Annotated in this window: 53 protein-coding genes and 1 pseudogene (1 of these 54 running past the window's edge); 19 read left to right on the forward strand and 35 right to left on the reverse strand. The window is 37.7% G+C overall.

Translation table 11 applies throughout. From position 1 onward, the window contains the following. A partial coding sequence (locus AN161_RS06850) for an HD domain-containing phosphohydrolase (RefSeq protein WP_053593625.1) occupies positions 1 to 944 on the forward strand: 944 nt, incomplete at its 5' end. A 642-nt stretch (positions 945 to 1,586) separates the two neighbouring features. Here the strand turns inward: AN161_RS06850 and AN161_RS30100 are convergent. From AN161_RS30100 to AN161_RS06865, 4 genes are all read right to left on the reverse strand, one after another. Further along, entirely contained in the window at positions 1,587 to 1,928 is a 342-nt protein-coding gene (locus tag AN161_RS30100) for a hypothetical protein (RefSeq protein ID WP_198926850.1), read from the reverse strand. Next, the gene (locus tag AN161_RS30105; protein ID WP_198926851.1) at positions 1,880 to 2,179 is read right to left on the reverse strand and encodes a sce7726 family protein; all 300 of its coding nucleotides are present in this window, start codon (positions 2,177 to 2,179) and stop codon (positions 1,880 to 1,882) included. Before AN161_RS30105 ends, AN161_RS30100 begins: the two co-directional genes overlap by 49 nt. Before the next feature lie 455 nt (positions 2,180 to 2,634). Beyond that, positions 2,635 to 3,261 (reverse strand): nitroreductase family protein, encoded by a 627-nt coding sequence (locus AN161_RS06860; protein ID WP_053593626.1) that lies wholly within the window; start codon positions 3,259 to 3,261, stop codon positions 2,635 to 2,637. A gap of 28 nt (positions 3,262 to 3,289) precedes the next feature. Beyond that, the gene (locus AN161_RS06865) at positions 3,290 to 3,694 is read right to left on the reverse strand and encodes an Ohr family peroxiredoxin (RefSeq protein ID WP_053593627.1); all 405 of its coding nucleotides are present in this window, start codon (positions 3,692 to 3,694) and stop codon (positions 3,290 to 3,292) included. A 152-nt stretch (positions 3,695 to 3,846) separates the two neighbouring features. Here AN161_RS06865 and AN161_RS06870 point away from each other — a divergent pair, with 152 nt between their 5' ends. The 4 genes from AN161_RS06870 to AN161_RS06885 all read left to right on the forward strand — a co-directional run bounded on the left by AN161_RS06870 (position 3,847) and on the right by AN161_RS06885 (position 8,147). After that, positions 3,847 to 4,293 carry a MarR family transcriptional regulator gene (locus AN161_RS06870; RefSeq protein WP_053593628.1) on the forward strand — a complete coding sequence of 149 codons (447 nt, stop codon included), beginning with the start codon at positions 3,847 to 3,849 and terminating at the stop codon, positions 4,291 to 4,293. A gap of 728 nt (positions 4,294 to 5,021) precedes the next feature. Next, a complete protein-coding gene (locus tag AN161_RS27400) occupies positions 5,022 to 5,729 on the forward strand; it encodes a hypothetical protein (protein ID WP_075807198.1) in 708 nt (235 codons plus the stop codon). Between the two features lie 573 nt (positions 5,730 to 6,302). After that, positions 6,303 to 6,884 carry a TetR/AcrR family transcriptional regulator gene (locus AN161_RS06880; RefSeq protein ID WP_053593629.1) on the forward strand — a complete coding sequence of 194 codons (582 nt, stop codon included), beginning with the start codon at positions 6,303 to 6,305 and terminating at the stop codon, positions 6,882 to 6,884. 54 nt (positions 6,885 to 6,938) lie between these two features. Beyond that, complete coding sequence (locus AN161_RS06885; protein ID WP_053593630.1) at positions 6,939 to 8,147, forward strand: ABC transporter permease; 1,209 nt, start codon at positions 6,939 to 6,941, stop codon at positions 8,145 to 8,147. 90 nt (positions 8,148 to 8,237) lie between these two features. On the opposite strand, the gene AN161_RS06890 is transcribed toward AN161_RS06885, so the two are convergent. Next, positions 8,238 to 8,456: a hypothetical protein gene (locus AN161_RS06890; RefSeq protein WP_143114656.1), complete on the reverse strand. Its 219-nt coding sequence runs from the start codon at positions 8,454 to 8,456 to the stop codon at positions 8,238 to 8,240. Positions 8,457 to 8,494: 38 nt separating this feature from the next. After that, positions 8,495 to 9,064, reverse strand: coding sequence for a TetR/AcrR family transcriptional regulator (locus tag AN161_RS06895; protein WP_053593632.1), 570 nt, complete (start codon positions 9,062 to 9,064; stop codon positions 8,495 to 8,497). A gap of 212 nt (positions 9,065 to 9,276) precedes the next feature. On the opposite strand from AN161_RS06895, the gene AN161_RS06900 reads away from it, so the two are divergent. After that, on the forward strand, positions 9,277 to 10,035 hold the full coding sequence (locus AN161_RS06900) for an SDR family oxidoreductase (RefSeq protein WP_053593633.1): 759 nt from the start codon (positions 9,277 to 9,279) through the stop codon (positions 10,033 to 10,035). Positions 10,036 to 10,496: 461 nt separating this feature from the next. Here the strand turns inward: AN161_RS06900 and AN161_RS06905 are convergent, their stop codons facing one another. The 3 genes from AN161_RS06905 to AN161_RS06915 form a co-directional block, all read right to left on the reverse strand. Continuing rightward, entirely contained in the window at positions 10,497 to 11,309 is an 813-nt protein-coding gene (locus tag AN161_RS06905) for a DUF6612 family protein (RefSeq protein ID WP_053593634.1), read from the reverse strand. A 220-nt stretch (positions 11,310 to 11,529) separates the two neighbouring features. Then, positions 11,530 to 12,867, reverse strand: a complete 1,338-nt coding sequence (gene brnQ, locus AN161_RS06910; RefSeq protein ID WP_053593635.1) for a branched-chain amino acid transport system II carrier protein — start codon at positions 12,865 to 12,867, stop codon at positions 11,530 to 11,532. A gap of 185 nt (positions 12,868 to 13,052) precedes the next feature. After that, complete coding sequence (locus tag AN161_RS06915) at positions 13,053 to 13,805, reverse strand: alpha/beta fold hydrolase (protein WP_053593636.1); 753 nt, start codon at positions 13,803 to 13,805, stop codon at positions 13,053 to 13,055. 361 nt (positions 13,806 to 14,166) lie between these two features. On the opposite strand from AN161_RS06915, the gene AN161_RS06920 reads away from it, so the two are divergent. Continuing rightward, the gene (locus AN161_RS06920) at positions 14,167 to 15,048 is read left to right on the forward strand and encodes a LysR family transcriptional regulator (RefSeq protein WP_053593637.1); all 882 of its coding nucleotides are present in this window, start codon (positions 14,167 to 14,169) and stop codon (positions 15,046 to 15,048) included. A gap of 234 nt (positions 15,049 to 15,282) precedes the next feature. Here the strand turns inward: AN161_RS06920 and AN161_RS06925 are convergent, their stop codons facing one another. Together AN161_RS06925 and AN161_RS06930 are read right to left on the reverse strand one after the other, a co-directional pair. Then, a complete protein-coding gene (locus tag AN161_RS06925) occupies positions 15,283 to 16,080 on the reverse strand; it encodes a DUF1835 domain-containing protein (RefSeq protein WP_053593638.1) in 798 nt (265 codons plus the stop codon). A gap of 14 nt (positions 16,081 to 16,094) precedes the next feature. Next, entirely contained in the window at positions 16,095 to 16,718 is a 624-nt protein-coding gene (locus AN161_RS06930) for a LysE family translocator (protein WP_143114658.1), read from the reverse strand. A gap of 359 nt (positions 16,719 to 17,077) precedes the next feature. On the opposite strand from AN161_RS06930, the gene AN161_RS06935 reads away from it, so the two are divergent. From AN161_RS06935 to AN161_RS06965, 7 genes are all read left to right on the forward strand, one after another. After that, entirely contained in the window at positions 17,078 to 17,461 is a 384-nt protein-coding gene (locus AN161_RS06935) for a hypothetical protein (protein ID WP_053593639.1), read from the forward strand. 647 nt (positions 17,462 to 18,108) lie between these two features. Beyond that, positions 18,109 to 19,203, forward strand: coding sequence for a glutamate 5-kinase (gene proB / locus AN161_RS06940; protein WP_053593640.1), 1,095 nt, complete (start codon positions 18,109 to 18,111; stop codon positions 19,201 to 19,203). A 12-nt stretch (positions 19,204 to 19,215) separates the two neighbouring features. Further along, on the forward strand, positions 19,216 to 20,466 hold the full coding sequence (locus AN161_RS06945) for a glutamate-5-semialdehyde dehydrogenase (RefSeq protein ID WP_053593641.1): 1,251 nt from the start codon (positions 19,216 to 19,218) through the stop codon (positions 20,464 to 20,466). Positions 20,467 to 20,697: 231 nt separating this feature from the next. Further along, entirely contained in the window at positions 20,698 to 21,576 is an 879-nt protein-coding gene (locus AN161_RS06950) for a DMT family transporter (protein ID WP_053593642.1), read from the forward strand. Between the two features lie 949 nt (positions 21,577 to 22,525). Continuing rightward, positions 22,526 to 22,735: a hypothetical protein gene (locus AN161_RS28655; RefSeq protein ID WP_143114660.1), complete on the forward strand. Its 210-nt coding sequence runs from the start codon at positions 22,526 to 22,528 to the stop codon at positions 22,733 to 22,735. Positions 22,736 to 22,757: 22 nt separating this feature from the next. Then, positions 22,758 to 23,732 carry a carbohydrate kinase gene (locus tag AN161_RS06960; protein ID WP_053593644.1) on the forward strand — a complete coding sequence of 325 codons (975 nt, stop codon included), beginning with the start codon at positions 22,758 to 22,760 and terminating at the stop codon, positions 23,730 to 23,732. A 69-nt stretch (positions 23,733 to 23,801) separates the two neighbouring features. Continuing rightward, positions 23,802 to 24,191, forward strand: a complete 390-nt coding sequence (locus AN161_RS06965) for an RDD family protein (protein WP_053593645.1) — start codon at positions 23,802 to 23,804, stop codon at positions 24,189 to 24,191. Between the two features lie 93 nt (positions 24,192 to 24,284). Here AN161_RS06965 and AN161_RS28660 read toward each other — a convergent pair. Together AN161_RS28660 and AN161_RS06970 are read right to left on the reverse strand one after the other, a co-directional pair. Further along, a pseudogene (locus AN161_RS28660) lies at positions 24,285 to 24,383 on the reverse strand (YitT family protein); the annotation flags it as partial. Positions 24,384 to 24,434: 51 nt separating this feature from the next. Next, positions 24,435 to 24,875 (reverse strand): GNAT family N-acetyltransferase, encoded by a 441-nt coding sequence (locus AN161_RS06970; RefSeq protein WP_053593646.1) that lies wholly within the window; start codon positions 24,873 to 24,875, stop codon positions 24,435 to 24,437. 254 nt (positions 24,876 to 25,129) lie between these two features. Between AN161_RS06970 and AN161_RS06975 the strand changes: the two genes are divergently transcribed. Continuing rightward, the gene (locus AN161_RS06975; RefSeq protein WP_053593647.1) at positions 25,130 to 25,582 is read left to right on the forward strand and encodes a MarR family transcriptional regulator; all 453 of its coding nucleotides are present in this window, start codon (positions 25,130 to 25,132) and stop codon (positions 25,580 to 25,582) included. 205 nt (positions 25,583 to 25,787) lie between these two features. Continuing rightward, positions 25,788 to 27,425, forward strand: coding sequence for a PucR family transcriptional regulator (locus AN161_RS06980; RefSeq protein ID WP_053593648.1), 1,638 nt, complete (start codon positions 25,788 to 25,790; stop codon positions 27,423 to 27,425). Here the strand turns inward: AN161_RS06980 and AN161_RS06985 are convergent. The 12 genes from AN161_RS06985 to AN161_RS07035 all read right to left on the reverse strand — a co-directional run bounded on the left by AN161_RS06985 (position 27,414) and on the right by AN161_RS07035 (position 39,774). Next, positions 27,414 to 28,241 carry an ABC transporter permease gene (locus AN161_RS06985; RefSeq protein WP_053593649.1) on the reverse strand — a complete coding sequence of 276 codons (828 nt, stop codon included), beginning with the start codon at positions 28,239 to 28,241 and terminating at the stop codon, positions 27,414 to 27,416. The genes AN161_RS06980 and AN161_RS06985 overlap by 12 nt on opposite strands. 12 nt (positions 28,242 to 28,253) lie before the next feature. After that, positions 28,254 to 29,195, reverse strand: coding sequence for an ABC transporter permease (locus tag AN161_RS06990; protein ID WP_053593650.1), 942 nt, complete (start codon positions 29,193 to 29,195; stop codon positions 28,254 to 28,256). Between the two features lie 17 nt (positions 29,196 to 29,212). Beyond that, positions 29,213 to 30,760: an ABC transporter substrate-binding protein gene (locus tag AN161_RS06995; RefSeq protein ID WP_053593651.1), complete on the reverse strand. Its 1,548-nt coding sequence runs from the start codon at positions 30,758 to 30,760 to the stop codon at positions 29,213 to 29,215. Between the two features lie 18 nt (positions 30,761 to 30,778). Then, positions 30,779 to 31,750 carry a P1 family peptidase gene (locus AN161_RS07000; protein ID WP_053593652.1) on the reverse strand — a complete coding sequence of 324 codons (972 nt, stop codon included), beginning with the start codon at positions 31,748 to 31,750 and terminating at the stop codon, positions 30,779 to 30,781. Between the two features lie 37 nt (positions 31,751 to 31,787). Further along, positions 31,788 to 32,765: a dipeptide ABC transporter ATP-binding protein gene (locus tag AN161_RS07005; protein WP_053593653.1), complete on the reverse strand. Its 978-nt coding sequence runs from the start codon at positions 32,763 to 32,765 to the stop codon at positions 31,788 to 31,790. Then, the gene (locus tag AN161_RS07010) at positions 32,740 to 33,768 is read right to left on the reverse strand and encodes an ABC transporter ATP-binding protein (RefSeq protein WP_053593654.1); all 1,029 of its coding nucleotides are present in this window, start codon (positions 33,766 to 33,768) and stop codon (positions 32,740 to 32,742) included. Before AN161_RS07010 ends, AN161_RS07005 begins: the two co-directional genes overlap by 26 nt. 15 nt (positions 33,769 to 33,783) lie before the next feature. Continuing rightward, positions 33,784 to 35,238 carry an aldehyde dehydrogenase family protein gene (locus tag AN161_RS07015; RefSeq protein WP_053593655.1) on the reverse strand — a complete coding sequence of 485 codons (1,455 nt, stop codon included), beginning with the start codon at positions 35,236 to 35,238 and terminating at the stop codon, positions 33,784 to 33,786. A gap of 10 nt (positions 35,239 to 35,248) precedes the next feature. Beyond that, positions 35,249 to 35,995 (reverse strand): glucose 1-dehydrogenase, encoded by a 747-nt coding sequence (locus AN161_RS07020; RefSeq protein ID WP_053593656.1) that lies wholly within the window; start codon positions 35,993 to 35,995, stop codon positions 35,249 to 35,251. 1 nt (position 35,996) lies between these two features. Continuing rightward, positions 35,997 to 37,085, reverse strand: coding sequence for a tartrate dehydrogenase (locus AN161_RS07025; RefSeq protein ID WP_053593657.1), 1,089 nt, complete (start codon positions 37,083 to 37,085; stop codon positions 35,997 to 35,999). Continuing rightward, entirely contained in the window at positions 37,082 to 38,314 is a 1,233-nt protein-coding gene (locus tag AN161_RS07030; RefSeq protein ID WP_053593658.1) for a M20 family metallopeptidase, read from the reverse strand. Before AN161_RS07030 ends, AN161_RS07025 begins: the two co-directional genes overlap by 4 nt. Positions 38,315 to 39,389: 1,075 nt before the next feature. Then, positions 39,390 to 39,467 (reverse strand): DUF2196 domain-containing protein, encoded by a 78-nt coding sequence (locus AN161_RS31240; protein WP_343069293.1) that lies wholly within the window; start codon positions 39,465 to 39,467, stop codon positions 39,390 to 39,392. A 112-nt stretch (positions 39,468 to 39,579) separates the two neighbouring features. Continuing rightward, complete coding sequence (locus AN161_RS07035; protein ID WP_053593659.1) at positions 39,580 to 39,774, reverse strand: hypothetical protein; 195 nt, start codon at positions 39,772 to 39,774, stop codon at positions 39,580 to 39,582. Between the two features lie 203 nt (positions 39,775 to 39,977). On the opposite strand from AN161_RS07035, the gene AN161_RS30110 reads away from it, so the two are divergent. Further along, the gene (locus AN161_RS30110) at positions 39,978 to 40,343 is read left to right on the forward strand and encodes a hypothetical protein (RefSeq protein WP_075807199.1); all 366 of its coding nucleotides are present in this window, start codon (positions 39,978 to 39,980) and stop codon (positions 40,341 to 40,343) included. A 441-nt stretch (positions 40,344 to 40,784) separates the two neighbouring features. On the opposite strand, the gene AN161_RS07045 is transcribed toward AN161_RS30110, so the two are convergent. The 9 genes from AN161_RS07045 to AN161_RS07085 all read right to left on the reverse strand — a co-directional run bounded on the left by AN161_RS07045 (position 40,785) and on the right by AN161_RS07085 (position 54,996). Further along, the gene (locus AN161_RS07045; protein WP_053593660.1) at positions 40,785 to 41,909 is read right to left on the reverse strand and encodes a virulence factor; all 1,125 of its coding nucleotides are present in this window, start codon (positions 41,907 to 41,909) and stop codon (positions 40,785 to 40,787) included. 12 nt (positions 41,910 to 41,921) lie between these two features. Next, complete coding sequence (locus AN161_RS07050; protein WP_053593661.1) at positions 41,922 to 43,808, reverse strand: ATP-binding cassette domain-containing protein; 1,887 nt, start codon at positions 43,806 to 43,808, stop codon at positions 41,922 to 41,924. Positions 43,809 to 44,117: 309 nt separating this feature from the next. Beyond that, complete coding sequence (locus AN161_RS07055) at positions 44,118 to 45,539, reverse strand: anion permease (protein ID WP_053593662.1); 1,422 nt, start codon at positions 45,537 to 45,539, stop codon at positions 44,118 to 44,120. Positions 45,540 to 46,167: 628 nt separating this feature from the next. Next, the gene (locus AN161_RS07060; RefSeq protein ID WP_053593663.1) at positions 46,168 to 46,782 is read right to left on the reverse strand and encodes an HD domain-containing protein; all 615 of its coding nucleotides are present in this window, start codon (positions 46,780 to 46,782) and stop codon (positions 46,168 to 46,170) included. 901 nt (positions 46,783 to 47,683) lie between these two features. Continuing rightward, positions 47,684 to 48,361, reverse strand: coding sequence for an Rpn family recombination-promoting nuclease/putative transposase (locus AN161_RS07065; protein WP_277815927.1), 678 nt, complete (start codon positions 48,359 to 48,361; stop codon positions 47,684 to 47,686). Continuing rightward, on the reverse strand, positions 48,362 to 49,405 hold the full coding sequence (locus AN161_RS07070) for a DUF917 family protein (RefSeq protein WP_053593665.1): 1,044 nt from the start codon (positions 49,403 to 49,405) through the stop codon (positions 48,362 to 48,364). A 16-nt stretch (positions 49,406 to 49,421) separates the two neighbouring features. After that, complete coding sequence (locus AN161_RS07075) at positions 49,422 to 50,996, reverse strand: OPT/YSL family transporter (protein WP_053593666.1); 1,575 nt, start codon at positions 50,994 to 50,996, stop codon at positions 49,422 to 49,424. Between the two features lie 262 nt (positions 50,997 to 51,258). Further along, positions 51,259 to 52,956, reverse strand: a complete 1,698-nt coding sequence (locus tag AN161_RS07080) for a hydantoinase B/oxoprolinase family protein (RefSeq protein ID WP_053593667.1) — start codon at positions 52,954 to 52,956, stop codon at positions 51,259 to 51,261. Positions 52,957 to 52,959: 3 nt separating this feature from the next. Continuing rightward, positions 52,960 to 54,996: a hydantoinase/oxoprolinase family protein gene (locus tag AN161_RS07085; protein WP_053593668.1), complete on the reverse strand. Its 2,037-nt coding sequence runs from the start codon at positions 54,994 to 54,996 to the stop codon at positions 52,960 to 52,962. Between the two features lie 362 nt (positions 54,997 to 55,358). Here AN161_RS07085 and AN161_RS30115 point away from each other — a divergent pair, with 362 nt between their 5' ends. Continuing rightward, positions 55,359 to 55,577 (forward strand): hypothetical protein, encoded by a 219-nt coding sequence (locus AN161_RS30115; RefSeq protein WP_053593789.1) that lies wholly within the window; start codon positions 55,359 to 55,361, stop codon positions 55,575 to 55,577. A 103-nt stretch (positions 55,578 to 55,680) separates the two neighbouring features. Here the strand turns inward: AN161_RS30115 and AN161_RS07095 are convergent, their stop codons facing one another. Continuing rightward, entirely contained in the window at positions 55,681 to 57,360 is a 1,680-nt protein-coding gene (locus tag AN161_RS07095) for a formate--tetrahydrofolate ligase (RefSeq protein WP_053593669.1), read from the reverse strand. 213 nt (positions 57,361 to 57,573) lie between these two features. On the opposite strand from AN161_RS07095, the gene AN161_RS07100 reads away from it, so the two are divergent. After that, positions 57,574 to 57,671, forward strand: the beginning of a protein-coding gene (locus tag AN161_RS07100) for a cold-shock protein (protein ID WP_053593670.1). It continues 103 nt past the right edge of the window; the window shows 98 of its 201 coding nt (coding positions 1-98); its start codon is at positions 57,574 to 57,576; the stop codon falls past the right edge of the window.

Genomic DNA, 57,671 nt, shown 5'->3' on the forward strand with positions numbered 1-57,671 from the left:
TTGTAATCGTTGATGAAAATCAATTAATTATCGATGTTAATCAACAATACGAAACGATCACCGGCTATAAAAGAGAAGTTCTTATTGGACTACCAGTAGAGAGTTTAAAATCGAGTGTAACGCCGTTTGTTATGTATAAACCGTTAAAAAGTACATTAAAAAAAGGACAGCCATGGTCTGGGACAATGGTTCATGTCAACAAATCATTAGAGCTAAGATATTCATTTATAACGATTACGCCAATTGAAATAAAAGGAATTATTTATTATGTAGGAGTTATGCGCTTAGCAGAACAACTATTGATAGATGAAGTGAATCAGAAGAAAATAGAGCACAAGGAGCTATTTCAGTTGTTAGCTCTATCAAGTGAAATGCGCGATGTAAATATAGCAGAACATCTTTTGAATGTGCAAAATTTAGTAGAGGAATTGTTGCTAAGCCTCTTTGAAGATAGAACTTATAATTTATCGTTAGAGTATGTTAGTAAAATTATAGAATATAGTGTTTTACATGACATTGGAAAATCGGGAATACCAGAATCAATCCTGTATAAAACTGGACCACTAACAATCTATGAAAAAAAAATTATAAAGATGCATCCTCTTATGGGGATAGATGTATTGAACAAACTATCTAATGAAATGAATAATAAAATTTTTGATGACAAAAAAATAGCTGAAAATATTATTAAATATCATCATGAGAACTGGGATGGAACAGGATATCCAATGGGGTTAAAAGGAGAAGAAATTCCTTTTGAAGCGAGAGTAATATCTATAGTAGATGTTTACGACGCCTTAGTTAGTGATAGAGCTTATAAAAAAGCTTGGACAAAAGAAGAAGCTCTTTCTTATTTAAAAGAACAGAAGGCTATTAAGTTTGACCCTCATTTAGTAGAAGTGTTTATCGAAAAAGTTATTCAGAAAGATAGTATTTTTCTATAAGTCCAAATCTCTTAGAGGGGGAAACACAACTTTAAATTTCCATAAATATTCATTTTTGTTAAAAATTTATTAAAAAAATTTAGAAGCCATTTATATAAGTTGATCTTCGTTACGACTGGGCGACTCCTAGGGGATCAGCGATAGAGAAACGAAGGTTAAAACCATTACATCCTGTGAAAATGCCTTCGTGACCAACCGAGGGCACTGAAAAACTTACGTTTTCATAAAAGCGAACCTTTTTCAGATAAAAATAAGGCACTTCTTGTTCAATTTTGAACAGGAAGTGCCTTATTTCTGTCTCTATTCCTTATTCATTTTCGTTTAGTAGCTTTAATATCCGTTTCAAATTGATGGCGAATATCGTTGTAGCACCTTGAATTTCCATGCCAAATAGACCCGCAGTCGATGCCGTATCGTACCCGCGTCCGTTTTTTACGTGACTAAAATAATAGTGTGATACATTGCGTTGTTTGGAGAAGCATCGCTCGCCCGCGGAAAGCGAGCGGAATGCTTCGGAAAACAACAGTAGAGTCACAGTGCCAAATGAAAAAAGCGAGGCATTCAACGATTAAATCGTTGAATACCTCGCAATGTGAGAAGCTATGGACTTTTTCAGTGCCCTCTAATCAATGCACCTATTTTTTAGTGTACGGTTTCATTTATTTTTGATTTCAATGTTAACCTAATAAAATGTTTAATTTCTCTCTTTTTGTTTAAAGAAAGATGTTCATTTAACAATTTTACTACGTCTTGCTTAAAAAACTTTCGAATTTGAAGTTTACTGTATTTATTCATTACTGCAGGCTGATCAATTGCAACCTTTTTCACTTCCTCTGAAGTCAATAGTGCAACAAAGTTCTCGAAAGAAAGATATGGATTTAGTTTGGCTCTACGTTCAAAGCTAATTTTTACTTTTCCGTTAGAGACTTTTTCTATTAATATAATACCCCAATAATTTGGTATGATTTGTTCTGCATCTTGCAACAATTTTTTCCAGTAACAATATAATTCATCTCAAAGTTTAAATCATATTCTAGAATTTGTGTCTTTAAGCGTTTTAATGAGTCGTAATCGCTCTTTATTTCATATGCAATAACATGACCATTTACTGCTACTACATCCGCCCTAGCTTTTCCAGAGGGTACAGTGAATTCCTCATATATATAGCACTCTTTATAATCATTTAAACGATTTATAAGTGCATTTCGCATTTCCTTTTCATCAACTTTCATCATACAAAAACACTCCTTAGTAAGTATTTTAACTTTAGAGCTTGAAATTTTAAAGTAAAATAAAAATTGACTTTTATTGACCCCAATCTATACAACTGCCGCCAAGCTAAGCCCCAAACTCTCTCCGCTTAGCCCCAATACAATGTTATTATATGCAGTATCTTGCAATTTATCATAGATGAAAAATTGCTGTTAAAACGTTGATACATAAAGCTTCTTAGATTATTAATGCACCATCTTACGCCTTGGGAATAATAGAAATAGTATAGCATAATGTGGTTGGGGGAATCTTGCTATAGCAATGGGTTTCTTCCATATTTAGCCCAACTGCCTGTAAATGTCTTGCTGGATGCTTGTCACTCACATACTTTCATCACTGTTCTTTTCTATATATATAAAAGCAATGTCCTCAAAATGCATTCAAGGACATTGCCAAAATCGATTGTACAACCGATGAATTATTTATTGAAGCGTACAAGGCGCTCAATTGGAAGACGTGAAGAACCATAAGCTGGTCCAGCTGCCTCGCCAATCGCTAATAATAAAATAGGTACTTCGTTCGTTGGTAATTCCATATATTCAGCAAATTTTGATTTGTCGAAGCCGCCCATTGCGACTGTATCATAGCCCATTTCCTTCGCTAATAGCATAATTTGCATTGAAATTAAACCTGCGTCAAAGTGAACGATATTTAGTAGTGCCTCTTTTGGAAGCGCACCATACATTCCTAGAGAATCCTGGGCAAGCTTATTTGCAATTTCTTCAGGCATATAGCCTAGCTCAACATTTTCTGCATAAATTTCCTCTGAATTTAGATACATTTCTGTATCTCCAATGACAGCGATAATGGCAGATGCTGTTTCGATTTGTTCTTGATTAAATGAAAAAATATTAATGTTTTTTTGGATTTCTTTATCATCGATGACGATAAAGCGCCATGGTTGCATATTACTTGAAGATGGGGATGAAGTTGCATTTTGTAACAGTTGCATAATCGTTTCACGAGAAATCGTTGTGTTAGCATTGTATTTACGAACCGATTTACGCTCGTGCATAATTTGTTTTACTGGTGTAGTTGTTGTCATATTATTTCCCTCTTTTACTAAATATAAATTAAACTGCTTTAATTGTTACGTTGATATTGCCCATTGTCGCTTTTGAGTATGGACAAACGGTATGTGTAAACTCTAATAATTGTTGTGCTTCTTCAATTGATAAGCCTTCAATATGTCCTTCAATGTCAACAGCAAGCACGTAGTCAAATGCAGCTTGCTCCATTAGTTTAACCGTTGCTTTAATTGTTGATGCCCCTTGAATTTTCTTTTGACGTTTAATTAAATCTAAAGCGCTATTAAAGCAAGCGCTATAACCTGCTGCAAATAGTTGTTCGGGGTTTGTAACATCCTCTAATTTCGAGCCAGGTGGTGCAATATTTAATGATAACGATTGATCCTCTGCATACGATTTACCATTACGACCACCGTTATTAATCATTGTTGTTGTATATAATTCTTTCATAAGATTGGCCTCCTTTTCTGTGGCACTATCAAATTAAATTGTGTACAATTTAATTGCGCGTAATAGATTGTATACAATTTAATTGTGTTTGACAAGTAGAAACTTTATTTTTAATATAATTAGTATCAAAAGTACTTAAAGAGGGGATTCCTATGCCGAATCATTTAGATAATCAACTATGCTTTCTTTTGTATGCGACTTCAAAGGAAATCATTCGACAATATACGATGCTATTAAAGCCATACGATTTAACTTATACAGGTTATATTGCCATACTAGCCATAGAGGACGATGAGCAAATTACGGTGAAGGAATTGGGGCAACGTTTATTTTTAGACTCTGGTACATTAACACCAGTATTAAAAAAGTTAGAGGTAACAGGCTACGTCCGTCGTGAGCGTTCCAAAGAAGACGAGCGACAAATGCAAATCTATTTAACAAAAACAGGAATTGAAGTACGCCAAAAGCTACCTGAAGTGTCACGTCAAGTAATGAAGAAAACGAACATTTCAGATCAGCAGTATGTGCAGCTGAAAAACGCCCTTCAAGATATTTTACAAAACGACTTGCCAATTAAGGATGAAAAATTAGGAAAATAAACTGATATAGGAGTCTCTCCCTGAACTATTGGATCAATCACAGAAGTGAGCTTCAGGAAGCCCACTTTTTCAGAGGTGGGAGGAATGAAGTGCTTTTTCTTTATAGAACATATGTTTATATTGTATATTGTGAATAATCAAAAAAAGGAGTGGCGGGTAATGACGAAATGGAAGAAAGATTGTTTTATTATAGAACTCAAGTTACTTATAGATACATGGCAAAAGGATCTCCTATTAAAACGTTTTGAAATTGCCCGTGCACTCTATAATACAACTTTGTCTTATGCAGTAAAACAATATACTTTCATGCANAATCAAAACACAAAACAATTACGTGGCTATCAAAAAGCGAAAAAAACGAATGATTCAAAAGAATTGAAGCAGACCGCAAAAGAATTAGATAACATTCGTCAATCTTTTGGATTAAGTGAATATCAACTGCATGCGTATATTAAAAAGCATCAACATAACTATAAAAACATATAGATAGCAATACTTCTCAGAAAATCGCCTCTACTGTCTGGAGAGCGGTTCAAGATGTTCTATTTAAAGGGAGCAAAGCACACTTTAAACGGTACGGAATGCTTCATTCTGTTGAAGGGAAATCTAATAAAGCANGAGCGGTTCATTCTATTTAAAGGGAGCAAAGCACACTTTAAACGGTACGGAATGCTTCATTCTGTTGAAGGGAAATCTAATAAAGCAGGCATTCGATTTAAAGAGAATAATTGGAGAAACAAAAAAGACGTTTATTACGCAAGTTGGATAGAAGTCGTAGAAGTACCAATCCTAACAATTTCAAAAAGGATGGGACTATAAAACATGGCGTCAAACTCCATTGGACATATAGTAAAAACTATCAAAAAACAAAAGAACAAGTAAAAGAATTATATAGAAAGAAAGCTTCCTACATCAAAGAAAAACATGGTGCGTTAGCAAATAAAATCTTGTCTCTTGGCGATGAGGTGTACATCGAAACCATGCATTTTAAAGGATTGGCAAAACGTGCAAAAGAAACCAAAACAACTATACAGGGCAAAATCCAATCCAAAAAGCGTTTTGGAAAAAGCATTGGGAATCATGCCCCAGCCATGCTAGTGGAAATCATTAATCAAAAATTAGGTTACACAAAGCAAACGATACAGAAAGTAAATACGATAACCTTTCGAGCCAGTCAGTATAACCATGTGACGGATCGTTATGAAAAGAAAAAACTCCATCAACGTTGGAGTCAAATTGGAAGTCATCTCGTACAACGAGATTTATATAGTGCGTTTTTACTGATGAATAGTGATCCAAATTTACAACAAACTAATCAAGACTTATGCAATAAAACGTTTACTACCTTTTTAGAGTTACACAATCAACATATCGAAGACTTGAAACAGGTAAAGAAAACATTCCCTCTTAGCATGGGGATCCAACAAATCAAGTGAGGGGTATTCCTCCGTAGGTAGAGCTACCTGCCTTCGTTAAAACTTATTGCCAACACAACNTTACTGATGAATAGTGATCCAAATTTACAACAACCTAATCAAGACTTATGCAATAAAACGTTTACTACCTTTTTAGAATTACACAATCAACATATAGAAGACTTGAAACAAGTAAAGAAAACATTCCCTCTTAGCATAGGTATCCAACAAATCAAGTGAGGGGTATTCCTCCGTAGGTAGAGCTACCTGCCTTCGTTAAAACTTATTGCCAACACAACATCGGTTGTGTAAATAAGAAAGTCTTATGGAACAGAAGATAAATCAAAGATGTTGTACACAGGACATGGCAACACCATCTGTGGAGAGCTTTGTAACGCTTCTCTTAAGTATATAAGAACCCCACTGCTTTAGCTGTGGGAGTAGTCAGAAANCTTGTCATTTTAATCTACCTGACCGATTTTTTTGACTACCCGAGCGTTTCTTGATTTCCCCTTTCCATTAATATTCTTATTGCATAAGAAATTGCTCTATGCTAGCATGTAAGTAATTACTTGCACGAAAGGAAGTATTCTATTGTCAACAAAGGGTACCGCAGAACGAATCATTGAAGCAGCTTTACAACTCGTCAGTGAGAAGGGCTATACCGCGGCAACAACTAAAGCAATTGCTGAATTAGCAGGGGTCAATGAAGTAACAATTTTTCGCCATTTCGGTAACAAGCGTGGCATTTTAAAAGCCATTATTGAGCAATTTTCCTATTTTCCTATTTTGCAGGAAGAGATCAATAAAAATGCTACATGGGATTTGGAAACAGATCTACTAAATTTCTCTTTAAAGCATTTTAACTTTTTAATGTCTATTAAAGACTTTGTAATGATTGGCTTTAAAGAAGCGATGCAGTTCCCTGAAATTAATGAAGAGATTGCTAATACCCCGCTCCATATTAAAAATGAGCTAATTCATTATTTGCAGGAAATGCATGAAAGAGGAAAAGTTAGAGAGATTGATTTTGAAGCAGTAGCGTTATCTCTTATCGCTATTAATTTTGGGCATTTTATTTCAAGGGCACGTTTAGGAACAATCGTTTCTGATATGCCTACTGAAATATTGTTAAAAACGAGCATTTCAATTTTTTCTAGGGGATTGACTTCCTAGAAAAAATTTTTCCACTTGATGCAAGTAAGTACTTACTTTACAGGAGGTCTTTGTATGAAAGGTTTACAAGCTTTATTTAAAATTCGAGAAACTTATGTTGGTATTGTCATTACAATTGCATTTCAAGTAATTTTCTTTTCCGTCTGGATGACTGCCTATGATGGTGTAAATGATAGAACAGAAAATTTAAAAATTGGATTAATTAGTGAAGATACAGAGATGGGGCAACAAGTAGTAAATGAAATAAAAGAAACACTACCTTTTACAATAGAAAATTACACCTCACTAGCCAATGCTGAACAGGAATTAAATCAACGTAATATCAATATGGTTATTCATATTCCAAACGACTTTACGAGTCAATTACAAGCTGGTAAAGAGGCTGAAATTATTTACTCTATTAATCAAGCAAATGCAAGCATCACAAAAAACATGATGGAAGGAGTAGCCAAACAAGTAACAGAGGAAATTAACCACCATACGTATCCTTTACAACAGAGCAAGACCATGGACGTATTTTCTCAAAAGTTCTCACAACTGCCAATGGAACAAAATACAGCACAACAAATTAACGAAACCGTTGCTACAACAATTATGAGCGTAAAGGATCGTGCAATAGATTCTACTATTATTAAAACAAATAATGTTGAAGAGTTCGCTGCGAATTTTGTCCCATTAATGGTTATTATTTCGTCGTTCGTTGGTGCAATGGTAATGATTATGCAGCATCAGCAGGCTGCACAACTTGTGCAAGATACCATTTCAAAATGGCAATTGTTCCTAGCAAGACAGCTTATTAATATTGGTGTAGCCTTTACCCTTCCGTTATTAACAATCGGTTTAATGCATCTTTTTAATATTTCAAGTGAAGAAAGCTTTTTAACAATCTATCTTTTTCAAGCATTAATGTTCTGGGCTTTCCTCTGCTTGGTTCAATCCTTTGTCATAATTTTTGGTAATTTGGGTATGGTTTTTAATATTTGTGCCCTTTCGTTACAACTTGTTACATCAGGTGTTCTTGTTCCACAAGTGATGCTATCCGATTTTTACAATAAACTATCTTCTCTTCTGCCAGCCACTTATGGAGCAGATGGCTATTACACAATTATTTTTGGAGGAAGCTCTGACAATCTAATGAGTAATAGTAGCTCGTTAGGAATTATCATTGCTGTAACTTTGGCCATTTCTACTGCAGTCGTTGCTTTAAAAAGATCAAACGTAAAAAGCAAAAGTGAGCAAATTACACCTGCTACCGTTCAATAATATTGTCATAAAAAAGCAATGTACTAATGACGAGTTAGTACATTGCTGATAGAGTTTAAAAAATGGCCAAGGAAATCTTTGTGCATGTTGTCATGCTTTAAATGAAGGTGATTTCCGTTCCAGGCTATTCGCCTTCCTGTGGGTGAGCGTCGAGCCAATTACTCCACTTATGTTGTTGTTGTTGTTGCTGACGCTTCGCTTTCGCACAGATAAACATTGTTGCTGACGCTTCGCTTTCGCACAGATAAACATTGTTGCTGACGCTAGCGAAGCGACAGCAACAAAGCGCTCAGTCGGAACGGAAATCACCCACCCCTTGTTTTGCCGAAGAAATATAGGAAATTCCCTCATTTATTTTCGCCAATTCGCAAAATAGCTGCAAGTTGCTTATTCAAGGTGCTAACGCTATCTGTAAAATCTTGACGATACCACTGAATGATCAAACCGATGATTGCGTTTGCTTGATAAGCACTATAATAATCAATGGATATCTCGTTGTGAGTTTTATGAGCTGTTAGGTCTCTTTTCATGAGCGAATGAATTCCATCAAATAGCATGTAATAGTAGGTCAGAGGCACATTTTTTGAAAAAACAATGCGATAGAATATTTTAAAGCGCTCAATATGATGAAAAATACGAATCGTATTTGGATCTATTTGATTCTTATCCAATGTTGTTACTGCACGGTACGGTTCCTCATAGGAATTATACAAATCCTCCATAATCTCCTGAAAATATTCCTCAAATAACCCCTCCTTTTGCTCATAATGCAAGTAGAAGGTACCTCTGTTCACCTTTGCCACCCGGCAAATTTCTGCGATTGTAATGTTTTCTAAAGGCTTCTCACTTAATAAAGTCAGTAAAGCATTATGTAATGCTTGCTTCGTTTTGACAACTCTTAAATCGTTAACGCTCAAATTTTCATCCCCTACTAAACAGATTTTTTATATGTGTTGATTACTGAACAGTTTTTAGTATTTTGCATATTGAAATCGCTTACAAAACTATTATATTATTTTAATGAACACATGTTCAATATCTAACATAATATATCCAGGAAATGTTCATACACTATTATGTACTAGGACAAACTCTGGTGAAACACTATAAATAATAGGAGGTTTTTTTGATGAGATTAGAAGGTAAAGTAGCAATCGTAACAGGTGCAGCGTCAGGTATGGGGAAAGCAATCGCAGAAGGTTATGCAAAAGAAGGTGCAAAGGTTGTAGTTTCTGACTTGAATTTAGAGGGTGCACAAACTGTTGTTGAAGGTATAGAAGCAGCTGGTGGCTCTGCGATCGCCGTTCAAACAAATGTCGCTTCAACAGAAGACTTACAACGCTTATTTGATGAAACTAAAAATGCTTATGGCAAATTAGATATTTTAGTTAATAATGCTGGTATTATGGATGGTATGGAGCCAGTTGGTGAAGTTTCTGATGATCGTTGGGACAAAGTATTCGCGGTAAATACAACTTCTGTTATGCGTTCAATGCGTATGGCAACAGAGATTTTCCTTGCTCAAGGACATGGTGTCTTTGTTAACAATATTTCTGCTGGCGGTCTATATGGCGCTCGTGCTGGGGCTGCCTACACTGCTTCTAAACATGCTGTTGTTGGTCTAACAAAAAACACAGCATTTATGTATGCAGATAAAAATATTCGCTGTAATGGCATTGCTCCAGGTGCTGTTATAACAAACATTGCCTCTTCCATGACAAATGTGAGTCAAACCGGAGCAGCTCGCCAAGCACTAGGTTTATCCATTAACCCACGTGCTGGACAACCAGAGGAAATCGCTCAGCTTGCTATTTTCCTTGGGTCAGATGAAGCGAGCTTTGTAAATGGACAAGTAATTGCTGTTGATGGTGGTTGGACAGCTTACTAATTTTCTATATTGCACATATGGAATAGAAAAGGTTATTTCATTACAGGTGTGTTGATTAACCATTTTTATCCACCCTAATTAATTATAAGACTCTGATTTCCGCTACGGGCTACTCGCTTTCCCGCGGGAGTCGAGTAGCCCTACGCTACAATCAGTTGGAAATGGGAATATGTTAGCAAAATAGCAACAAAAAAATCCTTTTATCGCTCATAAACCTATTTTTTCCTAATCAACACTCCTTATTTCATTAGGTAGAATGTTTAAAATGAGTTCGGTATTGTATCGAACTCATTTTATATTTGGCCTTTATCCGTTTCGCAGCTAGTATTCGGTATAATTTGTAAGTTCTCTGTTAAAATACGTTATACTTTTAAATTCCTTTCAAGTAATTAAATAAAATTTCATAAAATAGAACTATCGCTTTTAATATTTTAGTACGATTGTTCCAGAATTGTAGTGTTTTAAAGTTCATCCATATTAATGGAATTCCTACTAATTCCTTCAGGCATAGAAAAATAATGTACATTGTTTACATCCGAATAAACCATATCAGAATTTAAAATTATATTTGACTTTTCAGTTCCTTGATATAAATTTATATCCGCAATAATATTAGTTGATTTCAGTAAAAAGTCTTTATCTAATATTAGTGTATATTTGACTTCATTAATCGTTGTCTTTAAGCGCTTTGAATCCAATTCCCTTTTCATATTATTTTCAACATAATCTGTTACATATGCTAGACTCTTTTTATCTGATGAATCAGTAACTTTGGCAATCAATATGTACTCATTTTCTCGGTACTGAAGTTCAAATATGTCTTCAAATTCCATCAATCTCTTGATATTTTCTAATAAATAACCTTCTCTTAACATTTCCTGCTTTTCAGCCCTATCTAATTCAGATATCTTGTACCAGCGTTCACTTTTATTAAGATTGTAATATTCGCTATCAATATCAATATAAGCCTTAGTCACATCTTCAGGATCAACGTAATTATAATAAATAAGAAAAGGCTCCTTCTGAACTACCATATCCATTGTGTAAGTTTGTTCTAATTGTTCATTTTTAGAATCGACAGTTTTAGAACCGACAGTTGCTTCTATCTTCGTCTTATAGCTTGTAATGGTTTGTTCAAATACATTGTTAATTACTGTCGCTTTTGAAATACCTTCCGAAACTTCCTCAAGCGTATCCTCGGATTCTTCTTTGCTGCAGGCTATCAAAAAAAGCACTAGGACTAACATGAAAGATTGTAATAATTTTTTCTTCATAAAATTTCTCCTCAAATTTACTACCATAATAATAACATTCTTATATGGTTAATTTAACCAAACGAATTATATGATTTACGAAAAAATCATCATTATCAGTGTTAAAGTTATCAACCTGCTTAAAATGCTCAAAATATTTACAATTAAGTTTTTATGTCAGTATGTGAATAACTCTCAAAACAAAAATACCACAACCCATAGATTGTGGTATTTAAAACTATTACATTCTTTTTGCTGGAATTAAATATCCAATCAAAGCCCCTATTAGCGCTGGTAATATCCATCCTAAGCCCATGTCGTAAAAAGGTAAAATGTTCGAATAAGCTTTCTCAATTGCATCAAAAATACTTAATTTCGCCGTAGGAATGCTAACTACTAATGCTTTATAGCCATCAATCAAACTAATAAAAATTGTAAAAATCATAGCAATCGCGTATACCGTTTGCTTATTTTTAAATAGTGATGAGCTTAATGCAAGGACAATTAAGACAATTGCTAGCGGATATAAGAACATCAGCACTGGAATGGCAAACTTAATAATATTCGTTAATCCGAAGTTAGCAATCGTAAACGACACAACACACAATAACAAAACAAACCACTTATAGCTTATTTTCGGGAACACTTCGTGGAAAAACTCACTACAAGATGTGATTAAGCCAATACTTGTCTTTAAACAAGCCAGGACAATAATAACTGCCAATAAAATAGCCCCAAATGATCCGAAATAGTGATCTGCCACTGCAGCAAATATTAAACCACCGTTATCAAATGTACCAACAGCCTCAATACTCGATGCCCCCATATACGTTATTAAACCGTATATTAGCATCATTAATGCCATGGCAAAAATACCAGATTTCCATGTTGCCTTAGCAATTTCCTTTTTATCTGAAATTCCTGCGCTTTTAATTGCATTTATAACGACAATCCCAAAAGCTAATGACGCTAGTGCATCCATTGTGTTATAGCCTTCTTTAAAACCTGTCATAAATGCTGAATCAATATAGTCTCCCATTGGCTGTTGGAAATGCCCCATCGGCTTTAAAATACTAATAATAATTAAAATAAATAACACAACCAAAAAGGCTGGTGTTAAATATTTACCGATATAATCCATAATTTTCGCTGGATTTAATGAAAAATAATAAACGATGGCGAAAAATACGAAGCTAAATAAAGCAAGTAGAAGTGTTGTATGCTCAGCCTGAATATATGGTTCAAAGCCAACAACAAACGGAACTGTCGCTGTACGTGGAATCGCAAAAAAAGGACCGATCGTTAAATAGAGTGCTAATGAAAAGATGATGCCGAATAATGGATGAACACGGCTCGCTAAGTCACGCAAACCGTTACTACCTGATAAACCATTGGCTAAAATACCCAGAAACGGTAAACCGATAGCTGTTACTAAAAATCCAATTAGTCCAAACCAAAAGTTGGTCCCTGCTAATTGTCCAAGCTGAATTGGAAAAATAAGATTCCCTGCTCCAAAATACAGTCCGAAAAGCATCGTGCCGATGACTGCATATGTTGAAAAAGGTATTTTCTGTTGCATTTTGATGTACTCCTTAGATGTATTTAACTATTGCAAATAATTTAGTCGAAGGGATTTCTCACTACAATTCCACTATGGTATCAGGCATTTATTTTAAAAACAATAGTTTTTTCTTTTATAATCGTTAATTGTACAGTTCCTAGCTTTTAGTAGACAAAACTAAAAGAGCTGTCTGGTGACAGCTCTTAGTTTGCTACAGACCACTCTACATGATCTAAAAATTTGTATACATCCTCATACACTTTTTCACGCTCTTTGTCTAACGTAATAATATGACCAGAATTTTCATACCAAATAATTTCTTTATCATCAGTTTCCACAGTATTTAAAATGAATGGTGCACTTTCTTGATAAAGTTCATCATCTAATGAACCTTGTAATACTAATGTAGGTGCTTTGATTGTAGATAATTCATCGCGTGTTTCTGTAGTTAAACGTGTCACACCATCCAATGAATCCTTAGGTGTAATACGTAATTCATGTAATTCTGAAATAATTTGATCTTTTGATTTATTTTCAAAATGTTTATATAAACGAGCGTAATGATATAAACGTGTAAATAAGCCTTTTGAGTTATCACGTGTGATTGGAGCACACATGGCAACACATGCTTTCACTGGAAACGTCTCTGCTACTTTTAACGAAAATACGCCGCCAAGTGAAATTCCTACTACCGCGATTTCTTGATAGCCTTTACTTTTTAGGAAGTTATAACCTTCCACAACATCGTTCCACCAGTCTTCTGGTCTTGTTTCAAGTAACGCTTCTGGCTCTACGCCATGCCCACTATAAATCGGTGCATGAACTGTATAACCACGTTTTGATAAAAATTCACCTAGCTTTTTCACATCTTTTGTGCTACCTGTGAATCCATGCAGTAATAGTACGGCTTTTTTGCCTCCCTCAATTGTTAGAGGTTGTGGCTTTGAAAAATTCATTTTATAATATCCCCTTCACGGAAACTTGTAATTGTGTAATTTATGTGTCTATCTTAACACCCTTTATTCATAATGTACAATTTATAGTTTTTATCATATTAATGTCTTTCATGCATCAACGATGTGAGGTTAATGGCTGTTATATCACACTTTCTGTTACTTTCATTTTGCATTCTTCATTTTACGTGCTCCGTTTGTTAAAAATTTTTTCATCCCGCATTAACGAGCCCGTTTGGTGAAGACTATTAATCACTAGGAAAAACCCCCACTGATTAAAGTTTCTCTTCATGTGCCTATACTTCCAACTCTTTTACCGTTATAATGCAGTTAACTCAAAAATAACCGGAATAGAGGTGAAAATATGGAGTGGCAACAATTAGAATACTTTGTAACAGTAGCAAAGCTTGAGCATATGACACGTGCTGCTGAAGCATTAGCGATTTCTCAGCCAGCATTAAGTCGTTCGATTTCTAAGCTAGAAGAGGAATTAGGAGTACCCTTGTTCGACCGACAAGGACGTTCGATTATGCTCAACCGATATGGCGAGCTCTTTTTGTACCGTGTCCAACGCATGCGCAAGGAATATGAAAAAGCAGTTTTAGAATTACAGGAGCTTAATAACCCAGAGCTAGGTGATGTATCACTCGGCTTTTTACATACTCTTGGGACTAGCATCGTACCTGATTTAATCCGCTCTTTTCGTCAGAAGCATCCGCATATACGCTTTCACTTTACACAAAATTACTCACATTCCCAACTGAAGCAATTACTCGCAGGAGAGTTAGACATTTGCTTGCTTGCAGCGATTGACACAGAACCGCCTGTTTGCTGGAAGGAGCTGTGGCGTGACGAACTTTATATTATGGTGCCAATCGACCATCCCTTCGCCACTCGGAAAAGCATCAAAATGAAGGAACTTGAACATGAAAATTTTGTTCTGATGAAAAAAGGTTACGCATTGCGCCGTACCGCTGATAAATTATTAAATGCTGCAGGTATCAAGCCGAAGATTACCTTTGAAGGTGATGAGGTATCAACAGTTGCTGGTTTTGTAGGTGCTGGGCTTGGCGTATCATTGCTGCCTGTTGACGAAGACTTGAATCCAAATAAATTAGCTAAAATTCGTGTGGAGGATATGGTTTGTGAACGTATAATAGGTATGGCTTGGATTGAAAATCGATATCTTCCACCATCAGCGCGACAATTTCAGCAATTTGTATTCGATTTTTACGAAAAAAAGTAATCGAAAGCTCCTACCATCTGAAGCATAAGCGAGTAACAATTTCACCTCTGCGTAATTGTTACCCGCTTTTCTTTATATGTTTAACTGGCATTTGGAAAAGTCAGTGTAACAGACGCATCTACTATTTAACCTTTTACGAAAAATTTTTAGAGTTCCATAAAGACAATTTTCTTGAACAACAAAAACCACCTTCTCCAAATGAAAGGTGGTTACTACAAAGAAGCTATTTTATCATTATTTTCCTACATATTTTACTTGATAAGAATACATTTCTGTCGTATCGCCATCAATTTCAAAAAGTCCCTGCTTTGCAAGGGCTATCAGACGTCTTCCCACAAACTCTTCACTTAAATAGTCATCTATTGCACCAATTGTTTCACCTATAACACGCATCGGTATAAGCCATTCCTCTTTTAGCTCGGCATGTGCTCTTTTCGCACATTCAATAATAATAGGATCTAATGCATCTTCCGCTACATGTACAATTCCATTTTGCCAAACTCGCAGTGTACTGGGTTTTTGTTTCAGCACTTCCCATTCCTTTGCAAGTCGCTGACAATCATCAATAGAAAAGCGCTTTGCCTCGGAACGGAGCTTCATTAGCATATCTGACGCAAGCTCACCAGTATGACGAATCATCATGTTTGGCTGTACACGTTTCAAGCCTTCTGTAGCATCAATCCCATATACCATACTACATTTATTGATCAACTCGCTCATGATAAAACGTAGCCCTATCTCTTCATGAGAACTTTGGCTATACCATACCCAGACATCAACATCACACGGTAAACCTGCCATTTTTTTCTTCCATTCTTCATGAATATCCTCGTACAATTCACGTTCTTCATTGTCATTAAATATATAGGCTTCTAACCAGTTTTTTCGTTCTTCTAAGCTGTTAAGTGGGCCAATCGAGAAAATATCATTGACACAAAGCACCGACTCATCTCGCTGTAAATGGTTTTGTCGTATCGCATGTTTTATAGAACCTTGTGTAGATAAGCTAAAAGTAATATGTAAAATTGCCATGAAAATCCCCCCTTTTACTGTTTACTAAGCGCTATTTGTATACCAATAAAAGTGAAAAGGACGCCTTGAATCATATTTAATCGTTCAGCAATTGCGGGCTTCCCAATAATCACTTTTCTTACTTTACCGGCAAAAATACTAAATATTGAAAATAGTATAAGCGCTTGTACTAAAAATACAATACCCAATATTAACATCTGTAAACCTACATGACCATTAGATGGAGTTACAAACTGTGGCAATAGTGCTAAGAAAAATAGAGAAACCTTTGGATTTAAAATATTCATTAAAATCCCTTTTCTATATAACGTCACATAGGCTTGTACATTTTGCTGCTCTAATGTGAATGGATCACCTTTCGCTCGAAATGATTGCCACGCTAAATACAATAAATACGCCGCTCCCGCAAATTTAACAATAGAAAAAATAACTGTGGATTGATAAATAATAGCCGAAATACCAAGAACAGCGGCTCCTATATGAACAAGTAAGCCTGTACATAGACCAAGTGATGTTGCTATGCCAGCCTTTTTATCCTGTGTAATGCTTTGTGCAAGAACAAATAAATTATCTGGTCCTGGCATTAGTGTTAAAATAATCGCTGCTCCTAAAAACGCCAATAACGTTGAAAATGCCAATTCTACCCCTTCTTTCTATTACTTTTAGAAATATGCTCATCATAATGTGGGGTTGATTTCCGTTCCGAATGGTCGCTTTCCTAGGGGCGTCCAGTCGGAACGGAAATCAACTTATATACATGACATATGTTTTAACAAAATGTCATTCCCAACTTTCAGTAATGAACAATTACTTTTAGAAAAGAACCATTATAAAATGTTTTTTACATTATACTACATGGTGGAGCGTTCTTCTATTTTTTTACAAAAATACCCAACTAATTATGCTCGTATAAGCAACACTTTTCTCTCTTAATACATTATAATGAATATTATCATAACGTAAAAGTAGTATTGTTTTGAGAAAGAGGTGGTTGTCGATGGCGGTAAGTGATATTGTAAAGCAATATGAAGATGAGCAAGGAAATGTCTATTATAAAATGAAAACACATGCTATCGAGGTACAGGCTACGCAAACTTCAGGTTTAGCGCCTGTTATTACCTATTGGATGGGTGAAAAAGAGATTACTGACGATATTCGAAGTTTGCGCTTCAGCCCTCGCCCTCCATCAAGTTATATTCAAGATTACGATGAATTTCAAGCCATGCTTTATTCAAAAGAACAAGGTGCTATCAACCAGCTTTATGAACAAATGAGTATCAAACCGAAAAATATGTCATCAGGAAAACAAATATTATGGAGTTTCTTCGTAATTGTTTTAGCAATGCTCCCACTATTAATCGCAGTTTGGTGGCTCAAGTAAGCAAAGTGCGTTACCCCTTGCACTTTATCCTCGTTTGTTCAACATTCCCTACTTATTTATTCAAAACTTTCTATTAACTTTCCTATTCAGCTTGACAGACACGCTGAAGTAGTGCATTCTTTATTCAATTACTTTTTAAAGAAATGGGACTTCAACCAAAAACAATCAGTTAGAGCCCATACAAAAAAGATGTTGGATTATAAAATAAAAGCGAGCGAAGACTAGTACCTAGAAACTGCTTGATCAGAGAGCGATGCCCATCGGCTGTAAGGCATTGTACAAGAAAGACTAAAGAACCTACTTCGTAAAACGTCCTAGCTAAACTAGGCGCAGTCTCAAGCGTTATGAGTAAAGTGGAATGTCAATGATGTTCAATGTAGGTGGTACCACGGAAAGCAACCTTTTCGTCCTAATTTATTAGGATGGAAAGGTTTTTTATTTTTAACTTCTTTCAGCAAATGAATGCGGATTTAAGTTACTTTTCAGCGGGTGTCCAAACACCTGTACCTGTCGCTACGCTTTCGGCACAAAAGACATCTACTGAAAGAAGTTAAAGTCCGGCGGATGTCACTATAGTAGCGAAAATCTTAGCGGCTGCTAAAGTTTAAATTATAATGCAAGTGTAATGGTGAATTGGAGGTATTGCTATGGAAAGAAAAAGAATCGTCGTCAAAATTGGGAGTAGCTCCTTAACAAATGCAAAAGGTGAAATTGATAAAATACGTTTAATGGATCATGTTCAAGCGATAGCTGAATTAAAAAAGTATGGTCATGAAGTAGTGCTTGTTTCATCAGGCGCAGTTGCAGCAGGTTTTAAACAACTAGGCTACCCTTCTCGTCCTGTCACAGTAAAAGGTAAACAGGCTGCTGCAGCAGTTGGGCAAAGTTTGCTAATTCAAACCTACAATGCTTTATTTAGCATTTATGATATTGTACCTGCTCAGATTTTATTAACACGCACTGATTTTTCAAAAAAAGAACGCTATAAAAATGCATATGCCACATTTGAGGAATTATTAGATCGCTCCATGCTACCTATCATTAACGAAAACGATACAGTATCTGTCAGCGAATTAACCTTTGGAGATAACGATATGTTATCGGCACTTGTAAGTGGTCTTGTTCATGCTGATCAACTCATTATCCTAACAGACATCAATGGGTTGTATAACGCCAATCCAAATAAAAACCCACATGCCAAACGCATCGATCGTTTAACAGAGGTATCTGATGAAATGCTAGGTTTTGCAGACGGTACAGGCTCTAAGGTCGGTACAGGTGGTATGGAATCCAAATTACTGGCAGCTCGAGCAGCTTTAAATGCGGGCGTCAAAGTGTTTATCGGAACTGGTCACGGCGCGAATAAACTTGTCAACATAGTGGAAGGACGTGGTGATGGTACGTATGTTGAGCATGAGGCGCTTGCTGTTTTAACAAATAATAAACAGTGGATTGCACTCACGGAAGTATCTGGTAAAATTTTTATAGATAGTGGCGCTGAACATGCGCTATTGGCAAACGGGAAAAGCCTATTACCTGCTGGTGTATACCGTGTCGAAGGTGATTTCGCAAATGGCGACGTTGTTGAGGTATATAGTGACAAGGGACTGCTTGGACGTGGTGAGGTCTTATATTCTTCCCTTGAGTTAGCACACGCGATGGGAAAACGTACAGATGAGTTAGCGAACTATCCAATTGAGGTAATTCACCGAGATAAATGGCTAAAAATTCAAACAAATTAAGGAGGAATTTACATGACAAGTGAAGTTCAACAAAAAGGAAAGTTGGCAAAAGCCGCAAGCTATATTTTAAATATTAAAACAACTTGCGAAAAAAATGAGGCTCTCACAAAAATTGCTGAGCAGTTACTAATCGACCAAGATACTATCATTGCTGAAAATGCAAAGGATTTAGTAAATGGCGAGAAACAAGGAATGCCTGCTTCTACACTTGATCGAATCATGCTAAATAAAGAACGAGTAGAAGCTATGTCAAATGCCATTCAGTTACTTGTAGAATTAAATGATCCAGTCGGCAATCTCTTAGAGCGAATAGAAAAAGATAATGGTTTACTGATAGAAAAACGTCTGGTCCCTCTTGGCGTTATCGGGATGATTTACGAGGCGCGCCCTAATGTAACAGTGGATGCGGCAACATTATCATTGAAAACAGGCAATGCTGTCATTTTACGTGGTAGCTCTTCTGCCAAATTTTCTAATATGGCCCTTGTGGCAAGTATTCATCGTGCACTTAGAAAAACGTCTATCCCTATGGACGCTGTACAATTAATCGAGGATACAAATCGTGAAACTGTCAAAGAATTATTCCATTTAAAAGAATACTTAGATGTTTTGATTCCTCGTGGAGGAAAGGCACTTATTGACTTAGTAGTAAATGAGGCCACTGTACCAGTGTTAGAAACAGGTGCTGGCAACTGTCATATTTACGTAGACCAAACTGCCGATTACATAAAAGCAGAAAAAATTTGTATCAATGCGAAAACACAACGCCCTTCTGTTTGTAATGCAGCAGAAAGCTTACTTATTCATTCCGATTGGTTTAATGAGCATGGTAAACAGTTATTAAGTGCCATCCATCAAGCAGGTGTCACAATTATCGGTGATGAAATCGTTTGTCAAGCTCTTGATTTCGCTCATCCAGCAACAACAGAAGACTATGCAACTGAATATTTAGATTTAAAAATAAGCGTTAATATTGTGGAAAACGTTTATGAAGCAATCGAGCACATTAATAAATACGGTACAAACCACTCTGAAGCCATCATGACGGAGGATCAGTTAGTAGCGGATACTTTCTTAAATAGCGTGGATGCTGCAGCTGTCTATCATAACGCCTCTACTCGTTTCACAGACGGCTTTGAATTTGGCTATGGTGCAGAAATCGGCATTAGTACGCAAAAATTACATGCTCGTGGGCCAATGGGATTACCTGCGTTAACATCTACAAAGTATTACATTCACGGTAACGGACAAATCCGAGAATAATTGTAGAACTATTAATGAAAAGCCGGCAGTTGACATACGCTGTCGGCTTTCTTTGCTTATTTTTTGCACTTTGGGATTGAAAGATTTGTAGAGGAGCTAGGGCAGATTCTACTCCTAGCCGAGCAGTTCTGACCTCTACCTGGCCAAAGAACTTTGATAACGGAGCGGAAAAACGTTAATTCTCTTCTATTTTCACAAGCGTCAAACATTATAAAGGAAAGAAGGTTTTGTATGAACATTTCAGCAATTATAAAACTAACTGTTTCAATGGCCCTTTTTGGCTCCATTGGATTTTTTACCGTTCATACTGGCGTTCCTGCTACCGAGCTAGTTTTTGTCAGATGTATTTGCGCTACCCTCTTTCTAGGAGGGATGTGGCTCGTTACAAGTGGTCATAAAACGGAGAAATGGGATAAAAAAGAAATAGTACGTACACTTATTTGTGGTGTTTTTATCGTCTTAAACTGGGTATTTTTATTTAAAGCCTTTGAAGAAATGTCGATTTCTATTGCCATTTCTATCTATAATTTAGCACCAATATTCGTATTAATTTTTGGCGCATTGTTTTTAAAAGAAAAGATGACTATCCAAGCATTGCTAGCAACATTAACTTGTTTTATTGGCAGTATGTTCATTATCGGCTTAAATAATTTTTTGTCACTCTCTGAATTTATGAAATCAGGCTTTATTTGGGCGTTACTGTCTGCGTTATTTTACGCGTTTACGATGCTAACAAGTAAAACCATCACAAAACTTAGCTCCTACGCATTAACATTCATCCAAACAGCAGTCGGAATTGTCATACTATTCCCGTTTGTTGATTTTTCACTGTTTGAAGGCTTAACGACAACGAACTGGCTTTATATTTTAGGAACAGGCTTTATTCATACAGGCTTTGTTTACTATTTATTTTTTGATAGTATTCGTAGTCTCTCTACAATTCTAGTTTCTGTTTTAGTATTTATTGACCCGGTTGTGGCTATATTACTTGATATGCTGTTGCTTGATTTTATGCCGAGCTTCATGCAAACAGTTGGTATTGCATTAATTTTTGGCGGCATTTTTTACACAATTTACGTACCAAAGAAAAGGCGTTTGTCTCAGGTTTAGTTTTTATCTATCTTCATTCAGCGGATGTTTTTTGTAGCGAAAGCGATGCGTCAGTTACAGATTTTTTTTGTAACGTAAGTGAAACGTCAGTTACAGATTTTTTTGTAACGTAAGTGAAACGTCAGTTACAGAAGACTCCCACCTTTAAAGGTGAAGAGATGAATGCGGGTGTGCTTCCTTTTCAGTGGATATCCAAACACATACTGAAATAGAGGAACTCAGTCTAAGAACGCCAAGGGCAAGGTGATAGAAAGGTCGAACAGTACGACGAATAGAAATGAAGGCGACGGAACCGACTGGCAGTACGACGGATACAAAGCGCATAGTGACGGAAAGGTCGAACAGTACGACGGATAGAAATGAAGACGACGGAACCGACTGGCAGTACGACGGATACAAAGTGCAAAGCGACGGAAAGGTCGAACAGTACGACGGATAGAAATGAAGGCGACGGAACCGACTGGCAGTACGACGGATACAAAGTGCAAAGCGAAGCGNGTGCAAAGCGACGGAAAGGTCGAACAGAGCGACGGATAGAAATGAAGGCGACGGAACCGGCTGGCAGTACGACGGATACAAAGCGCATAGTGACGGAAAGGTCGAACAGTACGACGGATAGAAATGAAGGCGACGGAACCGACTGGCAGTACGACGGATACAAAGTGCAAAGCGACGGAAAGGTCGAACAGAGCGACGGATAGAAATGAAGGCGACGGAACCGACTGGCAGTACGACGGATACAAAGTGCAAAGCGACGGAAAGGTCGAACAGAGCGACGGATAGAAATGAAGGCGACGGAACCGACTGGCAGTACGACGGATACAAAGTGCAAAGCGACGGAAAGGTCGAACAGAGCGACGGATAGAAATGAAGGCGACGGAACCGACTGGCAGTACGACGGATACAAAGTGCAAAGCGACGGAAAGGTCGAACAGAGCGACGGATAGAAATGAAGGCGACGGAACCGGCTGGCAGTACGACGGATACAAAGCGCATAGTGACGGAAAGGTCGAACAGTACGACGGATAGAAATGAAGGCGACGGAACCGACTGGCAGTACGACGGATACAAAGTGCAAAGCGACGGAAAGCCACGCCCTGTGGCAATTCTTCTGTGCGAAAGCAAAGCGTCAGCAACAATTACGCCAAGGCGGAATTAATTGATATAGAGGAGGGTTTTTCGTGAATAAACTTTATGCAATTGGTGAATTATTAATTGATTTTACGCCTACTGAGCAAAATACCTCCCTTGCTACAGTAGAGCTATTTACTAAAAATGCTGGTGGGGCCCCTGCCAATGTTGCTGCTGTTTGTGCAAAACTTGGGCAACGAGCAGCTCTCATCACACAGGTAGGTCAAGATGCTTTTGGAGATTTTCTTGTAGAAACGTTAAAAAAGGCTGATGTTGATACGAACTATATCGTTCAAACTGTTGAGGGTGAAACAAGTTTAGCCTTCGTTTCCTTGACAAATGACGGAGGCCGTGACTTCTTATTTTATCGTCGTCACGCAGCAGATTTGCTTTACAACAAAGAACAACTTCCGCCCAATATATTAACAGGTAAAGATATTCTTCATTTTTGTTCAGTTAATTTAGTGGAAAGCCCAATGAAACATGCACATGTGTCCTTGATAGAACAGGCTCATCAGGCTGGTAGTCTTGTTTCATTTGATCCCAATGTTCGATTGCCATTATGGAATGATGAGAAGGCATGTCGTCAAACTATTTTAGAATTTTTACCAAAGGCCCACATTGTTAAATTATCTGAGGAGGAGCTTTTATTTTTAACGGCTATGGAGGACGAAGAAATAGCAGTCCAAACATTATTTCAAGGGAAAGTACAAGTACTCATAATTACTCGGGGAGCAGAAGGTGCAAGTCTTTACACTAACAAGCTTCATGTCAAAGTGCCAGCTGACGAGGTCCATGCAATTGATACAACTGGAGCGGGCGATGCTTTTATTGGAGGAGTGTTAAGTATTTTCCTTAGCAAGCAGATTACAGCGATAAACTTAGTCGACTTTTGTAAGCAGTACGCTATCCCCCTCCTTACATTCGCGAATCGCTATGCAGGAGCTTCAACAGAAAAACATGGTGCCATTGCATCTTATCTTGCCAAGCATGAACTGTCATTTAAAAATGACATGATCTTTTGAATATATTGGAACTTATTCTGTTGTCATTCGTATTAGGTAGAGACAAGTTAAATAAGAGGAGGAGCTCTAGTGAAATCTATTACAAAAAAACGAACAAAAGCATTTCTCATTGATTTGGCAATTTCAACGGCTGTCACAGCTGGTGTAGAATATGTCTTGCGAAAAAAAGTGAAAAACGAGGCGATTCATGCCATTGTCACACCAACAGTCGTGATGTGGTCACTTGAATTTGCACAATTACGTAAAAAAGGGCAAACAGTTGGCTACAAAAAAATGGGACTCGAACTTGCAAATGAAAATGGGTCAGAGCTAACTTCCCCTCAAATTATCAAGCGCATGGCTTACCGAGACACAATTAGTACATTCGATTACTTGAAAAATCCAAAAGCATTTGAACAACAAAATGGACAACTTCTTCCTCACGACAGCTTCTCAGGTACTGTTGTAAAAGAAGTCTAGAAAAATAGAGCTGCTCAAATATAATTTTGGGCAGCTTGTTTTAATATATAGGGAATAAATTATTGCGTTGTGAAGGAAGAAAATATCGAAGAAGGACGTCATGATTTCCCAGCTGCCTACTGTTAAACCAACCTTCTTCGATAAACCAACTAGTAATGCGTCGAACGGAGATGTACCAAGCTTAGATTGCATCAGATGCCGCTAAAGTATAGTGTATATTTCCATTTCTGCTACCTGTACATACTACTCCCTATTCAATTGCTTTTTCATTAAAATATGTGGGATTCCACAATCCATAAACTCTTCTCCTGCACGTTTATAGCCTAATTTTTCATAAAAGCCCTCTGCATAGGATTGCGCATTTAATTTAGATTTTGTTAAACCTTTTTCAAGTGCTATTTCCTCTAGACCTTGGATTATGACTTTACCTAATCCAAATTTACGGAATTCTATTAATATACATATACGCTCTAGTTTGCCGTAACCATCAACAACTCGCAGTCTGCCAGTGCCAACGGGTTGTTCGTTATAGTACACAAAAATATGATCACATGCTGCATCTAGTGTGTCGAATTCATCATATTCTTCTTCCTTTGGAACCTTTTGCTCCTCTATAAACACTTTTTGACGAATGGCAAATGCTGTTTGTAAATCCTGTTCATCTGTTATTTTTTTCGTGTTCATCTTTATATTCCTCCTCGTTTTTTGCTGTTAGGAGCGTACTCTCCGTTGATAGAACTTTGTTTTCCGTCGGTGAGCCGTATGCTTCGCCGCTAAAACTGCTTTTTCCGCTGCTATAACCGTCCTCTTCACCGCTAGACCTGCTTTGCAAAAGAACCCCCACTGTAGATATGAAGTGAAATTTCCTTGCATGGATGATAATATATAGTATAGAGTATTTTTTATTGCAAATACAATAAATTTTTCGGAGGCAATCAATGAAGGAAATTTTGCGAGATATTGGTGCGATTGCGCGGGCACTTGATTCCATTAGTAATATCGAGTTTAAAGAACTTGATTTAACAAAGGGTCAGTATTTGTATGTCACTCGCATCTGCGAAAACCCTGGCATTATTCAGGAAAAGGTTGCTGAACTATTAAAGGTAGATCGCACAACTGCCTCCCGAGCGATTCAAAAGTTGGAGATAAAAGGCTTTATAGAAAAACGAAATGAAGTTGGTAACAAGAAAAACAAACAGCTTTTCCCAACTGACAAAAGTTTAAAAATTTACCCGTTTTTAAAGAGAGAAGGAGAATATTCGAATGCTAGAGCACTAGATGGTTTTTCTCCTGAAGAAATTGACAATGTTCACAACTTATTAATTCGTATTCGTCAAAACATTGAAATTGATTGGGAATATGTAAAAAAAGGTCATAAACGAAATTATTAAAGGCGATTCCTTGCGCTTCTGAGCATTTGGAATCGCCTTTCTTTGCGAAGAATACCTTTTTATCTCTTCACGCCATACATCCGTCCGCCTCTATCCCGGGGAACCCTTATTCACCAAATTTACTCTATTATTCTAGTTAATGTTGAAAATTTCTGACTAATCTAACATAATTATTAAAGTACATACGAAAGGTAGGTGCTTATTTATGTCGAAACATCCTCTACTTGTACGTGATGTATTAAAGCGAAAGCATTTTGAATCTGCCAAGCTAATCGCTGGACAACAAGGTCTAAATCGACAAGTACTATGGACACATATTTTAGAAATAAAAGATTTTGATACTTTAATAAATGGCGGTGAGCTCATATTAACAACCGGTGTAGGTTTACAGTTAGAGCGTGAAACACAAATTGCTTACTTGGAAAACCTTATTCGTAACGGTGCTGCAGCTCTTTGTATTGAGATTGGTGATTATTTTAATTATGTTCCTGCAGAACTAGTTGCAATGGCTAATGCTCATGATTTTCCTATCATCATTTTTGAAGAGGTTGTAAGATTTATCGATATTACGCAGGATCTACATACTTACATTATTAATCAGCATCAGCAAGCATTAACACAGCTTGATACGATATCAAGGACTTTTATGGAATTGTCGTTAATGCCAAATGGGATTTTAAAAATTTTACAGGTGCTTCATCAAGATACAGATGCATTATTTTTATTTGTCTCTGAAGATACAAAAAGCTTTTATTATCCAATAGAAGCCAAAAAGTATTTACATCTTATGGAGGACCACTGTCAGCAACTAGAATTACACGAACCCATTCAACTAATGTCCATTGATAAAGATCATTTCGTCATCATTCCTGTCAATGGACTTGGACAAGTATGGGGCTATTTATGTATGCGTTCTGCACTGCCGAAGCCAAGTGATTATACATTGTTAAACCTTGAACGTGCAACGATGTCTATTGCCCAAATATTAATGCGTAATCGAATGCTACAGGAACGGCAGCAAAGTCGTGAGGATGAATTTATCCTCGCCTTAATACAAGGAGAACCGATTGATCTTCAGTATTATCAAAGTTATTTGCCGATGGAAAGTCGCAACTTATTTTATCGCGTAGTCGTATTTAATATGCTTGATTATGCCAATACCTTTTCAGAGGAAGACTGGCAAGAAATACAGCTACAAAATGTCATGTTTGTTCGCTCCATTATAAAAAAACTTGGCTTTTTCCCTACCGTGTCGGTTCGACAGCATGAAATTATTATCCTTGCATTTTACATTGCTGCAGATGATATGGAGGAAAATCGCGACTCTTTTAATCAAGCTATACAGCAGATTGTTGCTCGAAAAACACCACAGCTTTTCGAGCAAATAACCCTTACCTTTGGTATTAGCAATGTTTATCAATCCATTAACAGCGTACAGCAAGGCTATAAAGAGGCAAAAACAACCATTCAAATGCAACACAATGAACTTGCTTCTTCTATTTACTACAAGGATTTAGGTGTTTACAGATTGTTATTACATCAGGATCATGTTGCCCTTTTGCAATACGTTAAAGATTATTTACAAGAAATACTGTTGATTGATCAAAAGAACGGTAATGACCTTTATCAAACGCTCTGTGTTTATTTAGCATGTAATGGTGCCAAGAATGATACAGCTGAACAACTATTTATTGTCCGTCAAACACTCTATAAGCGAATTGAACGACTAGAAAATATTTTAGGAGCTGATTTTTTACAGGCCCCTCACCGCCTCAATATAGAAATAGCGGTGAAGGCCTATGAATTATTGAAAAAAACAGCACCTGATATTTTACGCTTTTGAACGTGGATCCATAAAATCGCGTAATGCATTGCTAAGCATATACAAACCTAATACAAGTACTGTAATGGCCCCACCTGGTGCATAAGTGTACCAAGGGGCTCCAACTAAATAAGCTTGTGAATCTTTTAACATTCGTCCCCAACTAGGGTTTGGTGGCTGCACTCCAAGCCCTAAATAACTCAGTGCCGCCTCCGCAAGCATCGCAGTTGCAAAGGTTACAGTTGCGGCGACGATAATCTGCGATGAAATATTGGGTAATATATGGCGAAACATTATGCTATAAGGTTTTGCGCCGATTAACTTTGCTGCTAAGACATATTCAGTGTCACGATGTTGGACGAATCCACTACGCGCAATTCTAGCAATGGCCGGTATAGCAATAATGCCTAATGCAATAGCAGTATTAACAATCCCTGGCCCAAATACCGCAACGAGCATTAAAGCTAATATAATTCCTGGAAAGGCCATTAATGCATCCATCATACGCATAAAAATTTCATCGATCCAGCCTCCTACATACCCCGCTATCCCCCCAATTAAAATACCAAAAATTGTTCCGATAAATACCGTTAGTAGTCCGACTGTAAAGGCCGTTTGTGTCCCTTTCATAATACGGCTAAAAATATCACGACCAAATTCATCCGTACCAAAAAGATAATCACTACTTGGGCTACGTAATTTTTGAGGTATATTCATCGAGTTCACATCATGCGGTGTATAAAAAAAGCTGATAATCATTACGATTAGAAAACCGACAATGACTAGTAGACCAATGATTAAATTGATATTTTTCATGTACCTTTGTATATTTTTCATCGTATCCACCTTTCATCGTAATCGGATTCTAGGATCTAACACAGAATATAAAATATCGACCATAAAATTGATCATGACCACCGCAACAGTAATATACATCACGATTCCCTGTACTAATGGAAAATCACGATTACTTATAGCCGTGATGAGGAGTTGACCGACACCCGGTAGCGAAAATACTTGCTCCACAATAATCGTTCCAGCAACAACTTCAGCCATGATCAATCCAAATACCGTTAATATTGGAATCATCGAATTTTTTAAGACATGCTTATACATAACATTTTGCTCAGACATCCCTTTACTGCGAATCGTACGCACATAATCGAGCTGAACTTGCTCTAAAATGGCTGTACGAACATAACGAAAATTGACCGCAATTTGCGGAATCGCAATTGTTAATGCTGGGAGAATGAGCGTACTTAGCGCTCCTGCTACACTTTGCGTCCACGGAATATACCCACTTATTTTAAAGAAGCTGAACTGCATGCCAATATATAAAATGAGTATCATGCCAAGCCAGAAAGAAGGAATGGCCATGCCAACTTGCGTCACTGTCGACAGCGACACATCACTGAGCTTATTTTGTCTTCTCGCCGCAAACATCCCTAATGGTAAGGAAATGATTAACACCATTAAGAGGGTGAGCCCAGCCAATGACATCGTGACAGGAAGTCTGTCAAATAATAATTCTTTTACTGGCATTGAAAAACGAATGGAATTTCCTAATTCCCCTGTCAATAATCCCTTCATCCAATCCATATATTGCTCATAAAGGGGGCGATTCAAGCCAAGCTCTGATCGCAAATTTTCAATTTGTGTGGGATCCGCTTCGGTGCCTAACATTGTCCGAACCGGATCACCAGGTAAAATTTGAAAAACACCGAATGTAATCATCGAAACTAGAAGGATGGTTGTTATTAACAGGATGAACCGACGTATAATATACATCATCAAGCACTCATCCCTTTCTAGTTAGAAATTTTAACCTCAGACATATCATGGAACCAGAATGGATAACTCTTTAATCCAGCAATTTGCTTTTTAGAGCCCCAAACAATTTGATAATCTGCGATGTATACCGCTGCTGCCTGCTCAGCTAAAATTTCCTGTGCACGATGGTAATAGTCAATTTGTTTTGCCTGATCTCTTTCCTTTAAAACGTCTGCCATAATTTTGTCGTATTCATCATTTTTAAATTTGAAAAAGTTTTCACTATCATTCGTTGAAATGTAATCATTTAAAATTTCATAGGCAGATGCACGACCTGTTAAATCGATCGTTGTCATTTGATAGTCGCGTCCAAAGTAAACTCGGTCTAGCCAAATGCCCCATTCTACAACCTCAATTTCCACATCAATACCGATTTCCTTTAAATTAGCCGCTACGATTTGCGCGATATTTGAATACATATCATTATGCGAAGACACTGTAATTTTTGTTTTAAAGCCATTTGGATAGCCCGCTCCTGCTAATAATGCTTTGGCTTTTTCCACATCACGCTTATACATATTTTCTAAGCCTTTCTTTTGATAGTCCCCCATCGCCGGACTCATATTTGAACCAAGTGGTACAGCATAGCCTGCAAACACTGAGTCAATAATATCGGACTTACTAACCGCGTAGTTAATGGCTTGACGCACCTTTACATTATCAAAAGGTGCTTTCGTTTCATTAAATGTAACGATTAATGATGAGTTATTATTTTGATGAGATAAGTTATAGTTATCTCCTACTTCACTTACGCGCTGCCAAGGTACACTCGTTAAATCGACTTCATTGGCCATTAAACTCATAATCGCTGCTTGATCATCCGATTGGAAGGTAAACGTTACTTTGTTCAAGTATGGTAACCCTTCCTTCCAGTAGTGTTCATTTTTCTTCAATTCTAAATTAGTACCTGGAGAGTATTTTACATAAGCAAACGGTCCCGTACCTATCGGGTTTTCATTATGCTTTCCATCATTGCTTTTTGGTAAGATAGCTGATTGTCGAGCAGTTAATGAATATAAGAAGTTAGAGTTCGGCTCTTTTAGCTTGATCACAAATGTATTAGCATCTGGTGCTTCTGTTGAGGCAACATTATCAAAGCTGTTTGACATCTTTTCACCACCGTTTTTCCCCATTAAACGATCAAATGAATACTGAATATCCTCAACAGTTAAATCCTCACCATTATGAAATTTCACTCCCGGACGAATATTGAATGTGTATGTTAAACCATCTTCAGATATTGCATAGCTTTCGGCTAACCCTTCTATTAAAGTTCCATCTGTTTCCGGTGCCATTAGTCCTTCAAAAATATTAAGAATCATTTGGTACGAAATAGATGCTGTTGCCTTATGTGGATCTAAAAAATCTGGATCATCATTAACACGGACTACGATGTCTTGAGGTAAATCTGCTACTGACTTTCCACCAGAACTTGCATCTTTTCCGTCATCATTTGAACAGGCACTTATTAGTAAACCTACTATCAATATCAACAACAGTATCAACCAATTGTTCTTCAGCCTCATGTCATTTCCCCCTATCCCCTATGTGCTCATTATTTGAATGCTTTTAAAGCTTTCTACTTCATCTAATTTATCAGCAGCTTTAATGCCAGCAATGATCGCTACCTCCATAGCTCTCGTAGCCAAATGGCCCAAATAGTCAACTGGATATGTTTTATCTCCTGTACCTAGCACGAAAATCGTATCTCCATCCAGCATTGTGTGAACAGGATAAATCGTCCGTGCGAGAGCATTTTGTGTAAGCTGAGCTATTTTTTTCGCCTCTGCTTTTGTCAGCCTGGCATTCACTGCAATGACACCGATTGTCGTATTCGTACCAGACAATGCTTCCGATTGCACATACTCTTCTAAATAAGCACAGCAATCAATCCATTCCCCTGTTTTCGGATTCCTTGCACCTGCTAGTGTTTCTCTTGTATTAGGATCTTTTACATCCCCAACAGCGTTGACAGCCACAATGGCGCCAACAACAACACCCTCTTTGCCAGCTATAGAGGCACTACCTAGCCCCCCTTTCATACAAAATTGAGGACCTGCCAATTTACCTATCGTCGCACCATAACCGGCTCCTGTATTACCATTTGCAAATGGACCAATAACCGCACTCTTAGCTGCTTCATAGCCCATTCGAGCAGTAGGTCTTGTCTTTGGATCACCGATAAATAGATCGAACAGTACAGCACTAGGAACAATTGGAATGGTAGCAACACCTGCATCCACACCAATACCCTGCTCCTCTAAAAATTGCATGACTCCTGTCGCAGCATCCAATCCGAATGCACTTCCTCCGGACAAGCAAATCCCATGTACATGATTAATTTCGTTAATAGGATCAAGTGCATCAGTCTCTCGAGTGCCTGGTGCAGAACCTCTTACATCGACACCGCAAACTGCACCATTTTCCACTAAAATCGCTGTACAGCCAGTAATTCCTTCACTATTTTCTGCATGCCCAACCTTAACTCCAGGCACATCTGTAATATTTCCAAACATAATACACACCTCACTCTACGAAAACAAAATTTTCAGTTTACTTATCATATAAAAAGCACGCTACCCGTTGTTGTATATTTTCTTCCTGAAGCACAGGTCGCTCCTGATGACATCTTTCCATCACATATGGACAACGTGTATGAAACACACAACCTACAGGAGGATTCATAGGGCTTGGCAATTCTCCCTGTAACGATATTTCTTGTTTCGGTTTATCAAAATTGATAATTGGAATGGCTGATAGCAATGCCTGCGTATATGGATGCAGAGGATTCGCATATAATTCTTTCTTTGCGCCAATTTCCACTACCCTCCCTAAATACAAGACAGCCACTCGATCGCTAATATGTTTCACAACGCTTAAATCATGTGAAATAAATAAATAGGTCAAATGAAATTCATCCTGTAAATCCATCATTAAGTTCAAGACCTGTGACTGCACCGAAACATCTAGTGCAGACACAGGCTCATCTGCAATAATGAACTCTGGATGAATAGCAAGCGCCCGCGCAATCCCGATTCGTTGTCTTTGGCCGCCGGAAAATTCATGCGGGAACTTTTGCATAGCATCTTCTGGTAAACCAACCTTTTGTAAAAGCTCCTTTACACGTTCTTTGCGTTGCTCTTTCGTTAATGTTAATTGTAGCTTCATCGGCTCTTCGATAATGGCACCTATTCGCATACGAGGATTGAGTGATGCAAAAGGATCCTGAAAAATCATTTGCATTTGATTACGATAGGTTTGCAGCTTACTTCCCTTTAACTGCTGAATGGGCTGTCCTTTATAGAAAATTTCTCCCTCGGTCGGTTCAACGAGTTTTAAAATAGTTCGACCAAACGTCGATTTCCCTGAGCCGGATTCTCCAACGATACCAAGTGTCTCGCCACGGAAAATTTCAAGAGAAATATCATCGACTGCTTTAATGACCTTTTTCTCTTCCTTCATCGACTTACGTTTCACAGGAAAGTAGGCTTTTAAATGATTAATTTCAAGCAAAACTTCTTTCTTCGTCATAATCAAGCGCCCCCTTCTCCGTGAATAAATGACAGCGCACTTTATGCTCGTCTTGAATATGGATTACCTCAGGCTGCACCTCATGGCATCGTTCCATCGCAAATGGACAGCGTGGTGCAAAGCGACAGCCCTCTGGTAACGCATAAGCTGGTGGAACAGTGCCTGGGATTGACGGCAACCTTTTAACATCTGCGTCTAGATTAGGCATTGTTTTTAAAAGAGCAGATGTATACGGATGCTTTGGATTCATAAAAAGCTCTCGCACGGGTGCTTCTTCTACGATTTGTCCTGCATACATGACCATAACTCGGTCTGCCGTTTCCGCTACAACGCTCATATCATGCGTAATAAATAATATAGCCGAATGATGTTCTTCCTTCATCTTCATCATAAGCTTTAAAATTTGTGCTTGTACTGTTACATCAAGTGCCGTTGTCGGCTCATCAGCAATCAGCAACTGAGGGTTATTGGACATGGCAATCGCAATCATGACACGCTGACGCATACCACCTGATAATTGATGCGGATATTCAGCAATAACCTTTTCTGCATTGGCAATACCAACTTCTTTTAAGAGTTGTAGAGATTTCTCCCTCGCTTCTTTTTTTGAAATCCCTTGATGCCTACGAATTCCTTCCATCATTTGATTAGCGATTGTAAAAACTGGATCTAATGATGTCATCGGCTCTTGAAAAATCATACTAATTTCCTTGCCTCTTATATTGCTCATCTCTTTATTTTTATAGTCTAAGAGATTTTTACCATTCAATTTAATCGTACCAGCTGTAATTTCTCCTGGTGGTATGGGCAGTAACCGCATAATGGATAACGATGTAATACTTTTACCGCTTCCAGACTCACCTACAAGCGCAACCGTCTCTCCCTTACGAATGGCAAAGCTCACATCATCAACAACTTTCGCCTGCTGACCATTTTTTAAATGGAATTTTATTTTTAAATGATTTACCTCTAGGAGCACCTGATTTTCTTTTGACTGATCCATATGCATTCCTCCATCTCATATTTGATTTGGTGGTGCATAGCGTATTGCGATATTTTTCATTTGCGTATAATTTCTTAACGCCACAAAACCTTTTTCTCGACCAATACCGCTCTTTTTATAGCCACCAAACGGCATTTGAATTCCGCCTGCTGCTCCATAATTATTGATAAACACTTGTCCAGCCTGCACTCGACTTGCGACATAATGGGCAGTATCTATATCCTTTGACCACACACCTGCAACTAAACCGTAGTCTGTACTATTCGCTAAGGCAATTGCTTCCTCAACCGTCGTAAACGTCAATACAGTCAACACAGGTCCGAATATTTCCTCCTGTGCAAGTGCATCATTTGCTTCTACCCCTGCAAGTATTGTTGGTTCAACATAATAGCCCTTTTCATAGCCTTCAATCGTCAGTGTTTCACCACCAGTGACCACATAACCATCTTCCTTCGCCTTTTGCAGCAGTGTTGAAATCTTCGTATATTGTCGTTCATTTAGAAGTGGCCCCATATCAACGTCTGCCTCACCCGGACCAACTTTTAAAGCTTGGAATTTTTGCACTAATTGCGCGATAAAGGTCTCTTTCACACTTTCTTCAATAAGTAATCTGGCCCCTGCTGAGCATGTTTGTCCGGCATTCTGAATAATGGCACGTACAACTCCATCAAGTGCTTGCTCCATGTTGGCGTCCGCAAAAACAATATTTGGTGATTTCCCACCAAGCTCTAACGTTACAGGTACAACATTTTCAGCAGCTGACTTCATCACTGCAATGCCTGTTGGAACAGAGCCTGTGAACGTAATATGATTGATATCAGGATGAGATGTTAAATATGGCCCAACTTCACGACCTAAACCTGTAATATGCTGAAAAATACCTCTTGGCAATTTACCCGCAAACCATTCCGTTATGGCGTGTGTAGTTAATGGCGTATCCTCCGCACTTTTGACAATTACTGCATTGCCAGTAGCAATGGCAGCCGCTACACTTCTCGCAGTAATTTGAATAGGATAATTCCAAGGCACGATATGTACGGTAATTCCGACAGGCTCTAACACTACCGCATTTAAAATGCCGTCTTCAATGGGAATCGTGTCCCCCATTACTTTATCAGCAGCTCCCCCATAAAACTCAAAATAGCGAGCTGCTGCTTCAATATCTGCTCTCGCTTGTGTTAACGGCTTTCCAACATCACGACATTCTAATAAACTCCATTCCTCTGCATGCTTGCGTATATAGTGGGCAAATTCAACAAGTAGCTGTCCTCGTTCATAGGCCTTTATTTTCCGCCACTCTTCACTTTCAAACGCTACACGTGCAGCACGTACAGCCTTGTCGACATGAGTTTTACTTGCATTCGTAATTTGGGCAATGACTTCACCAGTAGAGGGGTTCATAACATCTAATAATGCCTCCATACTAGCGTGAACCCACTCTCCATTTATCAACATCGGAATTTTTTTCACCTTATCCCTCCTATAGTCCACGACCACCGTCTACATGTAATGTCGTTCCTGTAACCATACTCGCTGCATCAGAGAGTAAATAACTTACTGCTCCTGCAATGTCTGATGGATCTACTAAGCGTCCAAGGGGGACCGATTGAACAAAGACACTTTGCTTTGTTTGCTCGATGTCTGCTCCTTGTGCCGTAAATTGACTGAGCATCTGTGTATCAGCTGGCCCTGGGTGAATCGTGTTAACACGTAATTGAAACGGCGCTAGCTCAATAGCTAAACCACGTGTAAAGCTCTCTGCCGCCCCTTTAGAAGCAATATAAGCCTGCAAACCTGGGCGTGGACGTACAGCAGAAATGGATGCGATTGTTACAATGGAGCCCTTTTGCCGCTCTTTCATATAAGGAACGACTGCCTTTGTTGTAATAAATAAGCTTTTAACATTGACATCCATTAACCGATTCCACTCGTCCATCGATACTTGCTCAATTGGTGTTGCTGCCTGCGCTATACCAAGCGCATTGACAAGTCCATCAATCCGTCCATACTTGGCAAAAACCTGCTTGAATACTTCGTTCACATGCTCCTCTTGCAAGACATTGACTTCAAAGCATTGCAAGGCATCCTGCGCTAAATCGCTAAGAGAAGCTACTGATAAATCGAGCCCAACTACAATATTGCCCTTTGCAAGCTGCTCCTGAATAATGGCTTTTCCCATACCGCCGCCAGCACCTGTCACGATGATGACCTGTTGTTCTACTGCCATGCTATACACCCCTTGCCGCTAAATTCATTTTGATAATTTCCTGACAAATCGCATCACCCATTTGTGCTGTTGTCGCCTGTCCACCAATATCTGCGGTTTTCACGATCCCTTCTCGAAGAACCGTCTCAATCGCATGAACAATTAGCTCTTCTAAATCCGATCTCCCAATATGTCCAAGCAACAAAGCAAGTGACCAAATTTGTGCAATTGGGTTTGCTATACCCTTTCCTGCAATATCTGGTGCTGACCCATGCACAGGCTCAAACATAGACGGGAATGCCTTTTCTGGATTTAAATTAGCTGACGGTGACAACCCAAGACCACCAACAATGGCAGACCCTAAATCTGATAAAATATCTCCGAATAAATTGGAGGCAACAACAACCTGAAAATCTTGCGGTCGCTCCACGAAATAGGCTACTAAAGCGTCGATATAGATAGATTCTAGCTCTAGCGCTGTTGAGCTTTGCGCAAGAATTCTTCTAGTATGCTCATCCCAGAACTTCATTGAATGAATAATAGCATTCGATTTTGTCGCACTCGTAATTTTTGTTTTGCCATTTTTATAGGCATAATCACAGGCGGCTTGGACAATTTTTTCAATTCCGATACGTGTCATAATCGTGTTTTGAATGGTCATTTCCTGTGGTTGATTTTGATAAATTCGACCACCACTATCGGAATATTCCCCCTCCGCATTTTCCCGGAAGATAACAAAATCAATATCTCTTCCGTTGGCAAGCGGTGAGGCTATGCCAGGTAATGATTTAATCGGACGGAAATTAACATATTGCTGGAAGTTTTTTCGTATCGGCATAATTAATTCCCATACGGTAACGTCATCAGGAACACGAGCATCTCCAATAGCCCCGAATAATATCGCATCAAATTCTTTTAATATATCTAATGCATTGCATGGCATCATTCGGCCGTGCTTAAGGTAATAATCTGAGCTCCAAGGAAAAATGGTTGTTTCTATTTGTAAAGACGAATCGTGTTCCTGAAGAGAATTTAGTATCTTTAGTGCTTCTTCCATAACTTCCTTTCCGATGCCATCCCCTGGAATAATTGCGATTTTTGTGTGAGTCATTGTACATCACCTGCTAAAAACTTTAATGCTGCTAAACGGTAAATAGCTGTTGTTTCTGCTAATTCTTCGATATCAACATATTCGTCAATTTGGTGGGGCATATCACGATCACCAGCTCCAACGGTAACAATGGGTACTCCATGAACATGAAGGAACGTTCCATCTGTAGCCCCTGGGACACCGTTATATTTCGGCTCTTTTTCCGTTACCTCAGCGACTGCCTCATAAATGGCTTGTACAACAGGATCCTCCTTCGCAGTTGCTGTAGCAGGGCGATTGTCAAGCACTGTTAGCTCAACTTTAAAATCTGGATCATCTGCTTGCAGACGCTTGATAATTGCCTCGATTTTACCGAGAAGCTCATCATGATCCTGTGCAGGTACAGTACGAATATCAAGCGTCGTCATACAATGATCAGGAATCACATTGATTTGCGCATCCCCTTTTACGGGTGCTCGTAAAATCGTTGGTGTAATAGATGGCCAATTAAGCATCGGATCACGCCCTAAACGTGCTTGCTCTTCTTTTTCCAATTTTTCAAGCTCCACGATAAAGCGTGCCATTCGCCAGTTTGGGTTAATGCCGCTCCAAGAAATTGCACCGTGCGCCATTTTACCGAAAATATCTACTTTCAAGCGTATTGCCCCACGTTGTGCGATACATACATTATTTTCCTCTGGCTCACAGATAATCGCCCCATCCACATCATCTGCCCAGCCATTTTTTATAAAATGTTTAATACCTAGCATCAATCCTTCTTCATCACATGGAATACATAAAATAATCTTACCTGTAAATTCTTCCTGATCCAGTAACAACGACTGACAAGCTGTAATCATACACGCAAGATTTCCTTTTGTATCATTTGTGCCTCGGCCATACATTCGACCATCCATAATTTCTGCACCGAATGGATCGTACGTCCATGCTTCACGATTTCCTTCAGTAACGACATCTGTGTGTCCTTCAAAGAGGAGTGTTTTTCCTGGCCTACCCGAATCAATAATACCAATGACATTCGGCCTGCCTGGCACTACCTCCTCTATATGTGTTTCAATCCCGAGATCACGTAAATATTGAGCGACAAAATTCGCGACTTCTTGTTCATTGCCATTCGGATCATCTTCCCGATAAACGCTTTCTATACGCACTAGCTTTTGTGTAAGCTCAATAACTGCTTTTCGGTCACGTATATAAGATTCCGTTGTCTTTAAACTTGTTACTGTCATTTATAAGTCCTCCTTATTTTATAGAATATTCTGAATTCAAATAATTCTATCATTGTCCTATTAAACAAGTATTAGACAATTTGTTAATAATATATAGAATGCTATTAACTTTATGTTTAGTAGTAAAAAACTAGAAAACAACAAAATTATCTATCTTATGTTGTTTTTCGATAAAAAAAAGATTGGATCATTTTCATAATGTAGGGTTGATTTCCGTTCCGGCTGGGCCCGTCCGATCTCCACTACAATCAACTTATTCGCATGACTTAGGTTTTATCAACATGTCATCTCATTTTTCGGTGATAAAAAAATAAATAGCTTTTAGTTTTAAGCTGTTCTCGAAAAGATTGTTGCTATTCAACTGACGGAGCAGATTAGTGCAGCGAGGAAGTATGATAAAAAAATCAAACATACTATGCATTTAAGGTGATCAGGCTGGGACATAACTAAATGGTTCCTTCATAAAGCCGAATAATCTCTAAATTAACAAAACACGATAAATAGAAAAACCGAACTATCCAATGAAACACTTCATGAGCGTTTCATTGGATAGTTCGGTATTTTTGTTGGCTGAAACACTTTTGTCCCAGCCTCCTTATTTTTTTCTAATCAGTGTATCCCCAAGAGGGATTCCAACCACAACAACCAAAACCGTTAGAATTACTAGGGCTCTAAAAATAAAATACGCAACTTGATCGAACATCGTATCTCTCCTTCTTTTCTGAATAATCCCTACCTTATATTCCGTAATTACCCAATTCCTATTGAAGAGTCAAACTAAACTAATAATACACAAAATCATTTGTGCTTTATTAGTTTAGTTTACTTCATTACAACGTATGTATGCAGTCTTCACTTTTTATATTTTGCTATCTTCAACAATAGGGCGCGATTGTTTAATAAGCTTCGCTGTTCTTCTTAACTTATGAAGATCATTAAGTTGCATAGGCAGCTCTTTTTTTCTTTATTGAACTAATGAAGCATTTAGCTAAACAAGTTATAAAATGAAAAGAAAAAAATAATTAAAAAAGCATTCAGGGACAGTTCACCCTTGAATGCTTTTTCGCTTCTTTTATTAAGAGTGGATTTCCTGTACACGTCCAATCTGTCCATCTATTAGCCTGACTTTAATTCCGTGGGGAAGAGTGCCCAATTTGGTAAAAATATCTTAAATGATATCTCTGGTAATCTTCCCTTTTTCGATCCTTTTTTAACAATATCAACAGCTTTGCCTGGTAATATGTCTTTCCAATATTGTCCGTATATCAGACACCCATTTTTCTACGGGTATTGCTTGTTTTTTTCGTTTGCTGGCTTTTCATTTTTTTTGTTGATAGGTCAGCATTCTTTTTTCCTTTATTAGCAGAGGAATGGTTCTTTTTGTTTTCAAGCTGCTGTTTTACTGCCTCTTGCAGGCTGATTTTTTTTTGAGGTACTTCGGATTGATTATTCTTGGTCATAGGAAATGCTCCTTTTTGAATATGATAGTTAGTCCAGTATAATCTATTTTCTATTATTTGTGAAACTTTTCACTTTAACATACAACAAGTGAAGACGTTTTTTTACTAACGAAGCAGTTTAGTTAAATAAGAATTAGAAATAAAAAAACTACAGTATATTGAAAAAACCACCTTATCAATTTTATATAGGGGGTATATATAAATTGAAGAGGTTTATTATAAGTATTTTGTCTTTATTTCCAGTTCCTTTCTTATTTCATTTTTACGAATATAATAGTCATCTTGCTAGCCAACACGCTGATTTTTTGTTTCCGGTATTTCTAGTGTTCATTATTGTTGTAGGTATATCATCGAGAAACATTAAATTTCCTTTGTTCTTTGGCTTGAATTTTATTATGACCGTTATTTCTTTAATATTTGGCTATTTTTTTATAGTTGATGATGGAGGTTGGTTTAAACCTTTTGGCAGAGATGCCGCCATTATATTTGTTTCAATTATTTATATTTTAGGGCAATTAATTATAAGAGTATTTTGCAAGCAAGGTCATATTAACAGCCAAAGAAAATAGTAAATATGAAACGAAAAAAGTAGTTCCTGCTAACGAAGTAGTATTTCTGTAATATATAAACTGTTTAATTTTGCTAAATCAATAAAGTTTGTGAAAGAATGTACTTAAACTAATTTTAGTTGAAGAAGAAGATAACCAAACCAGAAGTAACAATCTTTGAGAAAACAGCCTAGTTTTAAAAACATCGTGCCGCTACTATATTTGAAGGTTAAAAGACAAATTGGAACTTCCGAAAGAAATGGGATGTATACAATTTCGAAACAACAAGTTTGTTTTATCATTTATCAAAGGTTAATATCATTAGAACATTAGTAGAGAATTTTACTTTTTACCAAAAGCAACAATAAAAGAAAACCAGCGTCTCTGTTGAACTACATTCATAGCAGAGAGCTGGTTTATTTCTTTTATCCCCATTAACGGGTCACTGATTAAAGTTTCAATTTATTGCTGGCGAGATTCTGTCATTTGCTTCCAAACAGAACCTTTTGCTTCCTCACCTTGTTCGATGCGGGCAATCGCCATTTTTACTTGTAGCTTCACTTCAAACTCTTTATCTTCTGCAGCAGCCTTCAATGTCGCTAAGGATTTCTCAGTACCGACTTCATATAAGTACATAGCTGCACGCCAACGAACAAGTTTGTTTTTATCCTGTAACGCTTGCTGCATCGCGTCCTCAAATTCCACGAAGCCAAGGTCACTCATACAATCTCCTGCCGTTCGACGTACCGCTGCACTTTTGTTCTGTAATGCCTTTTCTAAATATGGAACAACTGCCACATCCTCAATCATGCCTAAATAAACGGTTGCAAGTCGACGGATAGACATTTGCTCATCTTGTAACGCTAAATCTAAAAGCGGTAAATCATCTAGCTCTGGATCTGCCATTTGGTCAAGCAGTTGGAAACGTTTTTCCCATTCTGGTTGCTTAAACTGCGCAACAGTAATTTTTAGCTTAGCTGGCTTCTCAATAGTTTTCTCAGAATCATTAATCGTTGCAATAATCTTCGCCAAACGTTCCTCAGAATAGGTTACTTCGATTTCCTGTTTTACTGCTTCCGCAATTTCCTCAAGCTCTCCATAACGTACACCATAGTCAATCCATTTACGTTGGAAAATGTAATTTTCATCAACTGCTGTCTCACTAATTTTATTGAAAGCTTCCACAAAGCGCTCACCACAGCTTACACGGTGCTCATGTTGGTTATCAAATACCTTCACTTGAAGTGGTACTTGCTTATAAAACTGTACATGAACGTACACTTCACCATAAAATTCATTGGCTACTTGTTCATTGTTTACTTCGTGTACGTCTTCACCTAACACTTGGCGAATGCTTGCTAAAATACTTTCCCATGCATACTTTGCGTTACGCTCAACAGCGAAGAAATCTGCTACATGATAAACGCCTTTAACACCTTCAATTGCCAAAATCGCTGCTGCTTCACCAGTTGCTTCATCTTTATTATCCTTTGTAAAATTATAGCTTTTGCCAAAAGGTAACTCTGTATCAACGACAATCTTCATAGAATTAGGGCTTGGTGTCGGTTCAATTGTCATAATCTTCATGTCTATCGCTCCTTATCCATTTACGATTTCATCTAAATACGACCATCTTTCAATAAGATGCTCATATTGTGCATTTAGCTCATCTAGCTTCGCCGTTAATTCTTGTAGCTTTGTAAAATCAGCACCAGCGTTGGCAATACCTTCTTCTGTCTCCATAATCGCTGTTTCCGTCTTTTCTATGTCATCAGCAATCGTTTCCCACTCTTTTTGCTCTTTAAAGGATAATTTTTTCTTGTCCGCTTTAGGCTTTTCGGTCTTAGCTTTTTCGACTTTTGGCGCTTCTACCTTTACAGCGACTTCTTGTTCACGTTTTTGTAAATATTCACTGTAAAGATCAAGCGACTCATCAACATGCCCAAGACCATCTAAAACCCACAGCTTTTTCGCAATTCGATCTAAGAAAAAGCGATCGTGGGATATAGTTATGACAACTCCAGGGAAATGCTCAATGAAATCCTCAAGCACACCTAATGTTTCAATATCCAAATCATTCGTAGGCTCGTCTAGTAACAGTACGTTTGGTTGTTCCATTAATAATCGTAATAAATGCAGACGTTTACGCTCGCCACCCGATAATTTACCGATAGGTGTACCGTGTGCATGAAGTGGGAATAAGAAACGCTCTAGCATTTGAGCAGCCGAATAGCGCACACCCTCTGCATCTGTGATATCATTTGAGGCTTCACGGATATATTCAATCATGCGCTCATTTTCATTCATTTTTGGTAGCGTTTGTTTGAAATGCGCTAACTTCACTGTCGAACCAACAAGAATTTCACCAGCATCAGGTGTAAGTTCACCTGCTAGCATGTTCAATAATGTTGATTTTCCTACACCATTTGCTCCGATAATTCCGATACGATCGCCCTGCTGTAGTAAAAATGAAAAGTTTTCAAGGATTTTTTGATGACCAAATGCCTTTGAAATATGTTCAGCCTCTAAAACCTTTCGACCGAGGCGTGTTGTTGCTAGGCTCATGTCAAGAGAAACATCCTCAGATTTACGCTCCAAGTTATCCTCTAACTGCTCGAAGCGCTGGATACGTGCCTTTTGCTTCGTAGAACGCGCTTTCGCTCCACGGCGAATCCATTTTAGTTCTGAGCGATAGCGGTTGCGATCTTTTTGTGTAGAGGCTGCTGTCATTTCCTCACGAATAGCACGAGCTTCTAAATAATCCCCATAATTCCCAGTATGACGGTATAATGTTTGATCAGCCAGCTCGTAAATATGCGTAGACAGTTCATCTAAGAAATAACGATCATGGGTAATAAATATAACGGCTCCCTTTAATCGTAACACCATTTCCTGTAGCCACTGAGTTGACTGCACATCTAAATGGTTGGTAGGCTCGTCCAATAAATAAAGATCTACCGGCTCTATTAAAACTTTAGCTAAAGCAACGCGCTTTTGCTGACCACCTGACAGTGTTAATACTTCTTTATCAAACATTTCAATGCCAAACTTCGTAAGTGCTGTCTTTGCAAGTGCATTGACATCCCATGCCTGCTCTTCATCCATACGATGCTGCAAGCTAAATAACGTTTTTTGTAAACTTTCTGAAGTCGGATTTAAGGCAAGTGCAGCAACCGTTTCCTCATATTCACGATTCAATTTTAAAATAGGTGAATTCCCTGTAAATACTGCCTGTAACACCGTTTCGCCGCTTTTAAAAGTAGGCTCCTGTGGTAAATAAGCAACACGGTATTTATTTGGGCGGTCAACTTCCATTGCATCCGCTTCGATTTCACCTGCTAAAATAGAAAGCAATGTGGATTTACCAGTACCATTAATGCCAATTAGCCCAGCTCGCTCTCCCTCATAAATCGTAAATTCAATATTTTGAAAGAGCGTTTTATCGCCCACTGTTTTCGTTAAATTTTGTACAATTAAATGACTCATTACATTTGTCCATCTCTTTCATTTAAGTGTTGTTTAGTATCCACACTACTTTTTATATGTAGTTTATTATTGCTATCCATTTTTATCATAACACCAAATGACAGGTAAACAAAGGACAACAAACTCTGCTTACCTATCAAAAAAAGCCTCCTCCATTAACTGCAAAATGAGGAAGAGCAAAGGTACCTGATGATGTGTCCCTCTAAATCACCAAACCAAGTCATATCCCTAATTATAGAATAATACTTAGTCACCAATAAAAATATCCGGATAGAACATATTTCTATCCGGATACAGAAGCCAATTATTTTACCAATAACCAAGAAGCTTCCACCACAGTCCTCCTACTATAACAAAAATCAGGATGGTAACAATGGAAACTACAAATCCAACTGTCCACCATTTCTTTTGGTCAATATAACCTGCACCAAAGAAGACTGGTGCTGGACCAGAACCATAATGAGTAGTGGCGCCAAATAAATTACTAAATGCCGCTAATAATATAGCTGCTAACATAGCAGGTGCTCCTGCTTGCAGCATAACAGATAAAAATGCTGCATACATCGCACTAATATGAGCAGTGGAACTCGCGAAGAAATAATGAGAATAGAAATAGACTAATGCTAATATTAAAACAGCCCATATCCAACTATACCCAGATACAAGTCCACCAACTTCATTACTAAACCATGGAATTAGCCCTAGTTTGTTCATATAAGATGCCATCATAAATAATGTTGCAAACCAGACAAGCGTATCCCATGCCCCTTCTTCCTTTTTGATATCTGCCCATGTTAAGACATTTAACAATAAAAGTAAGGAAAGACCTATTAGAGCTGATGTAGTAGCACTAATTCCAAAGTAGTCTCCGCCTATCCATAACGACAACACAACAATAAATACTACAACCATGCGCTTTTCAGAACTTTTCAGTGGACCAAATTCATCCAGCTTCTTTTTAGCGATAGCTGCTGCTTCTGGTGTTTCCTTGATCTGAGGCGGATAGATTTTATAAATAACATAAGGAACAACGATTAAAGCTGTTAACCCAGGGACAATCATGGCCACTGCCCAGCCGAACCAAGTAATAGTTACTCCAGCTGTATCACTTGCTAGCTTTACAATTAAAGGATTCGCTGCCATGGCTGTCATAAACATAGCAGACGTTATTAAATTCCCTTGAAAGCCTACCTTTAAAAGAAAGGCACCCATCTTACGCTCTGTCCCATCTTCTGGTTTAGATCCGAAGGTATGAGATAATGACTGGATGATTGGAAATATTACACCACCAGCACGAGCTGTATTACTAGGAATAGCTGGTGCTAATATTAGATCACTCGCAAGTAAAGAGTAAGACAGGCTCAAGGTTTTTTTCCCAAAAAGACGAACAAATATATAAGCAATTCGTTCCCCTAGTCCCGTTTTAATAAATCCACGAGAAATAAAGAAGGCAATGACAATCAGCCAAATTGTTGAATTGCCAAAACCACTTAATGTCTCTTCAATGGTTAATGTATTCGTTATTGCAATCATAGCCATAGCAATAAAGGATATAGCTCCCATTGGCAACGGTTTCGTTATAAACCCTATAATTGTCGCAACAAAAATAGCAAACAGATGCCACGCATTTTCCTCTACTCCTGAAGGTACTGGACAAATCCAGATAGCTACGCCAACAGCAAGGGTAATGAAGAAAGGAATCCATTTGACTGCGCTTTTTGCTTCTTTCATGATGTTAAAACTCCTTTGACGGTTACCCCAATGTATTTAAAAGGATATTTCTCCCACGATCTAATATTTGAATGAAAAATAGACCTAATTCAAGATCCCCATTGTCGAAAAAACATAAGTAATTATATATGTTTTATGTAATAGATGAAAAGAGTTTTTGCTCATTTTATAGAAAAAAAGGATTTCATTTCATCAATATTTTCCCCATTATGTTAATTTTTTAATAAAACTAGACATTTTCATAGCATTATTTACAATTTCACAGCAATTTGATATTCACGCATTAACATTTGACCTTTATCAACCTTTAGTTACTAATGATTCACCAAACTTTGATAAATCAATTCTCCCATGCATGACGATAATGTTGATTACCCATGAGACCAAATCAGTATGGTTAGTATGTATAAGATCCACTGAAAAGATACCTATCGTTTAAAATCGCTATTATGTATGGAAATCGCTATTATCAATCGAGCAAGACTCCGAATTACAGCTTGGTAAGGAATAAATCAACTGTAATAGAAAATTGCAACATAAAAAGGTATAAGCTCACTAGTAAATAGCGGCGCTCATACCTTTTTATGTTATTTAAAATTTACGTCTGCTTTGAAAAGCAGTGTACATCTTACTTACCTATTTCATTCTGTAATTGCTCTAAAAACTGTACCATAAATTGATGGCGTTCTTTAGCCATTTGCTTGCCTTTTTCGGTTGTCATTAAATCCTTTAGGAATAATAGCTTCTCATAAAAATGGGTAACTGAGGATGTATTTTTACTGCGATACTCCTCCTCTGTCATATCCGTACGTGCGTCCTCTTCCTCGTCGTATAGCTTTCGACCTTTAGCCCCACCAAAAGCAAATGTACGGGCAATGCCAATTGCTCCAATGGCATCTAATCGATCTGCATCTCGCGCTATTTTTGCCTCAATAGAGGTTGCTTCTAGCTCATTGCCGCCATTAAACGATACTTGTGCAATGCAATCTCGGATATGTTGCTTTTTCTCTTCACTTAAAGATAGCTCGGCAATTAGCTTATTTTCTTGCTCTTTACTATCGGTATACTTTTTATCACTAACATCATGCAACAGCACTACAATTTTCACGACCTCTGCATCAGCTTCCGGCTCGGTATGTAAAATTGCTAACGCATTTTGATAAACACGTTCAATATGTTGAAAATCATGACTAGCATCAAACTGCTCATAAATTTCTCGTACTTTGTCCATTAAATTGTTCATATTCTTTGTTCAGTCCCTTCGTATGTTATTATACTGTATTGCTTAGAATAGTTGGTAGCTAAGTAATCTCTAACTCAACAAAAATCAAAATGGATAGATGTTTTCAATTGACTAAGTTTTCAGAATATTATAAGATGAATGTACAGAACAATTTTGTTCTGTAACCTCACTATTTCAGTGGTGTACAAGAACTATGTTTTGACAGATTAAACAACTTCAGCGGGCTTACAATTGAATATTGTGTTGAAAGATGACGTGCGTATAGTGTAAACCAATCATCTAAAGAAACAAATAAAAGTGAACACTTTCCCTTAGAAATTCTTTGTTTTAACCCGCATAGTGAATGTACATGACGAAATAAGTGAACAAACAGTAAGCCTGTTTTCACGACCAACGAAGGCTTTGACCAAATGTCGCAAGCGTGTAATATTTTTATCATTAATTGATGTTACCTTCTTCTATTCATTGCCTTGAATATGTGTGAACGTAACTCCTCCCATTAATGGTAAATAGTACACCAATTTCTTGCCAACATTTTGCGAAAAGTCAAATCATCAGAGTCGTGCTAACAAAACTAGAGAATTCTTTTTTAGGCAACAATTTTTCCGAATTTTATTTAAGCCGTAAATGAAGTATTAAGTTATGAAGGAAGTAGGAACGATAGTTATGTTATGTAATACCAACCCGCTGAAGAAACAGTAAAAGCTGCCCATCTTATTTATTGTAGATGATGGCAGCTTTTATTGTTTCTTCAATTTCCATTTTAAAGACAATATCCTATCTCCCTTTTTCCTGATTCTTGTTATTTCCCATTTTCCTTCTAAAGCATTCCTAAGGAAAAAAATTATTCTGAACATGGGAGATTTTAGAGACATGACGAGCCTTGTTAGCTTTATCGTTATTAATCTTCACGACTTTGAATTAGCCTTTCTTTGATTTCTTCAATACGCTCCACAGATAAGCCTGTTATTTTACAAATAAAATCAATATCCATACCATTCGCTAAAAGTTTATTAGCAGTTTTTTCTTTTTCTTCTATTTTACCCTCTATTTTTCCTTTTTCGATTCCCTGTTGCTCTGCCATATGCTTTACATCCTCTAACTTTGCCTCTTCATCAAGGATATACTTTAAGCGTGATTGATAGGCAATAACATCTTCCTGTGATAAACTTAGCTCTTTCCAAACATTGAATGCCTGTAATAAATGTTCGTCCTTCACCGCTAGTTCCTCCAAATCACGATAAATTTTTTCATAGACCTTTTTCTTTCGTGCATCGACCATTCCTAATAACAATAACCAACGTGCTAAAATACCATCCAGTGGCTTAAGAACTCCTCTATGCCATTGTTCAAGGAATGTATTCATTTCAATAAAGTGCACTTCCAAAGCATCATCCTGTATAACTAATCGCTTTAATGTTTTATCCTCATACAAATGGAAGGTACTCTGATAATATGCACTTTGAGGAAACACCGTGAAATTATATATATTAATGGTAATCGTCAGTAGCAGTTTATGATACCCCATACCCTTTTGTAATTGTGATGTATAAAGTTGAGCCCAGTAAACAGCTGCTATTTATAGAACAGTTCCAATCACCTCGTCAATTTCTTGCAACAACGCCTTATTTTTCATCGTCGTGCTTAATTTTAAATTACGCTGATCGGCTTGAATAACAGCAACATGCATTCCTTCTTTTATGCTTGCACTAGGTACAGGAATCATTTTGTTCACATCAAAGGTCATAATAAGATCCGGAAATTTGGATTGGATGTTACCCTCTTTCGATAAAGTCATATACTCGTTCCAAAAAGTTAAATGAAAATCCTCTACAGTTAATTTACCTACATCAAAGCCACTTTCATTTGTTAATAAATAATCCGTCACTAGACCCGATACAATGTGCACCCCATTCAACTGACGAATGATATTTTCCAATTTTTCTTCGATTGTTTGTCCATTCAGGAAGCAATAGCCGAGCTGGATTGCCTCTGTAATTGCATTCGGAGCTCCATGTTCTTTTAAATAGCCAATTGTTACAGGGTTTCGAGTTACCCCTACCATCCCGCCAGCTAAAATAGAAGCATTACGGGCTGTCTTTGCTGTGTTTTGTAAATCACCTTCAACAAAGCCTTGAATCGCAAAATCATTTTTCCCACCCGCATAAAATTGAACAGATTTATAATCTTTTAGCTCGTGTAAATTCAAGGAACCCATAATTCCAGTTGGATGGGCTCGTCCGTTACAAGGAGAATCAACGACTGGTACGTCCAATAAAATCGATTGTAACCAGCCATTAATGGTCGTAATAGCTCCATTTTCGTTCGTAATAATCCCTTTTAATCGATTATTAGTATACGTGTTCATATTTCTATAGCTCCAGCAAAGCTGTTCATTGGAGATATATTGATTGGCTGCTGAAGGAGCTCCAACCATCGCCACACAAGCGACCAAATCCTCATTATTTAATTCCTTTATATCGATTAACTGAGGTGCACCGGCAGCAAATATTTCCTCAACCAGTTTTATGCCTTCCTCTAGGAGGCCACCTCCACCGCCTCCAAGTATTGCACCCCCATAGACAGCAGCAATACCATCCTCGTAAGATAGAACTTTTTCCATCAACAATTACTCCTTTCTATTTTCCTATTTTAAAAATAGAAGAGAAGAAACTATATAAAGCATCTCCAGCAATTACGCCTGCTGCAAATACAGTCATCTCAGATTCTCTCTTACCTTTCGTCACATAAGTGAAAATAATGCGAAGTAAAATACCTACTAAAACAGCCCATCCAGCAATAGGATTGATCAGTAATAAACCAGTTGCAAACAGGATACCCATTTGTCTCTTCGAACCACCGATAAGTTGAATCAATGCGCCTGGAATCGCCCAAATCAATAATTGTTTAGCCACGTCACCTGTCACACCAGATTGAATGGTAGCAGCATACACATGATTTACAGGTGCTACTAAATCTTGCGCAAAATAAGATTGGTAAGATAATAAAACAACAATGGCAGAAATAGAGAAAGCTATAATACCAGCGATTAGCTGCTGTTTACGACCTTCTTTTTCTAATACTGGATCACTACCATTTCCACGTAAAATAAAACCCGTTTTTAAATCATAGCCCATATCCGCAAAGGCAACACCTGTTGCTGCACTATATCCAGCTAATAAAGCGAGTGCCGGAGGTGGAAAACCAATTAAAATGCCGACAATAAGCGTTATAAATGCTACTGCAAATGCTGGGAACCAACCTGCATGCATGGCAGCAATACCAACAATTAATTCATGTACAAATGCAGCAATTGTTGCGAATACGATGAAGCCTATCAACATACCGAAAGACATATCTGACGTTAAACCACCCAAAAGCGCAATTAATACTGCAATGACTAAATAAGCAATAAACCCTGCACCAAAGCCCTGTCTAATCTCTTTCGAATCCTTCGAATATACCAACCCTTCTGTCTCTTTAGAAGGTTTCTTATTTAATAATGTAAAGCCTACTTGGAATAGCGCCACAATTCCAGCACCAATCATTACACCATGCGGTATATAATATTCGTTTAAATCTACATTAAATAGTTGAACAGAATAGCCCCTAAGTAAAAGACCGATTCCAAACATTGTAAGTGCCCAAATATTTCCGATAAACGCTACCCCAAAAGCTGACATTGGAATTTTAAGTACAGCTCCTACAACACCGACTAAAACGCCACCGATTAGAACCTTTGCGTTTTTACCACCTTTATCTCCAGCTTTAATCGCCTCAGCAGTTGCAATTCCTGGTGGCCAAGTACCTGCTGCTGGGAAAATCTTTGTATCAAAAAATTTAAATAATAATAAAGCATCAACAAACATCGCTAAAATAACACCGATAAACAATGGTAATACTAAATTTTCATAGCCTAAAACATATGGAATACCAATTGGTAACATTAAACTGCTCGCTGCACTAAAAGTTGCTGCTGATATCGCAGTTTGAATAAGATTTTGCCTATGAACGGATTTAAACTCTATAAGCTTACCAATAGGAATTCTTCCTAAAATCATTGCAAATATGGCACCAACAATTGATGTATTGGCCGAAATCCCTAAAGTAGTAATCAGTTGTAACCCAATTATTGCACCAATCACAGATGTAAAAACTACCATTAATAGAGTCATAGGCTCTAAAGCCCTAGGATGTAATACTTTATTATTCATTGAGTCAACTCCTATATATTTATAGTTTAGAAACGTGATATTGAGTTTGATGAGGAATTTGTTCATGCATATATTTCTCCCTCTGATCATCAATGCCATATACTAATCTAAAAATCGTAAGCAACAAATTCGGCTCATCATCATAACGGGACAAGTGTGCGAAAGCGAAGCGCCAGCAACACCAGGACGTTGGTTACGAAGGCATTGTTACAGAACGTGATGTATTTAGCCTTCGTTCCTCTAATATGCCCGCTCCAGCAACTCATTTGTGACGCTGATCACCGCCCAGGTTATAACCATACTGTTTTTCTGCTGCCTCTAAAGAAATATATTCATTTAACAAGTCTTTTTCTATTGCCTGAATACTTCGCTCGTTTGGATTGCCATAACCGCCACCTGTTGCTGTAACAAGCTCTATTCGGTCTCCTTTTTGCAACTCATAATTCGCTAGTACACCAACTGGCCCGAGCTTTGTACCATCTTTTTTATGAATCATTAAATAGTTATGTGAGCCTCCCTTTCCGCCATTTAAGCCAAATGGTGCAAATTGATGTCTGCCTAAGTTGACTGAAACCTTTTGTCCATCATGATTCACGGTATACACACGACGTACACCGATGCCGCCTCTAAATTTCCCAGCTCCTGCACCATCGCAGTTTAAGCTATATTCATCAATATGAATACCGTATTTTGTCTCCGCAATCTCAACAGGGAGGTTATAAGTTTCCCCATCGCCCATACAATATTGCCCACTTTGACCATCTTCATCATTTGACGCTCCCCAACCACCAACAGATGGCTCAACAATTAGGAATGACTCATCGTTGTCTGGATTTTTACCTGTTAAAATAAACGTACAAACAGACTGTAAATGTCCTGCTGAAAGTCTTTCTGGTAAGTGAGGTGCAAGTGCTTTCCAGATTAAATCTGCTGCTCCAATACGCGCCTCAAAATTCATCGAAACTGGGTGTGGTCGTTTTGCAGAAACAATTGAATTCTCATCTGTAATGATTGTTAACCGTTTAAATACACCTTCATTGATCACATCAATATCACCAAGTAACGCTAAAAACATAACTCTCACACTGGCCATTAATCCAAATTTCGAACAGTTTACGGGTACATAAACTGCAGGATGTGATCCTCTAAAGTCACAAATGAATTTTTCATCATTTATTGTCACCTTTACTTTGATAGGGTATGGTCCACCTTTTAATGGATCTCCTTCAATAAAATCTTCCGCATAAAACTCTCCTTTAGGCAATTGTTGTAGTTCAAGTTCAACAATCTTTTCACCCTTGTCCAATAATTTTTCAATGGACAACTTAACAGATTCAGCACCGAATTTCTGACAAAGTTCAATGATTCGTTTTTCTCCCGTTTTTAATGCTGCAACTTGGGCAAACATATCTCCTATTGATAGCTCTGGTAAACGAACATTCGTAGATATGATTTCATAGATTGCTTCATTCAGCTCGCCTTTCCGATAGAGCTTTACTCCTGGCAATTGTAAGCCTTCTTGATAGATTTCATTGGAATTACTCGTAAACGAACCTGGGTCCATCCCACCAACTTCTGTCCAGTGAGCTTTATTGGCAGAATAAGCGATAATTTCTCCATTGTGGAAAATTGGTAGTACTAACCCAACATCTGATAAATGCGATCCACCTCCAACATATGGATCATTAATAATGATGACATCACCTTCGTGTAAATCTTCACCATTCTTAAACTTTTCAATAACACGCTGAACCATTGGACTTAGCATTCCGATAAAACTTGTCACACCATTTCCTTGGCTGATTAAATTACCTTTTGCATCTGTTAAACCACAGGCATAATCTAATACCTCATATATCACTGGACTCATTGATGAACGAGCTAAGGCGACAAACATTTCATCTCCAATGGCTAGCAATGAATCCTGAATAATTTCTACGGCAAAAACGTCTTTTTTCATAACTTATTTCTCCCCCATCTCTACAATAATATTTCCATATTTATCTATTTCGATGGATTGTTTTTCACTTATAACGACCGTAGATGTAGGATTTTCAACAATTGCAGGACCAGAAATCACATATCCAGGTACTAGCTTTTGCTGATCATAAACATTTACTTTTACCCAACCAGTTTTCTTGACATACAATTGACGCTTCGATTTTATACATGTGGTAACGTCAATGTCTGAAAAATCTAGTTCTTTAAATTGAACTGCTTCATCTTTGCCATAAATAGTGAGATGTAAATTCACTAACTCAATTGGGGTATTTGGTAAATCAAAAGAAAACTCCTGTTTATGTTTAATATGGAACGCTTCCGCTAAATGACCTAGCTCTGCTTCATTGATTGCGATATTGGATGCACTCATTTTTACAGCGTGCTCTTGGCCTTTATAGCGTAGATCGTAATGAATTTCAAAATGATAATGATCTTTTGAAAGAGGAGCATCCTTATAGGCACTTTCAATAGCGTCATCGATATTTTTTTGAATGTCGGCTACATGATTTTTATCAAAGTTCATTAAATTTGTTTGGATATAATCTTGTCGGTATTCCGTCATCATCATACCTATTGCAGAAAAGACCGATGATCCATATGGAATTATCACTTTTTTCATGTTCAATTCTTCCGCTAAATTAATAGCATGTAGTGGACCACCGCCACCAAAGGCAACCATTGTAAAATCCTCTGGATCATATCCTTTACGAATAGAGATAAGCTTTAGAGCATTTAACATATTTGAATTCGCAATATCTAAAATTCCTTGTGCAGCCTCCTCAGCTGTAACATGAAATGGTTTGGCAATCGAAGCAATAAGTGCCTCCTCAATTTTGTTAATAGAAACCGGATTATCAAAGTTTTCTAGTGACAATCTTCCCAAATAGACATTAGCGTCTGTAATAGTTGGCTGTGTATTTCCTAAGCCATATGCGACAGGTCCTGGGTTAGCTCCGGCAGAATCTGGGCCGACTTTTAATGAACCAAATTGATCTACTCGTGCGATGGAACCACCGCCATTACCGATTTCCACAATATCCACGACAGGTGTTTTAATAGGATAACCTGCAAATTTTTCATTTCTTTCAATATAGTAATCTGTTGTTACATTTACTTTTCCATTTGTAATGAGCGAACATTTCGCAGTCGTTCCACCGACATCAAAAGCGATAATATTGGATTCATTTAATAGCTCTCCTAATTTAGCAGCTCCGAACATGCCCGCAACAGGACCAGATTCTACTAGGTTGATCGGCAACTCCATCGCTTTATCGAAACTGGTCGTTCCCCCATTGGATTGCATAATTTTTAAATGCTCTGTAATGTCAATCGTACTTAACTTTTCTTTTAAACTTTTTAAATATGCGTGTGCAATTGGTTTAACATACGAATTTAAGACAGTGGTATTTGTTCTTTCGTATTCTCTATATTCTTTAATCGTTTCGCTCGAAAGTGTTATATACACTTCAGGCCAAATTTTTATTATCTCTTCTTTTAGTTGAATTTCATGTTTAGGATTTTTGTAGCCATGGATTAATGAAATGGCGATTGCTTCTACACCTAATTCTTTAAATTTATTTACTATTTCTCCTACATCCTCAATATTAAGTGCTTTCATAATGTTTCCTTTAAAATCGATTCGCTCATCGATTTCTTGTCGTAAATAGCGCTCTACAAAAGGTGTTGGTTTTTTATATTTGAAATTGTATAAATCGGGTCGATTCCCGCGAGCAATTTCTAATACATCACGGAAACCCTTTGTCGTGATTAAACCGACTATGCCTCCTTTTCTTTCTGTTAACGTGTTAATAATGACCGTAGAACCATGAATAAAAGATTCGACCAGTGAATCTTCTGTTACATGTCGTTCTAATACGTTCAGTATGCCGTCCTCAAAATGGCCCGGAGTCGTATGCCCCTTGTCAAAATGAAGATTTCCCTTTTCATCTGTATACACTAAATCGGTAAAAGTACCGCCAATATCTGTTGCTATTTTCAAGTTTCCACCCCTATGTGTTTCTATTATCGATACAGCGTTTCTTTTTAAATTAAAATAAATTATATTTAAAATAAAAAGAAAATTCAATATATTTTTAAAATAAATTTTATTTGACACTAGAATTCAAAGTGACAATCCGCTACCCTTTCCCAAAATCAGTATATTGATGTTCCTTCTCTTTCTTTATAAGAACATGAAAAAGACTCTAGCTATTAACCAGAGTCCTAACTATCACAATTTAGACTAACTAAGAGCCTGTAACACATTTTCATCCTTATGAATCGGTAGCATTCTACTATTCCACTAAATGACCATCATAATGAGACAAGACAGCTCATATCTTCTAGCATGAGAGGATGATCCTGTTGAAAAGCCTGTTTGAAAATGTAAACCTGTTAGAGAACGTATATCAAATATCTATAGCAGTTCTACTCTTATGCTCAGTTTTTTCTGTTAGACTTTTAAAAAAATTAAAGCGTGCAAGAAACCTTTCTTTTTTTGAATATACAATGTATATCATCATTCGAATTGCAATTTTTTTATGGTTAGCTAGTTTTCTCCTTATTGAATATGGGGCATAAATAGTTTGATCACTCTTTATTACTAAATTTAAAAAAGCTGCCCTTTATTTAAAGGAACAGCTTGTGTTGTATTTATTTTTTTTACGTATTCTTGTATTTCTTTTTAGAACAATCCTACCGCATGCCCTTCATTATCAACATCCATACGCAATGCAGCAGGTGCTTTTGGTAAACCTGGCATTGTCATAATATCCCCAGTTAAGCAAACTAGGAAGCCTGCACCAAGCTTTGGAATAACCTCACGAATTGTTACCGTGAAGCCTTCTGGACGACCGAGTAAACTTGGTTGGTCGGATAAAGAATACTGCGTTTTCGCCATACAAATCGGCAGAGAATCCCAACCGAATTTTTCGATTTGGGTGATTTGCTTTTTCGCTTGGTCGGTAAATTGCACATCTTTCCCACCATATACTTTTTGCACGATTGTACGTACTTTTTCCTCAATAGATTCTGAAACATCATATAAAGGTGAGAAATTGTTTTCTTCCTCAAGTACAGCTAACACTTGTTCTGCTAGGGCTAGACCACCTTTACCGCCCTCTTCCCAAACGTTTGTACGTGCAATGCGTACATGCTTCTCTTGACACCAGTTTAATACTGCTGCAAGCTCAGCCTCTGTATCTGTAATAAAGCGATTTAACGCGATAATTGGTTCAACACCAAATGTACGAATTGTCTCCACATGCTTCTCTAGGTTTTCAATCCCTTGTAAAAGTGCTTCTACATTTTCGCCAACTAGTTCTGTTTTCGCTACACCGCCATGCATTTTTAATGCACGAATCGTTGCTACGATAACAACTGCACTTGGCTTAAAGCCTCCTTTACGCGCTTTAATGTTCATGAATTTTTCAGCACCTAAATCTGAACCAAAGCCCGCTTCCGTTACAACAATATCAGCTAATTTACGTGCAGTTTGTGTCGCCATTATCGAGTTACAACCATGTGCGATGTTGGCAAATGGTCCACCGTGAATAATGGCAGGTGTCCCTTCAAGCGTTTGAACTAAGTTTGGTTTAAAAGCATCTTTTAATAATAATGTTAAGGAACCTTCCACTTGAAGATCACGTACGAATACGGGCTCACGATCAAATGTATAACCGATCACGATGCTTGCTAAACGTTCACGTAAATCTTCAATGCTTGTAGCTAAACAGAAGACTGCCATTATTTCTGATGCAACGGTAATGTCGAAGCCGTCCTCACGTGGCATCCCTTGTACAGGACCACCGAGACCCACAACTACTTTACGAAGGGCACGGTCATTTAAATCCATTACACGCTTCCAAATAATACGACGAGGGTCAATGTTTAATGCATTTCCTTGGTGGATATGATTATCAATAAATGCTGATAATGCATTATTCGCTGTCGTAATCGCGTGCAGGTCGCCTGTGAAATGCAAATTAATATCTTCCATCGGTACAACCTGTGCATATCCACCACCTGTTGCGCCACCTTTTACACCCATTACAGGACCGAGTGATGGCTCACGTAAAGCAACAGCAACATTTTTATCCAATTGATGAAGTGCGTCAGCAAGTCCAACAGTTACAGTTGATTTCCCTTCACCTGCTGGAGTTGGACTAATGGCTGTTACTAATACAACCTTTGCGTCCTCACCCCGTGCTGTAATTTTTAATGGATCAATTTTTGCTTTGTAGCGACCATACTGTTCAAGTGCATCCTCTGGAATGCCTGCAGCTTTCGCTATTTCTGTAATAGGCTTCATAACCGCTTGACTAGCGATTTCTAGATCTGTTAAAGGTTGATTTTTCGTTGTCATTTGGCATCCTACTTTCTATGTTGTTCAATTCCATTATAGACTTTATTGTGAAATAAATCATAGTTAGTTATACAAGCATTTCGACAATCAATTGACAACTTTGCTCAATTCATGTATGTTCTAAGTGAAAATGCATTTTTTCTCATTTTCGCAGGTTATGTCACGACTTAATTGATTTAGTTCTACATTCAAGCGCATTGGAGGCGAATGCTTATGCAACAGGGAAGCGTAAAGTGGTTCAATAATGAAAAAGGTTACGGCTTTATTGAATGTGATGATGGAGAAGATGTATTTGTACATTTTACGGGCAT

It is taken from the genome of Lysinibacillus sp. FJAT-14222 (assembly GCF_001278875.1).
Taxonomy (GTDB): domain Bacteria; phylum Bacillota; class Bacilli; order Bacillales_A; family Planococcaceae; genus Lysinibacillus; species Lysinibacillus agricola.

Coding starts and splice junctions, on each gene's coding strand:
- AN161_RS30105 (WP_198926851.1), bottom strand. CDS start 2,179: ATGATGAAAGTTGATGAAAAGGAAATGCGAAATGCACTTATAAATCGT.
- AN161_RS06860 (WP_053593626.1), bottom strand. CDS start 3,261: ATGACAACAACTACACCAGTAAAACAAATTATGCACGAGCGTAAATCG.
- AN161_RS06865 (WP_053593627.1), bottom strand. CDS start 3,694: ATGAAAGAATTATATACAACAACAATGATTAATAACGGTGGTCGTAAT.
- AN161_RS06870 (WP_053593628.1), top strand. CDS start 3,847: ATGCCGAATCATTTAGATAATCAACTATGCTTTCTTTTGTATGCGACT.
- AN161_RS06885 (WP_053593630.1), top strand. CDS start 6,939: ATGAAAGGTTTACAAGCTTTATTTAAAATTCGAGAAACTTATGTTGGT.
- AN161_RS06900 (WP_053593633.1), top strand. CDS start 9,277: ATGAGATTAGAAGGTAAAGTAGCAATCGTAACAGGTGCAGCGTCAGGT.
- AN161_RS06905 (WP_053593634.1), bottom strand. CDS start 11,309: ATGAAGAAAAAATTATTACAATCTTTCATGTTAGTCCTAGTGCTTTTT.
- brnQ (WP_053593635.1), bottom strand. CDS start 12,867: ATGCAACAGAAAATACCTTTTTCAACATATGCAGTCATCGGCACGATG.
- AN161_RS06915 (WP_053593636.1), bottom strand. CDS start 13,805: ATGAATTTTTCAAAGCCACAACCTCTAACAATTGAGGGAGGCAAAAAA.
- AN161_RS06920 (WP_053593637.1), top strand. CDS start 14,167: ATGGAGTGGCAACAATTAGAATACTTTGTAACAGTAGCAAAGCTTGAG.
- AN161_RS06925 (WP_053593638.1), bottom strand. CDS start 16,080: ATGGCAATTTTACATATTACTTTTAGCTTATCTACACAAGGTTCTATA.
- AN161_RS06935 (WP_053593639.1), top strand. CDS start 17,078: ATGGCGGTAAGTGATATTGTAAAGCAATATGAAGATGAGCAAGGAAAT.
- proB (WP_053593640.1), top strand. CDS start 18,109: ATGGAAAGAAAAAGAATCGTCGTCAAAATTGGGAGTAGCTCCTTAACA.
- AN161_RS06945 (WP_053593641.1), top strand. CDS start 19,216: ATGACAAGTGAAGTTCAACAAAAAGGAAAGTTGGCAAAAGCCGCAAGC.
- AN161_RS06950 (WP_053593642.1), top strand. CDS start 20,698: ATGAACATTTCAGCAATTATAAAACTAACTGTTTCAATGGCCCTTTTT.
- AN161_RS28655 (WP_143114660.1), top strand. CDS start 22,526: ATGAAGGCGACGGAACCGGCTGGCAGTACGACGGATACAAAGCGCATA.
- AN161_RS06970 (WP_053593646.1), bottom strand. CDS start 24,875: ATGAACACGAAAAAAATAACAGATGAACAGGATTTACAAACAGCATTT.
- AN161_RS06975 (WP_053593647.1), top strand. CDS start 25,130: ATGAAGGAAATTTTGCGAGATATTGGTGCGATTGCGCGGGCACTTGAT.
- AN161_RS06980 (WP_053593648.1), top strand. CDS start 25,788: ATGTCGAAACATCCTCTACTTGTACGTGATGTATTAAAGCGAAAGCAT.
- AN161_RS06985 (WP_053593649.1), bottom strand. CDS start 28,241: ATGAAAAATATACAAAGGTACATGAAAAATATCAATTTAATCATTGGT.
- AN161_RS06990 (WP_053593650.1), bottom strand. CDS start 29,195: ATGATGTATATTATACGTCGGTTCATCCTGTTAATAACAACCATCCTT.
- AN161_RS06995 (WP_053593651.1), bottom strand. CDS start 30,760: ATGAGGCTGAAGAACAATTGGTTGATACTGTTGTTGATATTGATAGTA.
- AN161_RS07000 (WP_053593652.1), bottom strand. CDS start 31,750: ATGTTTGGAAATATTACAGATGTGCCTGGAGTTAAGGTTGGGCATGCA.
- AN161_RS07005 (WP_053593653.1), bottom strand. CDS start 32,765: ATGACGAAGAAAGAAGTTTTGCTTGAAATTAATCATTTAAAAGCCTAC.
- AN161_RS07010 (WP_053593654.1), bottom strand. CDS start 33,768: ATGGATCAGTCAAAAGAAAATCAGGTGCTCCTAGAGGTAAATCATTTA.
- AN161_RS07020 (WP_053593656.1), bottom strand. CDS start 35,995: ATGGCAGTAGAACAACAGGTCATCATCGTGACAGGTGCTGGCGGCGGT.
- AN161_RS07025 (WP_053593657.1), bottom strand. CDS start 37,085: ATGACTCACACAAAAATCGCAATTATTCCAGGGGATGGCATCGGAAAG.
- AN161_RS07030 (WP_053593658.1), bottom strand. CDS start 38,314: ATGACAGTAACAAGTTTAAAGACAACGGAATCTTATATACGTGACCGA.
- AN161_RS07035 (WP_053593659.1), bottom strand. CDS start 39,774: ATGACCAAGAATAATCAATCCGAAGTACCTCAAAAAAAAATCAGCCTG.
- AN161_RS07045 (WP_053593660.1), bottom strand. CDS start 41,909: ATGAAGATTATGACAATTGAACCGACACCAAGCCCTAATTCTATGAAG.
- AN161_RS07050 (WP_053593661.1), bottom strand. CDS start 43,808: ATGAGTCATTTAATTGTACAAAATTTAACGAAAACAGTGGGCGATAAA.
- AN161_RS07055 (WP_053593662.1), bottom strand. CDS start 45,539: ATGAAAGAAGCAAAAAGCGCAGTCAAATGGATTCCTTTCTTCATTACC.
- AN161_RS07060 (WP_053593663.1), bottom strand. CDS start 46,782: ATGAACAATTTAATGGACAAAGTACGAGAAATTTATGAGCAGTTTGAT.
- AN161_RS07070 (WP_053593665.1), bottom strand. CDS start 49,405: ATGGAAAAAGTTCTATCTTACGAGGATGGTATTGCTGCTGTCTATGGG.
- AN161_RS07075 (WP_053593666.1), bottom strand. CDS start 50,996: ATGAATAATAAAGTATTACATCCTAGGGCTTTAGAGCCTATGACTCTA.
- AN161_RS07080 (WP_053593667.1), bottom strand. CDS start 52,956: ATGAAAAAAGACGTTTTTGCCGTAGAAATTATTCAGGATTCATTGCTA.
- AN161_RS07095 (WP_053593669.1), bottom strand. CDS start 57,360: ATGACAACGAAAAATCAACCTTTAACAGATCTAGAAATCGCTAGTCAA.